General features: G+C 72.3%; 51 protein-coding genes and 4 tRNA genes (2 of these 55 only partly in view). 26 read left to right on the top strand and 29 right to left on the bottom strand.

The annotated features are described in order from the left end of the window. The 7 genes from ACGFI2_RS02120 to ACGFI2_RS02090 all read right to left on the bottom strand — a co-directional run. A protein-coding gene (locus ACGFI2_RS02120; protein ID WP_393509166.1) for a hypothetical protein crosses the window boundary here: on the bottom strand, positions 1 to 1,248 show its 5' portion. It extends 441 nt beyond the left edge of the window; the window shows 1,248 of its 1,689 coding nt (coding positions 1–1,248); its start codon is at positions 1,246 to 1,248; its stop codon lies beyond the left edge, outside the window. A gap of 64 nt (positions 1,249 to 1,312) precedes the next feature. Beyond that, on the bottom strand, positions 1,313 to 2,143 hold the full coding sequence (locus ACGFI2_RS02115; RefSeq protein WP_393509163.1) for a glycosyltransferase: 831 nt from the start codon (positions 2,141 to 2,143) through the stop codon (positions 1,313 to 1,315). Beyond that, positions 2,143 to 3,069, bottom strand: a complete 927-nt coding sequence (locus ACGFI2_RS02110) for a glycosyltransferase family 2 protein (protein ID WP_393509160.1) — start codon at positions 3,067 to 3,069, stop codon at positions 2,143 to 2,145. The genes ACGFI2_RS02115 and ACGFI2_RS02110 overlap by 1 nt, the downstream gene beginning before the upstream one ends. Further along, entirely contained in the window at positions 3,066 to 4,418 is a 1,353-nt protein-coding gene (locus ACGFI2_RS02105; protein ID WP_393509157.1) for a hypothetical protein, read from the bottom strand. Before ACGFI2_RS02105 ends, ACGFI2_RS02110 begins: the two co-directional genes overlap by 4 nt. Then, positions 4,405 to 5,499, bottom strand: a complete 1,095-nt coding sequence (locus tag ACGFI2_RS02100; RefSeq protein WP_393509154.1) for a glycosyltransferase family 4 protein — start codon at positions 5,497 to 5,499, stop codon at positions 4,405 to 4,407. The genes ACGFI2_RS02105 and ACGFI2_RS02100 overlap by 14 nt, the downstream gene beginning before the upstream one ends. Beyond that, positions 5,496 to 6,347 carry a glycosyltransferase gene (locus tag ACGFI2_RS02095; RefSeq protein ID WP_393509151.1) on the bottom strand — a complete coding sequence of 284 codons (852 nt, stop codon included), beginning with the start codon at positions 6,345 to 6,347 and terminating at the stop codon, positions 5,496 to 5,498. The genes ACGFI2_RS02100 and ACGFI2_RS02095 overlap by 4 nt, the downstream gene beginning before the upstream one ends. Position 6,348: 1 nt before the next feature. Then, a complete protein-coding gene (locus ACGFI2_RS02090) occupies positions 6,349 to 7,581 on the bottom strand; it encodes a polysaccharide biosynthesis C-terminal domain-containing protein (protein WP_393509148.1) in 1,233 nt (410 codons plus the stop codon). A 146-nt stretch (positions 7,582 to 7,727) separates the two neighbouring features. On the opposite strand from ACGFI2_RS02090, the gene ACGFI2_RS02085 reads away from it, so the two are divergent. Then, a complete protein-coding gene (locus ACGFI2_RS02085) occupies positions 7,728 to 8,603 on the top strand; it encodes a YveK family protein (protein WP_393509145.1) in 876 nt (291 codons plus the stop codon). Here the strand turns inward: ACGFI2_RS02085 and ACGFI2_RS02080 are convergent. Together ACGFI2_RS02080 and rfbA are read right to left on the bottom strand one after the other, a co-directional pair. Next, positions 8,549 to 9,157, bottom strand: coding sequence for a dTDP-4-dehydrorhamnose 3,5-epimerase family protein (locus tag ACGFI2_RS02080; RefSeq protein ID WP_393509142.1), 609 nt, complete (start codon positions 9,155 to 9,157; stop codon positions 8,549 to 8,551). The genes ACGFI2_RS02085 and ACGFI2_RS02080 overlap by 55 nt on opposite strands. Next, entirely contained in the window at positions 9,154 to 10,041 is an 888-nt protein-coding gene (gene rfbA, locus ACGFI2_RS02075) for a glucose-1-phosphate thymidylyltransferase RfbA (protein WP_393509139.1), read from the bottom strand. Before rfbA ends, ACGFI2_RS02080 begins: the two co-directional genes overlap by 4 nt. 35 nt (positions 10,042 to 10,076) lie before the next feature. On the opposite strand from rfbA, the gene rfbB reads away from it, so the two are divergent. Beyond that, positions 10,077 to 11,075, top strand: coding sequence for a dTDP-glucose 4,6-dehydratase (gene rfbB, locus ACGFI2_RS02070; RefSeq protein WP_393509136.1), 999 nt, complete (start codon positions 10,077 to 10,079; stop codon positions 11,073 to 11,075). Then, positions 11,072 to 11,980: a dTDP-4-dehydrorhamnose reductase gene (rfbD, locus tag ACGFI2_RS02065; RefSeq protein WP_393509133.1), complete on the top strand. Its 909-nt coding sequence runs from the start codon at positions 11,072 to 11,074 to the stop codon at positions 11,978 to 11,980. Before rfbB ends, rfbD begins: the two co-directional genes overlap by 4 nt. Here the strand turns inward: rfbD and ACGFI2_RS02060 are convergent. Together ACGFI2_RS02060 and ACGFI2_RS02055 are read right to left on the bottom strand one after the other, a co-directional pair. After that, on the bottom strand, positions 11,928 to 13,373 hold the full coding sequence (locus ACGFI2_RS02060) for a sugar transferase (protein WP_393509130.1): 1,446 nt from the start codon (positions 13,371 to 13,373) through the stop codon (positions 11,928 to 11,930). The genes rfbD and ACGFI2_RS02060 overlap by 53 nt on opposite strands. Positions 13,374 to 13,398: 25 nt before the next feature. Continuing rightward, positions 13,399 to 14,466, bottom strand: coding sequence for an LCP family protein (locus ACGFI2_RS02055; RefSeq protein ID WP_393509127.1), 1,068 nt, complete (start codon positions 14,464 to 14,466; stop codon positions 13,399 to 13,401). 137 nt (positions 14,467 to 14,603) lie between these two features. Here ACGFI2_RS02055 and ACGFI2_RS02050 point away from each other — a divergent pair, with 137 nt between their 5' ends. Next, positions 14,604 to 14,900, top strand: a complete 297-nt coding sequence (locus tag ACGFI2_RS02050) for a hypothetical protein (RefSeq protein WP_393509124.1) — start codon at positions 14,604 to 14,606, stop codon at positions 14,898 to 14,900. A 54-nt stretch (positions 14,901 to 14,954) separates the two neighbouring features. Next, on the top strand, positions 14,955 to 15,971 hold the full coding sequence (locus ACGFI2_RS02045; RefSeq protein WP_393509121.1) for an expansin EXLX1 family cellulose-binding protein: 1,017 nt from the start codon (positions 14,955 to 14,957) through the stop codon (positions 15,969 to 15,971). A gap of 79 nt (positions 15,972 to 16,050) precedes the next feature. Here ACGFI2_RS02045 and ACGFI2_RS02040 read toward each other — a convergent pair whose 3' ends face one another. From ACGFI2_RS02040 to bcp, 3 genes are all read right to left on the bottom strand, one after another. After that, the gene (locus ACGFI2_RS02040; protein WP_393509118.1) at positions 16,051 to 16,620 is read right to left on the bottom strand and encodes a GNAT family N-acetyltransferase; all 570 of its coding nucleotides are present in this window, start codon (positions 16,618 to 16,620) and stop codon (positions 16,051 to 16,053) included. Positions 16,621 to 16,685: 65 nt separating this feature from the next. Beyond that, a tRNA-Leu gene (locus ACGFI2_RS02035) sits at positions 16,686 to 16,772 on the bottom strand. 179 nt (positions 16,773 to 16,951) lie between these two features. Further along, positions 16,952 to 17,422, bottom strand: a complete 471-nt coding sequence (gene bcp / locus ACGFI2_RS02030) for a thioredoxin-dependent thiol peroxidase (protein WP_393509115.1) — start codon at positions 17,420 to 17,422, stop codon at positions 16,952 to 16,954. Positions 17,423 to 17,546: 124 nt separating this feature from the next. Here bcp and ACGFI2_RS02025 point away from each other — a divergent pair, with 124 nt between their 5' ends. Genes ACGFI2_RS02025 through ACGFI2_RS02010 form a run of 4 tightly spaced genes read left to right on the top strand, consistent with a single transcriptional unit; the run spans position 17,547 to position 20,204 of the window. Then, positions 17,547 to 18,266: an energy-coupling factor ABC transporter permease gene (locus ACGFI2_RS02025; protein ID WP_393509113.1), complete on the top strand. Its 720-nt coding sequence runs from the start codon at positions 17,547 to 17,549 to the stop codon at positions 18,264 to 18,266. After that, a complete protein-coding gene (locus ACGFI2_RS02020; protein ID WP_393509110.1) occupies positions 18,263 to 18,652 on the top strand; it encodes a PDGLE domain-containing protein in 390 nt (129 codons plus the stop codon). The genes ACGFI2_RS02025 and ACGFI2_RS02020 overlap by 4 nt, the downstream gene beginning before the upstream one ends. A gap of 17 nt (positions 18,653 to 18,669) precedes the next feature. Then, complete coding sequence (gene cbiQ, locus ACGFI2_RS02015; protein WP_393509107.1) at positions 18,670 to 19,440, top strand: cobalt ECF transporter T component CbiQ; 771 nt, start codon at positions 18,670 to 18,672, stop codon at positions 19,438 to 19,440. Further along, positions 19,437 to 20,204, top strand: coding sequence for an energy-coupling factor ABC transporter ATP-binding protein (locus ACGFI2_RS02010; protein ID WP_393509104.1), 768 nt, complete (start codon positions 19,437 to 19,439; stop codon positions 20,202 to 20,204). The genes cbiQ and ACGFI2_RS02010 overlap by 4 nt, the downstream gene beginning before the upstream one ends. A gap of 166 nt (positions 20,205 to 20,370) precedes the next feature. Here ACGFI2_RS02010 and ACGFI2_RS02005 read toward each other — a convergent pair whose 3' ends face one another. Genes ACGFI2_RS02005 through ACGFI2_RS01990 form a run of 4 tightly spaced genes read right to left on the bottom strand, consistent with a single transcriptional unit; the run spans position 20,371 to position 23,305 of the window. Next, positions 20,371 to 21,459 carry a hypothetical protein gene (locus ACGFI2_RS02005; RefSeq protein WP_393509101.1) on the bottom strand — a complete coding sequence of 363 codons (1,089 nt, stop codon included), beginning with the start codon at positions 21,457 to 21,459 and terminating at the stop codon, positions 20,371 to 20,373. Continuing rightward, a complete protein-coding gene (locus tag ACGFI2_RS02000) occupies positions 21,456 to 22,172 on the bottom strand; it encodes a DsbA family protein (RefSeq protein ID WP_393509098.1) in 717 nt (238 codons plus the stop codon). The genes ACGFI2_RS02005 and ACGFI2_RS02000 overlap by 4 nt, the downstream gene beginning before the upstream one ends. After that, positions 22,165 to 22,686 carry a MauE/DoxX family redox-associated membrane protein gene (locus ACGFI2_RS01995; protein ID WP_393509095.1) on the bottom strand — a complete coding sequence of 174 codons (522 nt, stop codon included), beginning with the start codon at positions 22,684 to 22,686 and terminating at the stop codon, positions 22,165 to 22,167. Before ACGFI2_RS01995 ends, ACGFI2_RS02000 begins: the two co-directional genes overlap by 8 nt. Positions 22,687 to 22,717: 31 nt before the next feature. Next, on the bottom strand, positions 22,718 to 23,305 hold the full coding sequence (locus ACGFI2_RS01990) for a sigma-70 family RNA polymerase sigma factor (RefSeq protein ID WP_393509092.1): 588 nt from the start codon (positions 23,303 to 23,305) through the stop codon (positions 22,718 to 22,720). A gap of 224 nt (positions 23,306 to 23,529) precedes the next feature. Here ACGFI2_RS01990 and ACGFI2_RS01985 point away from each other — a divergent pair, with 224 nt between their 5' ends. From ACGFI2_RS01985 to ACGFI2_RS01975, 3 genes are all read left to right on the top strand, one after another. Next, positions 23,530 to 25,197, top strand: a complete 1,668-nt coding sequence (locus ACGFI2_RS01985; protein WP_393509089.1) for a copper resistance CopC/CopD family protein — start codon at positions 23,530 to 23,532, stop codon at positions 25,195 to 25,197. 17 nt (positions 25,198 to 25,214) lie between these two features. After that, positions 25,215 to 25,940, top strand: a complete 726-nt coding sequence (locus tag ACGFI2_RS01980; RefSeq protein WP_393509086.1) for a YcnI family protein — start codon at positions 25,215 to 25,217, stop codon at positions 25,938 to 25,940. Positions 25,941 to 26,081: 141 nt separating this feature from the next. After that, positions 26,082 to 26,621, top strand: coding sequence for a hypothetical protein (locus tag ACGFI2_RS01975; protein ID WP_393509083.1), 540 nt, complete (start codon positions 26,082 to 26,084; stop codon positions 26,619 to 26,621). A 103-nt stretch (positions 26,622 to 26,724) separates the two neighbouring features. Here ACGFI2_RS01975 and ACGFI2_RS01970 read toward each other — a convergent pair whose 3' ends face one another. After that, positions 26,725 to 28,008, bottom strand: coding sequence for a glycosyltransferase family 87 protein (locus ACGFI2_RS01970; RefSeq protein WP_393509080.1), 1,284 nt, complete (start codon positions 28,006 to 28,008; stop codon positions 26,725 to 26,727). 73 nt (positions 28,009 to 28,081) lie between these two features. Between ACGFI2_RS01970 and orn the strand changes: the two genes are divergently transcribed. Together orn and ACGFI2_RS01960 are read left to right on the top strand one after the other, a co-directional pair. After that, positions 28,082 to 28,672, top strand: a complete 591-nt coding sequence (gene orn, locus ACGFI2_RS01965) for an oligoribonuclease (protein WP_393509077.1) — start codon at positions 28,082 to 28,084, stop codon at positions 28,670 to 28,672. Positions 28,673 to 28,762: 90 nt separating this feature from the next. Then, a tRNA-His gene (locus ACGFI2_RS01960) sits at positions 28,763 to 28,838 on the top strand. Between the two features lie 51 nt (positions 28,839 to 28,889). On the opposite strand, the gene ACGFI2_RS01955 is transcribed toward ACGFI2_RS01960, so the two are convergent. Both ACGFI2_RS01955 and ACGFI2_RS01950 read right to left on the bottom strand, forming a co-directional pair. Further along, on the bottom strand, positions 28,890 to 30,194 hold the full coding sequence (locus ACGFI2_RS01955; protein ID WP_393509074.1) for an Ig-like domain-containing protein: 1,305 nt from the start codon (positions 30,192 to 30,194) through the stop codon (positions 28,890 to 28,892). A gap of 190 nt (positions 30,195 to 30,384) precedes the next feature. Next, positions 30,385 to 31,656 carry an Ig-like domain-containing protein gene (locus tag ACGFI2_RS01950; protein ID WP_393509071.1) on the bottom strand — a complete coding sequence of 424 codons (1,272 nt, stop codon included), beginning with the start codon at positions 31,654 to 31,656 and terminating at the stop codon, positions 30,385 to 30,387. 187 nt (positions 31,657 to 31,843) lie between these two features. Here ACGFI2_RS01950 and ACGFI2_RS01945 point away from each other — a divergent pair. Beyond that, positions 31,844 to 31,919, top strand: a tRNA-Lys gene (locus ACGFI2_RS01945). A gap of 408 nt (positions 31,920 to 32,327) precedes the next feature. On the opposite strand, the gene ACGFI2_RS01940 is transcribed toward ACGFI2_RS01945, so the two are convergent. After that, the gene (locus ACGFI2_RS01940; protein ID WP_393510054.1) at positions 32,328 to 32,591 is read right to left on the bottom strand and encodes a GIY-YIG nuclease family protein; all 264 of its coding nucleotides are present in this window, start codon (positions 32,589 to 32,591) and stop codon (positions 32,328 to 32,330) included. Positions 32,592 to 32,919: 328 nt separating this feature from the next. On the opposite strand from ACGFI2_RS01940, the gene ACGFI2_RS01935 reads away from it, so the two are divergent. Continuing rightward, a complete protein-coding gene (locus ACGFI2_RS01935; RefSeq protein WP_393509068.1) occupies positions 32,920 to 33,231 on the top strand; it encodes an RICIN domain-containing protein in 312 nt (103 codons plus the stop codon). Positions 33,232 to 34,069: 838 nt separating this feature from the next. Here ACGFI2_RS01935 and ACGFI2_RS01930 read toward each other — a convergent pair. Then, complete coding sequence (locus tag ACGFI2_RS01930) at positions 34,070 to 35,152, bottom strand: LacI family DNA-binding transcriptional regulator (protein ID WP_393509066.1); 1,083 nt, start codon at positions 35,150 to 35,152, stop codon at positions 34,070 to 34,072. 610 nt (positions 35,153 to 35,762) lie between these two features. Between ACGFI2_RS01930 and ACGFI2_RS01925 the strand changes: the two genes are divergently transcribed. The 6 genes from ACGFI2_RS01925 to ACGFI2_RS01900 all read left to right on the top strand — a co-directional run bounded on the left by ACGFI2_RS01925 (position 35,763) and on the right by ACGFI2_RS01900 (position 44,963). Further along, positions 35,763 to 38,471, top strand: a complete 2,709-nt coding sequence (locus ACGFI2_RS01925) for an RICIN domain-containing protein (protein WP_393509063.1) — start codon at positions 35,763 to 35,765, stop codon at positions 38,469 to 38,471. 686 nt (positions 38,472 to 39,157) lie between these two features. Beyond that, on the top strand, positions 39,158 to 39,712 hold the full coding sequence (locus ACGFI2_RS01920; RefSeq protein ID WP_393509061.1) for an RNA polymerase sigma factor: 555 nt from the start codon (positions 39,158 to 39,160) through the stop codon (positions 39,710 to 39,712). Then, positions 39,712 to 40,713, top strand: coding sequence for a CU044_5270 family protein (locus ACGFI2_RS01915; RefSeq protein ID WP_393509058.1), 1,002 nt, complete (start codon positions 39,712 to 39,714; stop codon positions 40,711 to 40,713). Before ACGFI2_RS01920 ends, ACGFI2_RS01915 begins: the two co-directional genes overlap by 1 nt. 354 nt (positions 40,714 to 41,067) lie before the next feature. Beyond that, the gene (locus ACGFI2_RS01910) at positions 41,068 to 41,622 is read left to right on the top strand and encodes a kinase (protein ID WP_393509055.1); all 555 of its coding nucleotides are present in this window, start codon (positions 41,068 to 41,070) and stop codon (positions 41,620 to 41,622) included. A gap of 188 nt (positions 41,623 to 41,810) precedes the next feature. Next, complete coding sequence (locus ACGFI2_RS01905) at positions 41,811 to 44,510, top strand: RICIN domain-containing protein (RefSeq protein WP_393509053.1); 2,700 nt, start codon at positions 41,811 to 41,813, stop codon at positions 44,508 to 44,510. A gap of 24 nt (positions 44,511 to 44,534) precedes the next feature. Then, the gene (locus ACGFI2_RS01900) at positions 44,535 to 44,963 is read left to right on the top strand and encodes a rhomboid family intramembrane serine protease (RefSeq protein ID WP_393509050.1); all 429 of its coding nucleotides are present in this window, start codon (positions 44,535 to 44,537) and stop codon (positions 44,961 to 44,963) included. Positions 44,964 to 45,023: 60 nt separating this feature from the next. Here ACGFI2_RS01900 and ACGFI2_RS01895 read toward each other — a convergent pair whose 3' ends face one another. The 5 genes from ACGFI2_RS01895 to ACGFI2_RS01875 form a co-directional block, all read right to left on the bottom strand. Beyond that, positions 45,024 to 46,580, bottom strand: coding sequence for a cellulose binding domain-containing protein (locus ACGFI2_RS01895; protein ID WP_393509047.1), 1,557 nt, complete (start codon positions 46,578 to 46,580; stop codon positions 45,024 to 45,026). Positions 46,581 to 46,601: 21 nt separating this feature from the next. Beyond that, a complete protein-coding gene (locus ACGFI2_RS01890) occupies positions 46,602 to 47,744 on the bottom strand; it encodes a polysaccharide deacetylase family protein (RefSeq protein ID WP_393509044.1) in 1,143 nt (380 codons plus the stop codon). Between the two features lie 185 nt (positions 47,745 to 47,929). Continuing rightward, the gene (locus tag ACGFI2_RS01885) at positions 47,930 to 48,415 is read right to left on the bottom strand and encodes a polyketide cyclase (RefSeq protein ID WP_393509041.1); all 486 of its coding nucleotides are present in this window, start codon (positions 48,413 to 48,415) and stop codon (positions 47,930 to 47,932) included. Between the two features lie 27 nt (positions 48,416 to 48,442). Then, the gene (locus ACGFI2_RS01880; RefSeq protein ID WP_393509038.1) at positions 48,443 to 48,901 is read right to left on the bottom strand and encodes a DUF3291 domain-containing protein; all 459 of its coding nucleotides are present in this window, start codon (positions 48,899 to 48,901) and stop codon (positions 48,443 to 48,445) included. A 21-nt stretch (positions 48,902 to 48,922) separates the two neighbouring features. After that, a complete protein-coding gene (locus ACGFI2_RS01875) occupies positions 48,923 to 49,540 on the bottom strand; it encodes a helix-turn-helix transcriptional regulator (RefSeq protein ID WP_393509035.1) in 618 nt (205 codons plus the stop codon). A gap of 88 nt (positions 49,541 to 49,628) precedes the next feature. Here ACGFI2_RS01875 and ACGFI2_RS01870 point away from each other — a divergent pair, with 88 nt between their 5' ends. Together ACGFI2_RS01870 and ACGFI2_RS01865 are read left to right on the top strand one after the other, a co-directional pair. Then, positions 49,629 to 52,706 carry a VWD domain-containing protein gene (locus ACGFI2_RS01870; RefSeq protein WP_393509032.1) on the top strand — a complete coding sequence of 1,026 codons (3,078 nt, stop codon included), beginning with the start codon at positions 49,629 to 49,631 and terminating at the stop codon, positions 52,704 to 52,706. 63 nt (positions 52,707 to 52,769) lie between these two features. Then, a tRNA-Lys gene (locus tag ACGFI2_RS01865) sits at positions 52,770 to 52,845 on the top strand. Between the two features lie 215 nt (positions 52,846 to 53,060). On the opposite strand, the gene ACGFI2_RS01860 is transcribed toward ACGFI2_RS01865, so the two are convergent. Continuing rightward, positions 53,061 to 53,945, bottom strand: coding sequence for a hypothetical protein (locus ACGFI2_RS01860; RefSeq protein ID WP_393509029.1), 885 nt, complete (start codon positions 53,943 to 53,945; stop codon positions 53,061 to 53,063). 440 nt (positions 53,946 to 54,385) lie between these two features. Between ACGFI2_RS01860 and ACGFI2_RS01855 the strand changes: the two genes are divergently transcribed. Together ACGFI2_RS01855 and ACGFI2_RS01850 are read left to right on the top strand one after the other, a co-directional pair. Then, the gene (locus tag ACGFI2_RS01855) at positions 54,386 to 55,744 is read left to right on the top strand and encodes a hypothetical protein (RefSeq protein WP_393510052.1); all 1,359 of its coding nucleotides are present in this window, start codon (positions 54,386 to 54,388) and stop codon (positions 55,742 to 55,744) included. Positions 55,745 to 55,751: 7 nt separating this feature from the next. Continuing rightward, positions 55,752 to 55,811, top strand: partial view of a phosphotransferase gene (locus ACGFI2_RS01850; RefSeq protein WP_393509026.1) — the start only. 825 nt of this gene lie beyond the right edge of the window; only the first 60 of its 885 coding nucleotides appear in the window; the start codon lies at positions 55,752 to 55,754; the stop codon falls past the right edge of the window.

Here is a 55,811-nt window from a genome sequence, read left to right as displayed (position 1 = left end):
CACGGCGGTCGCTAGTTGTGGGACCGCGAGCGCGAGCAGGAGCACCAACCCCACCGCCCAGCGGACGCGGGCGGGCAGGCCGGCCCGGCCTGGTGGCGGCGCGACGGCCAGCGCGGCCAGCAGCAGGCACGCCGGCACCGCGTAGAGCGCAAGCCGGCCGTTGAACGGGTAGACCGACACCGCCGCGCCGGCGAGCCCGGCCGCCAGCGGCGTGAGCAGCACCAGCACCGCCACCGGCGAGAGCCGGCGCAGCCCGGCGGCGGCGCCCAGCACCAGCAACGGCACGACGACCCACGCTGACCAGGCCACGAACGGGACGGTGGCCAGCGTGCGGTACGTCGCGCCGAGCCAGGCCACGGTGGCCGGCAGGTCGGTCAGCGAGTGCGCCGGATAGATCGACTTTCCCCGCCAGTACGCGGCCAGCTGCGGATCGGCCAGCCCTGGCGCCAGGAACAGCACGTACACCACGAGCGCCACCACGGCCCAGGCCGCCGCCGGCGCGAGGAACCGGCCCAGCCCTCGCCACCTGCTCGCCCACCGCCGATCGGTGCGGGTCAGCGGGTACGCGCCCAGCAGCACCCCGAGCACGCCGGTGACCGGGATGGACAGCGTGCTGACGAACGCCACGACGGCCGCGACCGACCAGAACAGCGCCGACCCGGCCCAGGTCGGGTCATCCCGCACCAGCAGCAGCGCCAGCCCGACCACGAGCGTGACGCCGAAGGCCTCGGCGCTGTACTGCTTCAGCTCGTTGGAGTAGCCGATCAGGAACGGCGCGACGGCGACCAGCAGCAGCGCCGCCAGCGCGGCCAGCGGCGGCAGGATCCGCCGGCCGAGCCAACCCACGAGCGGCAGCAGCGCCAGGCCGAACAGCAGCGGCACCAGCCGCAGTGCCCGCTCGCCGTCGCCGAACTGCTCGTACGCGAGCCGCTCCAGCCACAGCCAGCCGGGCGGCGCCGACTGGCTGAACGCCAGCGGCTGCAAAAGGTCCAGGTAGCCGCGCTCACGGACGTTGTGGCCCAGGTACAGCTCGTCGCTCCAGAAGCTGCGCGCGTACGCCCACTGCCGGATCCGCAGCGCGGCGCCGAGCGCGACGAGCAGGCCCGCGACCGGCCAGTACGGGGACCGGCTCAGCCGTCCCCACGCGGCGGCGACGGTCGCCGTCGGACCCGTTCGGTGCGCCGCCGACCCCGGCGCCGCCGACGCAGGCGTCATCGAGGGGGAGAAGGCCGGGCGTGTCACGGACACGGCGAGACGGTATCAAGCGTCACCCGCGTCAGCGGCCCCCGCGACCGGCCCCGGTCGTGCCAGGTCATCGGCCGGTCGTGTCCGCACCGGACGGCACCGCGGTGCCGACCAGCGAGGCGGCCCGCTGGTGACGGCGAGCCGGTCGCGGCAGGCCGACCAGGAACTCCGGGAACATGCCGAAGAACGTCCGGGCGCTGCGAAGCTCGAGCGTGTGCGCACGGGACCAGCGCGCCGAGTTCGTCGCCCGGGCCCAGTGGTGGGTCCACCGCACGTCGCCCAGCACCGCCACCGGCAGGTCGCGCCGCCACGCCCGAAGGCCCAACTCGTGGTCCTCGTAGTAGAGGAAGAACCGCTCGTTCCATCCGCCCAACGCGGCGACGTCGACGGTCCGGCCGGCTACGGCCGCGCCCATCACCCAGGCGACGTAGCGGGTATCGCCCGGCGCGGTCACCACCCGGTAGGAGGCGTGCAGCCGGGACAGCGGCCAGACCTTCCGGTTGCCGAGCTTCGCCGTCGCGTACGGGAAGCCGCGCCCGTTGGCCTGCGGGAGGCCGTCGGTGCCGAGCAGTTGCGGCGCGACCAGGCCGCCGTGCCCGTCCAGGTGCCGTGCCAGCGCGTGCAGGCCGTCCGGGCGTACCTCCAGGTCCGGGTTGGCGAACAGCACGTACTCCCCGGCGGCCTCGCGCAACGCGACGTTGTTGGCGCGGGCGAAGCCCACGTTCTCCGGCAGCCGGATCACCCGCGCGCCCAACTCCTCGGCGACCGCCGCCGAATCGTCAGTGGAGGCGTTGTCCACCACCAGCCACTCGTACGGCTTTGGCCCCCGCCAGCAGCGGCGCAACGTCTCCGCCGAGTGGTAGGTGACCGTCACCACGGTCCACGGCTGTGCCGCCATCACGCCCTCCCTACGGTCAGGTAGCCGAGCAGGGAGGCGAACCCGAACCGGCGCCCGGTCCAGCGGCGCCGGGCCGCCGGACCCTCCACCAGCCCGCGCCCGACGCCCCGCAGGAACGGCCGCAGCAGCCCCTGACGCATGCGCCGGGCGGCGAGCGCGAGGTGTGCCAGCGCCAGCACCGGCGCCGCGACCAGCAGCAGCGGCCAGGTGAACGTGCGCGCCGCGACCAGCAACCGGTTGCGGGCCAGCAGGAACGCCCGGAACCCCGGCAACCGGTCGTCGCCGTCCACGCTGTGCCCGCCCGCGTGAGGCAGCACCACGTCCAGCCCGCGCGTGCGAAGGCCGGCGGCGTAGAGCCGGAACGCCAGGTCTGCGTCCTCCCCCCAGGCGAACAGGTGCTCGTCGAAGCCGCCGAAGCGCCGGTACAGCCCGGTGGGGAAGACCGCCGCCCCACCGGACGGGCCGAGTGGGGCGCGGTCGACGGTGGCCGGCCGGTCGATGAACAGCGACACCGGGTTCAGGCCGATGCCCACGTACTCGCCGCCGTGCATGGCCAGGCCGACCGCGATCGGGGCGTCGGGGTCGGCCGCGACGGCGGCGCAGATCCGGGCCAGCGCGTCGTCGGGCAGCCACACGTCCGGGTTCAGCAGCAGCAGGTGGCTGGTGGTGGCCGTCTCCGCGGCCCGGTTGCAGCCGGCCGCGAAACCCGGGTTGGTGTCGTCGGGTAGGTAGGTGTACCGGTCGGCGCCCAGGTTCGCGGCGATCACCTCGGCGCAGCCGTCCGCCGGCCAGTTGTCCGCGAAGACGAACCGGACCGGCAGCTCACCGGCGCTGCGCACCCAGGTCGGCAGCGTCCCGGCCAGCATGCCGACGGACCGGTAGAGGACGGTGACCACGGTGAGCCCGTCGAACGTCGTGGTGGTCATGCCGGACTCCTCGACAGCCGGTGCAGCACCCAGAGGCCGGGCACCAGGCTCAGCCAGGTCGGATAGATCAGCGGATACAGCTCGTAGACGCCGAACAGGGCGAAGTAGACGACGAACGCCCGCGCGAGCTGCCCGGCCGGTGCCCGGGAGAACTCGAACCACCGCTCGGTCGCGCCCACCGCAAGCCCCAACGCGGCCAGGAAGAACACCGCGCCCAGCGGACCGTAGTCGAGCAGCGGGATGGCCACGAACGTGGCGGTGTTCATCAGGTACGGCTGGCTGAGCTGGGACGTCAGCCCGTACAGGTCCGCCTTGCCGACGATCGGTTCGACCCGGGAGCCGAGGAACGTCAGCGAGTAGGTGCCGTACCGGGGCTCCAGGTGTTCCCGCTGCGACCAGACCCGTCCGAACGTCTCGGTGGACGAACTCAGCGACAGGTCGAGCGACCCGGCGCTGCTGGCCAGCGCGTTGCTGCCGTAGCGGGCCCGGAACTCGGTCTCGAACGCGCCGGTGCCGGCCATGGTGCGCTGCCCGCCGAGGAACACCGCGGCGCCGAGCGCCACCGCGCCGATCAGCAGCACCACCGGCGTCCGCGCCGCCAGGAACGACGCCGCCCGGCCCCGGGTACGCCGCACCGACAGCGCCGCGACGAGCGCCGGCGCGATGCCCACCAGCACCGAGTTCTTGCTCGCGCCCAGCGCCGCGCCGACGGTGAAGACCGCGGTGAGCGCGTAGTAGACGGGCAGCGTCGGCCGCCGCCCCGACAACGCCCGCCGCCCCGACAACGCCCGCAGCAGCGACACGGCCATACCGAGCGTCCACGCCTCGGACAGCAGCCCGATGGCCAGGCTCGACTGCTCGCGCAACACCTGCCGGGCCGCGTCCGGATTCTCGGCGAGCAGCGGAGGTACGGTCCCTCGGAAGCGGATCGCCGCGGTCACCACCGCAATGCCCAGCAGCACCGCCAGGTACGTCAGCAGCCGCCGCTCGGACGGCCAGGACAGCTCCGGCCGGGACCGGCCGCCCGTGTCGTCCCGGCTGTCCACCATCCGCCGGCCGATCGCCCAGGCCAGCAGGAAGACGGTCACGTAACCGGCGAGCACCGGCAGCACCCCGCGACCGGCCCAGGAGTCGTACGGGCCGGGCAGCACCCGCACGGCGAGCAGGGCGAGGGTCCAGACGGCGGCACCCGCCGCGAGCGCCCACATCCGGTGCCGGGCGGCGAGCAGCGTGCCCACGGCCAGCGCGAGCGTGACCGCGGTCCCCGCGTCCACCGTCGCCAGCAGAAGGACCACGCCCGACGCGAACGGGATCCCGACCGACCAGACGCGCAGTTCAGCGGGGGTCACGGGCGACCGTCCGGTAGAGGCCCAGCCAGTTGTCCACGCATCCGGCGAACGAGTGCCGAGCCGCGTACTCCCGGGCCAGCTCGCGGCGCCGCTCGTCCCACGCGGCCGGTTCGGTCGCCGCACGCACGGCGGCGGCAAGCGCACGCGGCGTCAGCTCCGCCCGGTAGGCGAGCACCCCGTCACCGGCGGCGGTGACCTCGGCGAGGCCGCCCGCTCCCGAGTGGACCACCGGCACGCCGAGCGACATCGCCTCCAGCGCGCTGCGTCCGAACGCCTCTACCCGCGACGGCACCAGCAGGCAGTGCAGCCGTCGCAGGAAGGGTGCGGCGTCCACCCGGCCGACCAGACGCAGGTTGGCTCGCCCGGCGACCGGCGTGGTGCCGGCGCCGGCGACCAGGAACTCGACCTCCGGCAGCGCCGCCGCGATGTCGGCCAGTAGGTCGGCGCCCTTCTCCCGTTCCAGCCGGCCGAGGAAGCCGACCCGCACCGGGCCGGTCGGCGCGACGCTGTCCGGGCCGGGCGGCTCCGGCCAGATGGCCGGCAGCGGGTTCGGGATCACCCGCACGTCTCGGACCCGTCCGCGTGCCCGCAGCTCGTGGGCCTCGAAGTCGGAGACTGCGACGGTCGTGTGCGGCCGCAGCCGGCGGGACATCAGGTCGGTGCCGATGTTGGCCTGCACCGCGGCCTTGGCGCGCAGCGTCTCCGCCGCGTCGCGGTACTGCCAGAGGCTGTTGTGCAGCGTCACGACCAGCGGGGTGCGGCGGCCCCGCACCCCGAGCCCGGCGCGGGCGTGCATCGCCGCGGAGAGCAGGTGCGCGCTGACCACGTCCGGCCGTACCTCGTCGACGAGCGCGCGGATGCCGCGCGCGTAGGCGAGGTCGACGCGCTTGGCCGCGCCGAGCGGACGCCACGGGACGCCCGCGCCCCGCAATGCCTGCGCGACTTCGTCGTCCGGGGTGGCGGCGACCACGTCGACGCCGCGGGTCGTCAGCGCCGGCAGCATCTCGATGAGGAAACGCTCGGCGCCGCCGAGCTGCCGCCGGCCCGACCCGCCCGTGGTGCAGACGAACAGCACCCTCATCGGACGCCCATACCTTCCAGCGCGCCGCGGGCGATCGCCCGCCGCCCCGCGCCGCCGCCCACCGCCGCGCGGGCGAGCACCCCCAGGGTGTACGCGGAGCAGGCCGCCGTGCCCCGCCACCCGGCCAGCTCGCGGCTGGCTCGGATGAACTCCCGGGTCTGCCGCCGGGCGATCTCCTCGGCCGGCCACCGGCGCTTCGCGCTCGCGTCGTCCTCGTGCGTGACCACGGCCTCCGGCAGGTACGCCAGGCGCAACCCCAATCGCCGCACCGCCCAGCACAGCCGCAGGTCCTCGGAGTAGAAGAAGGATGACTCGTCCACCCCGCCGATCCGGTCCAGCGTCTCCCGCCGGATCGCCACGAACGGCCCCGAGAGCCAGTCGCCGCGCTCGGGCGGAGCCACGATCCGTAGCTTCGGGAAGACGAGGCTGAGCCCGGTGGCGTGCGCCACGCCGGTGCCCACGGTCAGGAACCTGCCGGCGGCCGTCTGGTCCCGGCCGGTCGCGTCGAACACCTTCGGGAACGCCGCGCCCACTGCCGGATCGTCCAGCGCCGTGGTCAGCCGCTCGATCGCGCCCGGACGCACCACTATGTCGTTGTTGGACAGGATCACCCGGGAGCGGGTGCTGTGCCGGACACCCAGGTTCATGCCCTTGGCGTAGCCGAGGTTCGTCTCCGAGCGCACGTACCGGGCCCCGGTCTCGGCGCACATCGCGCGCAGCGCGTCGCTGATCTCGACGGCGCTGCCGTTGTCCACGACGACCGCTTCCGCGCCCGGTGGCAGCGACCTGACACAACCGTCGGTACGCTCGAAGTCTTCCCAGGTCAACACGACGACAGAGACGTCCACGTCAGGCCATCCGATGGGCGAGGAGGTGCGTGGACCGCTGGAGACGCCGCCGGGTGCGCATCGCGTAGACGCCGTAGGCGACCGATGACGCGACCGCTGCGCCCAGCGCGCCGGCCCACGGGATGAGGAGAACGTACAGCACGACCGACACGGACATGGTGATCAGGGCCACTGCGGTGGTGGCCTGCTCACCGGCGCGCTTGAGCAGCGCCGCGCTCCACGTCTTGCCGGCCGACAACGCGAGCGTCCCGGGCAGCAGGAGCAACCCGAAGAGCCAGGCGTCGCGGTAGTCGCGGGCCAGCACGCCGAGAGCCGCCAGACCGACGACGGCGAGCGCCGCGATCGGCAACGCGTCCTTGACCACCTGGCGGCCGTGGTCGCCGATCGCCTCCGGGTCGCGCTCGGCCAGGATCCGCTGCGCCCGCACCACGGCACCGGACTGCGCGAACTCCAGCGCCGCCACCGCCAGCGCGAACACGCCGAGCGCGCCCGCGCCGGCGAACCGGGCCACCAGGACCTGACTCAACCGGTACGTCAGCATCTGCGCGCACACCCCGACGTGCAGGCGGCCCACCGCGAGCAGGTCGGCGCGGTACTCCGGACGCCCCGCCGTCGCCGCCGGAACCGGCCCGAACCGGCGCGCCCAGGTCAGCACCGCCACCCCGAGCACGATCGCGGTGGCGACCTGCACGCCGAGCCAGAGCACGCTCCACAGACCGCCGTCGCGCCGCTGACCCAGCCCGAGCAGCCCGTACCCGCCGACCAGCACCGCGCCGCCGAGTGCCCGAACGGTGTAGACGAACCAGAACCGTTTCAGACGCAGACCGAACGAGGCCGCCGTGTTGAAGACCGTCAGCGCGCAGCCCGCCCCGATGCCCACCGCGTAGGTGCCCAGCCCGGCCAGCGCGATCAGCAGCGCGGCGGCCAGCGCGGTGAGGCCGAGCGACACGGCCAGGATGCCGGCGATCCACACCCGCCCCCGCGACATGATCCATCCGGCCGGGCGGGACAGCAGGAAAGTGTCGACGGACAGGCCGCCGAGCGCCGCCCCCACGGTGGCGCTGACCATGTTCGCGGCGAGTTCCCCCCGCTCGGCCGCCGGCAGCGTCACCGAGACCAGCGCGGCCAGCCCGGTCATGCCCAGGGCGACCAGATAGAGACGCTCGGGGGAGACGATCCGCCGGACCCGGCCTAACACCCGGCGCCGGCCGCGGGCCGGCCACGCGGAATCCACTCGTCTTCCCCCAAGATGCGCGGATGTGTGCGGGCACGACGTGTCCACGCCGCGGGCCTGTTCTACCGGACGGGAGCGACCCTCCGCAATCGACCGATGGGCGGCTGCTCCTTCGGGCGTCCCCACGCCCGGTAGGGTGACGTCTCGTGGACCTCGCCCGCATCCGCGACACGATCGGCCGGCGGTGGCCGATCGTGGTGGCGCTGGCCCTGCTGTGCGGCGCTCTCACCGGGGTCCTGGCCGAGCGCCGCCCTCCGCTCTACCGATCCGGGACCCAGCTGCTCGTCACGTTCGCCGCCGAGAAGTCGGCCGCGCCGCAGCCTCGCCCGGCGCCGGCGGAGGCGGACCTGCTGATGCAGCGGCGGGTGAAGACGTACGCCACCATGATGAACACGCCCCGGCTGACGCGTCCGGTGATCGACTCGCTCGGGCTGCCCTACACCACCGACGACCTGGCCGGCCGCATCGTCGCCTCGTCCGTCGTGGACACGCTCGCCATCGACGTGACGGTCACCGACCGGTCCGCCGGCACCGCGGCGGCGATCGCCGCCGCACTCGCCGCGGAGCTGCAACGCATCGCCCAGCGCGACCTGGCGCCCGCCGGGCTGGGGCTCAAGGCCCACGTCGAGGTGGTCCGGGCCGCCGTGCCGCCGCCGCGCCCGCAGCCGGTGCGGTGGCCGTGGTCCGCCGTCGGGGGCGCGCTCGGCGGGCTCGCCATCGGTGTCGGCGTAGCCCTGGCGCTCGGCTACCGCGGGGTCGGAACACCCGTCGGCGCCGACGTGCGGGCGCTCTGGGCGGCGGCCGCGCGCCGTCGTCGGGGCGGCGCGGGGTCGCCGGGGCCGGGCCCGGCCGCCTCGGACGCGACGGGTGCCGGGCCGGCCGATCGGGAGGCAGCGGCTGCCGACTCGGATGCCCCGGACGCGGCGGTTGCGGGCCCGGCGGCCGAGGACCCGGCCGGTGAGGCCGGTCAGCGTGCGGGTCGCGTGTCCAGCGCCGCGGTGAAGGAGCGGCAGGCGTCGTAGTCGGGCAGCAGGCCCGACGCCCGGGCCTCGGCGAGGCCCGGCGCCGCCGCGTCCCGGGCGGAGAGCAGCGGCGTCGCGGCCGGCCAGTCGATGGCGAGGTCCGCGTCGAGCGGATGCACGGTGTGCTCGGCCGCCGGGCGGTAGGTGGCGGAGCAGAGGTAGCTGAGCGTCGCGTCGTCGGTCAGGGCGCAGAAGCCGTGCCCCAACCCCTCGGCCAGGTAGACGGCCCGCCGGTCGGTGTCGTCCAGGCGTACCGCCTCCCACCGGCCGAAGGTCGGTGAGCCGACCCGCACGTCCACCACCACGTCGAGCACGGCCCCCCGTACGCAGGTCACGTACTTCGCCTGCCCGGGCGGGACGTCGGCGAAGTGGACGCCGCGGACCACGCCACGCGCGGAGACCGAGAGGTTGGCCTGCGCCAGCCGCAGCGGGTGCCCGACCGCCTCGGCGAGCCGGTCGAACCGGTACCACTCGACGAACAGCCCGCGCGGGTCCCCGTGCGGCACCGGCGTGACCTCCCAGGCCCCCTCGATGCCCAGCGGCCGGATCTTCACGACCCGCCTCCGACGGCCGGCCGCTCCGCCAGCAGGCCCAGCAGGTAGCTGCCGTAGCCGCTGCGGGCCAGCGGGTGCGCCAGCGCGCGCAGCCGGTCGTCGTCGATCAGCCCGGACCGCCAGACGACCTCCTCGACGCAGCCGATCTTCATGCCCTGGCGCTCCTCGATCACCCGGACGAACTCGGCGGCCTGCATCATCGAGGTGAACGTGCCGGTGTCCAGCCACGCGGTGCCCCGGTCGAGCACGGTCACGGACAGCTCGCCCCACTCGCGGTAGGTCTCGTTGACCGCGGTGATCTCCAGCTCGCCCCGGGCGCTCGGGGTGAGCTTGCGGGCGATGCCGACCACCCGGTTGTCGTAGAAGTAGAGGCCGGGCACCGCGAACCGGGACCGGGGCCGGGCCGGCTTCTCCTCGATCGACAGCACCTGGCCGGCCGCGTCGAACTCGACCACGCCGTACTCCGCCGGGTTGGCCACCGGGTACGCGAACACCCGGGCGCCGGCCGGGTCGCCGTGCTGGGCCAGCTGCCGGCCGAGACCGACGCCGTGGAAGATGTTGTCGCCGAGGATCAGCGCCACCGACTCGTCGCCGATGAAGTCCGCGCCGAGCAGGAACGCCTGCGCGATGCCCTCCGGGCGGGCCTGCTCGGCGTACGCCAGCCGCAGCCCCCACTGGCTGCCGTCGCCGAGCAGCCGCTCGAACTGCGGGCGGTCGTCCGGCGTGGTGACCACCAGGATCTCGCGCACCCCGGCCATCACCAGGGTGGAGAGCGGGTAGTAGACCATCGGCTTGTCGAAGACCGGCATGAGCTGCTTGGAGACCGCCCGGGTGATCGGCCAGAGCCGGGTCCCGGTCCCGCCGGCGAGAAGGATTCCACGCACCCGCGGAGACTACCGTCGCGTAAACTCCACCACCCGTGAGGATCCTCGTCACCGGCGGCGCCGGGTTCATCGGGTCGGAGTACGTGCGGATGCTGCTCGGCCGGCCCGGCGGCGACCCGGCGTGGGCGCCGGAGACCGCGCCCGCCGTGGTCACCGTGCTGGACAAGCTCACCTACTCCGGCAACCCGGCAAACCTCGACCCGGTGCGGCACGACCCCCGGCTGCGTTTCGTCCACGGCGACATCTGCGACCCGACGCTTGTCGACGAGGTGGTGCCCGGCCACGACGTGATCGTCCACTTCGCCGCCGAGTCGCACGTGGACCGCTCCATCACCGGCGCGGCGCCGTTCGTCACCACGAACGTGCTGGGCACCCAGACGCTGCTCGACGCCGCGCTGCGCCACCGTGCCGGCCGGTTCGTGCACGTCTCCACCGACGAGGTGTACGGCTCGATCGAATCCGGTTCCTGGACGGAGAGCTGGCCGCTGGCGCCGAACTCCCCGTACTCGGCCTCGAAGGCCGGGTCGGACCTGCTGGCGTTGGCCTACCACCGCACCCACGGCCTGGACGTGGTGGTGACCCGCTGTTCCAACAACTACGGGCCGTACCAGTTCCCGGAGAAGGTCGTCCCGCTCTTCGTCACCAACCTGCTGGACGGCGGCACCGTGCCGCTCTACGGCGACGGCGGCAACGTCCGGGACTGGCTGCACGTGCACGACCACTGCCGGGGCATCGCGCTGGTGCAGGAGAAGGGACGCGCCGGTGAGGTCTACCACATCGGCGGCGGCACCGAGCTGACCAACTCCGACCTCACCGGCCGGCTGCTGGCGGCCTGCGGCGCCGGCTGGGACCGGGTCGTGCCGGTCACCGACCGCAAGGGCCACGACCGCCGCTACTCGCTGGACATCACCAAGATCCAGACCGAGCTGGGGTACGCCCCGAGCATCGACCTCGACCGCGGCCTGGCCGGGACCGTGCGCTGGTACCGGGAGAACCGGGCCTGGTGGGAGCCGCTGAAGGCGGCGCGCGGATGAGTCGGCTGCTGGTCACCGGCGCCGGCGGAATGCTCGGCCGGGACCTGCTGGCGGTGCTGCGCGACCGGCCGGAGTGGTCCGTCACCGCCGCCGGCCGCGCCGACCTCGACGTCACCGACCCGGCGGCGGTGCGGGACGCGGTCGCCGGGCACGACGTGGTGCTCAACGCCGCCGCGTGGACCGACGTGGACGCGGCGGAGAGCCGGGAGCCGGACGCCACCGCGGTCAACGGCGAGGCCGTCGCGCACCTGGCCCGGGCCTGCGCGGCGACCGGCGCCCGGCTGGTGCACGTCTCCACCGACTACGTGTTCCCCGGTGACGCCGCCGAGCCCTACCCGGAGGACGCGCCGACCGGTCCGGTCAACGCGTACGGGCGCGGCAAGCTGGCGGGGGAACGGGCGGTGGCGCGGCTGCTGCCGGAGAGCGGCTACGTGGTGCGTACCGCCTGGCTCTACGGCACCCACGGGCGCAACTTCGTCACCACCGTGCTGCGGCTGGCCGCCGAACGCGACCGGCTCGACGTGGTGGACGACCAGCGTGGCCAGCCGACCTGGTCGCGCCGGCTGGCCGGCCGGCTCGTCGCGCTCGCCGACGCGGCGCTGGCCGGCGACGCCGCGCCGGGCGTCTACCACGGCACCGCGTCCGGCGAGACGACCTGGTACGGCCTCGCCCGCGCGGTGTTCGCGCTGCGTGGCCTGGACCCGGACCGGGTACGTCCGGTCACCAGCGACCGTTTCCCGCGCCCGGCGCCTCGCCCCCGCTACAGCGTGCTGGCCCACGGCAGGTGGGCCGCCGCGAAGCTGCCGCCGCCGGCGCACTGGCACGCCGACCTGACCGAGGCGCTGACCGACCTCAGCGGCCGGCGCCCCGGAACACCTCCGCCACCGTCCGCGCCACGATCTTGATGTCGAGCCAGAGCGACCAGTTCTCCACGTAGTAGTTGTCAAATCGCGCCCGATCAGAGATCGGCGTGTCCCCGCGCAGGCCGCTGACCTGCGCGAGACCGGTCAACCCGACCGGAACGCGGTGACGCATCGCGTAGGTGGGGTATTCCACCGAGAACTTCTCCACGAAGTACGGCCGCTCCGGCCGCGGCCCCACCACGCTCATCTCCCCGCGCAGGATGTTCCACAGCTGGGGCAACTCGTCCAGTGAGGTGCGCCGCAGGAACCGCCCGATCGGCCCGACCCGCCGGTCGTGCGCGATGGACCAATTGGTCTGCGACTCGTGCTCGTCGGCCGGCCGCATCGTGCGGAACTTGACCACCTGGAACGGCCGGCCGTAACGGCCGATCCGCTCCTGCCGGAAGAAGACCCCGCGCCCGCCGTCGAGCAGCGTGGCGATCGCGCACAACAGCAGCACCGGGCTCAGCGCCACCAGCGCGACCACGGCGAAGAGCACGTCGGACGCGCGCTTGACCCGCCACCGTGGACCGGTCAACGTGGTGTCGCCGATCTTCACGATCGGGAACGCTCCGATGTGGTCGGGATGGCCACCGAGCGACCGGGAACCCCACAGGCGCGGCACCGCCCAGAGGTCGCAACGCGAGCTGGCCGGCCGCAGCAGCGCCTCCATCAGCTCGGCCTCGGAACAGTCCGGGTCGGCGATGACCAGGACCTCGCACTCCAGCATCGTGGTGAGCTTCTCGACGTCGTCGAGCGTGCCGATGAGCGGCAGCGACCCGAGTCGCTGCCGCGACGGCACGTCCACCGCGCCCACGAAACGCAGGCCGTACTGCGGGTAGCGCCGGAGCAGCCGGGCCAGCTCACCGCCGATCGGCCCGCCGCCGACGACGATCGCGTTGTGCTCCACCCAGCGGCGCTTGCGGGCGAGCAGGACGATCCGGGTGTTGACCGCCCGGCCCACGACCACCAGGCCGGCGGAGAGCGCGACACCGCGCATGAAGCCGCTGACGTAGAGCACCGAGTCGTGCCGCAACGCCGCGATGATCGCCACCACCGCGCCGGAGGCCAGCAGCCGGCCGGCGAGGCTGGGCAGCTCGTCCAGGATGCTGATGTGCCGGCGGGGGCGGTAGAGCCCGCCGGTCGCGAAGAAGCTCACCGTGAGCGCCGCGTTGAACAGCGTCCCGCGCCAGTAGGTCTGGGTCAGCAGCAGCGGGGTCAGCAGCGCCGCGACGTCGATCGGCGCGGTCACCATCCAGGCGCGTAGCCGTCGGGTGCGCGACGACGCCCGGGAGCCGGCGTACGGCAGCACCGTGGTCGTGTCCATGCTGCCGGTCATCGACGCGGCGCCGGTCAGCTGCGCGGCCGGATGCTCGAACGCCGGTAGGCGTTGCATGGTCGTCCTCCCCCCGTGACGCCCCCTACTTCGCGCCGGCCGCGAGGATGTCGGGGACCGAATCGCGGCGGACCGCCTGGAACAGCGTCCTGACGCGCGCCGGGTCCGCGAACACGACGCTTTCGCTGCCGACCCGGCCGGTGCCCTTGGTCGGGCAGGTGAAGAACGTCAGGTTGCCGCCGCGCAGGCCCCGCAGCTCCATCGCCAGGTCCACCAGGGACAGTGACCTGTCGACCGCGACCGAGCTGGAGGTGGCTCGCACGAACGAGTTCAGCTTGGCCGGGTTGGTCAACACGCCGCCGGAGGCCGCCTTGTCCAGGATCGCCTTGATCACTTGCTGCTGGTGCCGGATCCGGGCGAAGTCGCCCTCGGGGAAGGCGTGCCGCTCACGCGCGTAGTCGAGCGCGGCGGCCCCGTCCATGGTCTGCCGGCCCTGCTTGAAGGTCCGCGTGCCGACCAATGAATATCTCGTGGTGAAACCCTTCTCCACGTCGATGTCGACGCCGCCCAGCGCGTCGATGATCTCCTTGAAGCCGGCGAAGTCGACCATCGCCACGTTGTCCACCCGGACGCCACTGAACTTCTCCACGGTCCGCACCATCAGCGGCACGCCGCCCCAGGCGTAGGCGGCGTTGATCTTCGCGTCCCGGCCGCCCCGCCCCTCCTTCGACCGGGGCACGGCCGTCCAGGTGTCCCGGGGGATCGAGATGAGCTGGGCGCTCGACCGGTCCTTCGGCAGGTGGGCCAGGATGATCGTGTCGCTGCGCGAACCGCCGGTGTTCTCCGGGTCGCGGGAGTCGCTGCCCAGGATCATGATGTTCATCGCGCCCTTGGCCTCGACCGGCGGCCGCTCCGCCTCGGGCACGTCGGTGAACGCGTCCACCCGGTCGATCGACCTGTCGACCGACCGGTAGTAGAGGCCGCCGGCCAGCGCGCCGCCGCCGGCGAGCAGCACCACCACGAGCAGCACGACCAAGGCGATCCGCCGGCCCCGGCGGCGCCGCGGCGCGGGCTGCTCTGCCGGCCCTTCCGGCTCCACATCGGAGGCCGGTGGGCGGGTGTCGGGGTCGGCGAGCGGCTGGCGATCGGACATACCGAGGATGCTACTGATTCATGTTCCGGCGCGGGGACCCTCGTCCGGACGGCTCGTTCCGCTGTTCGCGGCCCTTGTGGGCGGCGCGTCGTGGGATCGATGATGGACCGAGCTACCAGGTCGACCGAGGAGTCGAGATGCAGGTTACGCACCAGCCGCGGGTGGCGTGGGACACGGCCCGGGTGATCGGCGGCGCCTTCCATGACGAGGACCTGTTCGGCTGGCTCCGGGGCGAGCTGGGCAGCCTGCTCGGGCCCGCCGCCGGGGCGGCCCTCGCCGAGAGCCGCGACCGCGTCCGCCGGCTCGGTGACGCCCGGCTGCCGATCGAGACCGGCCTCTGGCGGGTCCGTCTCGAGGACGCGCTGCGGCAGCGCCCGGAACTCGGCGGTGAGCTGGCCGCGCTCGCCCCGACCGCGCGCGCCCGCCGTCCTTAGCTTTCGCTTAGCCGGCTTGTCCGTCGGCACGCCGGTCCGGCAGCATCGACCGGCGTGACCGACGGCAGCGCGCCCCACCCACCGACCACCACCGGCAACGAGCATCAGCCCGCCCCGGCCGGCCGCCGCCGGGCTCCGGCCCGGGCGCGCCGCCGACTCGCCGCCGCCGGCCTGGCCGGCTTCGCCGTCGTGGTCGCCGTGACCCTCGCGGTACGCGGCGGCGCCGCCCCCGCCTGCGCCGCCCCGCCCCGCGCCGCCCTCCCGCTCGCCGCCCTACCGCTCGCCGCCCCGCCGGTCGGCGGCGCCACGCACACCGGTAAGGCCACCTTCTACGACTCGAAGGGCGCCGGCGGCAACTGCTCCCGGCCCGCCGCCCCCACCAACCGGCTCTACGTGGCGCTCGGTCCGAGCGAGTACGCGGCCGGCGCGTCCTGCGGTGGCTTCCTCGACGTCACCGGCCCGCGCGGCACCGTCCGGGTGCTCGTCATGGACCAGTGCCCGGAGTGCGCGCCCGGCCACCTCGACCTCTCCGCCGAGGCGTTCGCGCGGATCGCCGACCCGGTGGAGGGCGTGGTGAAGGTCAGCTACCGGGCCGTGGTGAACCCGTCGCTGCCCGGCCCGCTCACGTTCCGCCTCAAGGAGGGCGCGTCGCAGTGGTGGTTCGCCGTCCTGGTCGGCGACCACGGCAACCCGCTGCGCTCGGTGGAGGTCCGGCAGAACGGGGCGTGGCGGTCGGCGGACCGGCAGGACTACAACTACTGGCTGATCCCCTCGGGAGCCGGCCCCGGCCCGTACCAGATCCGGGTCACCGACGTGTACGGTCACCGCGCGACCGCCACCGGCATCCGGATGCTCCCCGGCCAGGTGCAGCGCAGCACGACCCGGATGTACGGCGCCGGCGCGGCGACCACCGCCCGCTCGGCGAAGCCGTCCCGCTCCCCGTCGGCGCGCCCGCGCCCCAGCGCCAGCGCTTCGGCGTCCCCGTCCCGCTCCACCCCGGCGGAAAGCCCGACCCTGCTGGACGCGGCCGCCCCCGTCACCCCGTCCACACTCCCCACCGCCTGCGGCTGACGCCCCCGCCCCCGCCCGCCCTCGCCCGCCCTCGCCCTCGCCCCGCCGATCTTGGAGTTGTGGTGCCTCGAATATCTGGTCAGTGGCTTTCGCGAGGTGCCACAAGTCCAAGATCGACGGTAGCGGGGGGCGTGGGGAGGTCGAGCCACATGAGGATCTCGTCGCGGGAGTCGGTGGGGGACAGGCGTAGGGCGGCGGGGAGGCGGCCGATCTCGCGGTAGCCGAGGCGACGGTAGAAGCGGTCCAGGCCGAGACCGTCGCGGACGGTCACGTGCAGCGCCTCCACGCCCATCTCCCGGGCCACCCGCTCGGCCTCGCGCATCAGCGCCGCGCCGTGCCCGTGCCCCTGGGTGTCGGGGTGCACCATGACGCGCTTGAGCACCCGCCAGTGCGTCTTCAGGTGGAACCGGTTGTCGGCGACGACGAGGACCGCGACGAGCCGGCCGTCCTCGTAGCCGACGAGCAGCCGGTCCGGACCGTCGGCGACCTCGGCGAGGGTCGACTCGGCGACCGGCCGCACCTCGGCCGCGGTCACCGGGGCGACGAAGCCGACCGCGCCGCCGGCGTTGGTCACGTCCACCCAGAGCGCGACGAGCTGTTCACGCAGCTCGGGGGTGAGGCCGGGGTCGAGTACGAAGCGCAAGTCCACGCCCGCCATCCTGCGAGTGGCGGTGCGGCGATGACCCGCGTTCGTGACGCGGCTGACACCGCTGGTGGTGCGGGAGAGGGGAGTCGAACCCCCACGTCCTTTCGGACAATAGGACCTAAACCTATCGCGGCTGCCTGTTACGCCACTCCCGCGGGTCCGTTCAGTCTAGAGCGTCGGGCCTGCGGCGTCGGGAGCCCTGCCTCGCGCAGGATCACCTGGACGGTGCGATGGCTCGGTCACGCTGTGCGCCCGCGCGGCGGTCGCGGTCAGCAGTTCGGGTGAGTACCGGTAACGGACCACGAGCCGACGGTAACGGCGGCCCCCGACAGAATCAGTCGAGACCGAGGTCGCGGCGCAGCTTGGCGACGTGGCCGGTGGCCTTCACGTTGTAGAACGCCCGCTCGATCTTGCCGTCGGGGTCGATGACGAACGTCGAGCGGATCACGCCGGTGACGGTGCGGCCGTACATCTGCTTCTCGCCGTACGCGCCGTACGCGGTCAGCACCGCCTTGTCCTCGTCGGCGACCAGCGGGAACGTGATCGCGTCCCGGTCGCGGAACTTGGCCAGCTTGGCGGGCTTGTCCGGCGAGATGCCGACCACCTCGTAGCCGGCGGCCCGGAGCGAGGCGAGCGAGTCGCGGAAGTCGCACGCCTGCTTCGTGCAGCCGGGCGTCATGGCGGCCGGGTACGCGTACAGGATGACCGTGCGGCCGCGCAGGTCGGCCAGGGACAGCATTCCGCCGTCGTCGGTGGGGAGGGTGAACTCGGGGGCGGGGTCGCCGGGGCTCAGGCGGTCGGTCATGGCGGTGACGATACCGCCGTCGCCGTGACGGTGGCGGGTCGCGACGCGCGGTCCGGCGGTGATCAACACCATGCCTTGTTGCAAGGGATTGGCAACAACGTCGGCATGGAAATAGGCTCCCGGTGTGGAAACCCTGGCGATGCACATCTCCAACGGGATCATCGACGGTCCCGTTGCCGCGATCTTCGCGGCCCTCGCGCTCGCCGCGCTCACGTTCTGCGTGCTGCGCGGCCGGGCCGACCTCGACGACCGGCTGGCGCCGATGGCCGGGCTGGTGGCCGCGTTCATCTTCGCCGTGCAGATGCTCAACTTCCCGATCTTCACCGCCGGGGTGAGCGGCCACCTGCTCGGCGGCGCGCTCGCCGCGCTGCTGGTGGGCCCCTGGGTGGGCGCGCTCTGCGTGGCCGTGGTGCTCGTCGTGCAGGCCCTGGTCTTCGGTGACGGCGGGGTGGCCATGCTCGGCCTGAACATCACCAACATGGCGATCCTCGGCACCGCCGCCGCGTACCTGCTGATCGCGCTGCTGCTGCGGGTGCTGCCCCGCACCCCGGCCGGCCTGGCGGTCACCGCGTTCGTCTCCGCACTGGTCAGCGTCGTGATCGCGTCCCAGGGCTTCGTGCTCGAGTACTGGCTGGGCGGCACCACCGACCTGGGCGGCAACCTCGGCGGGCTGGCCGGCACCATGGCCTTCGCCCACCTGCTGATCGGCATCGGCGAGGGCCTGATCACCGCGACCACGGTGGTCACCGTCGCCAAGGTCCGCCCCGATCTGGTGTACGCGCTGCGCGCCCTGAAGCCGGCCGCGCCGGTCCCCGCCGTCCCGGTCGCCGGAGGTGCCCGATGAGCAAGCGTTCCTGGCCGTTCCTCCTCGGTGGCCTGCTGGTCGCCCTGGTGCTGGCCGGTGTGGTCAGCAACTACGCCTCGTCGCACCCGGACGGGTTGGACTCGTCGCTGCTCAAGGGCTGCACGGTGAACGCCGACGACGAGATCACCGGCGGCAGCTGCCCGGCCCAGCAGGCCAGGGACCACGAGCTGGCGGACAGCCCGCTGGCCGACTACGGCGTCCGTGGCATCGGCAACGACTTCCTCTCCACCGGCCTGTCCGGGGTGCTGGGCGTGCTGCTCACGTTCGCCGTCGGTGGCGGCCTGTTCTGGCTGGCCCGCCGCCGCAACCCGGCGGGCGCCTCGACGGGCGGGACGAGCGCGCCCCGGTCCACCGGCGACCGCTGAGCCCGAGAGGACGACGAATGGGTGCCGGGCACGGGCATGTGCTCTACCGCGAGTCCGGTTCGCCGGTGCACCGCCTCCCGCCGGAGGTGAAGGTCACCGCGATGGTGCTGTTCACCGTGGCGGTGGTCGCCACCCCGCGGGAGGCGTACTGGGCGTTCGGCGGCTACGCGCTGCTGGTCGCCGTGGTGGCGGCGCTGGCCCGGGTGGGTCCGCGCTGGCTGCTCGGCCGGGCGCTGATCGAGCTGCCGTTCGTGCTGTTCGCGTTCGCGCTGCCGTTCCTCGGCGCCGGGGAGCGGGTCGACGTGGTCGGGCTGAGCCTCTCCGTCGACGGGCTGCACGGGGCGTTCAACATCCTGGCCAAGGGCACGCTCGGCGTACTCGCGTCGCTCCTGCTGGCGGCGACCACGACGACGCGGGACCTGATCCTCGGCCTGGACCGGCTGCGGTGCCCGCAGATCCTCACCCAGATCGCCACGTTCATGCTGCGCTACCTGGAGGTGCTGGTCGGCGAGGCCCGGCGGATGCGGGTGGCCCGGGTGTCCCGGGGCGACGACCCGCGCTTCCTCTGGCAGTTGCGCGGCTTCGCGGCCGGCGTCGGGGCGCTCTTCCTGCGCGCGTTCGAGCGCGGCGAGCGGGTCTACCTGGCGATGGTGTCCCGCGGCTACGACGGCCGGATGCCGGCGGTGTGGCAGGGGGCCGGCGCGGCCACCGCCGGGCAGTGGGCGGTCGCCGCGACGGTCCCGGTGATCGCGGCCTCCATCGCCGCCGCCGCGCTCGTCCTGCAATGATCAGGTACGTGCAGCAGCCGCCCTCCCTGGACGTCCGTGGCGTCCGGTACGCCTATCCGGACGGTCACGTCGCCCTGCACGGGGTGGACCTGACCGTGCCGCGCGGTGACCGGGTGGCGCTGCTCGGGCCGAACGGCGCCGGCAAGACCACGCTGGTGCTGCACCTCAACGGCATCCTCACCCCGACCGAGGGGACGGTCGAGGTGGGTGGCCTGGCCGTGACCCGCGACCGGGACACGCTCGCCGAGGTGCGCCGCCGGGTCGGCATCGTCTTCCAGGACCCGGACGACCAGCTCTTCCTGCCCACGGTGGCGGAGGACGTCGCGTTCGGCCCGGCCAACCTGGGACTGCGCGGGGCGGAGCTGGCGGCCCGGGTCGACGAGGCGCTCGCCGCGGTGGGGATGGGCGAGCACCGGGACCGGGCGCCGCACCACCTGTCGTTCGGGCAGCGGCGCCGGGTGGCGGTGGCCACCGTGCTGGCCATGCGCCCGGAGATCCTGGTGCTGGACGAGCCGTCGTCGAATCTCGACCCGGCGGCCCGCCGGGAGCTGGCGGAGATCCTGCGCGCCCTGCCGGTGACCCTGCTCATGGTCACCCACGACCTGCCGTATGCGGCCGAGCTGTGCCCCCGCGCGGTGATCCTGGACGGCGGCCGGATCGTCGCCGACGCCCCCACCCCCGACCTGCTCGCCGACGAGGCCATGCTCGCGAAACACCGCCTCGAACTCCCCTACGGCTTCGCCCCGCCCGTCCGCCCCTCCTGACCCGCCGCACTCACCCTCGCCGCCCCTCACCCAGCGCCCCCCGCAGCGGCGATCTTGCACTTGTGACCTACGGAATGCGGTCTCTGTCCTGTCATGCGGGGGCCGAATGTGCAAGTTCGCCGAGGTGAGAGGCGCGGGCGAGGTGCGGAGGCAGGGCGGGGACGGGTCAGGGGACGTGGGTCAGGTGGGGGCGTGGGGCGGTGCGGGCGGCGGTGCGCAGGCGGAGCAGGCCGGCGGCGATCGCGCCGGCGCCCGTTGCCAGGGCCACGGTGACCAGGACGCGGGTCAGGGTGGGTGGGCCGGCTGCCGGGGGGACCGAGCGGGACAGCGCGGCGAGGTTGGACACCCCGGCGAACAGGGTGAGGCAGGCGCCGGCGAGCGCCAGGGTGAAGTCGGCGGCCGGCCGGCGGGCCAGCGCGTAGCCGCCGGCGGCGAGCGCGCCGAGGCCGGTCAGCAGCGTCCACACCTGGCCGGTGACCAGCTCGGCCAGCAACCCGCCGAGGCCGGGGGCGCCGGTGTCGAGCGCCCGGCCGACGGTGAGCGCCACGGCGGCCGCGCCGCCCACGGCGAGCACGGCGCCCACCGCGCGCAGCGCGCGCACCCCGGCGGCCGTCCCGCCGGGCACCAGCCCGGCCGCGCCGATCGCCAGGAAACCGAGCGTGGCGGCGACCCACCACGGGTACGGGTCGGGCGGCGGCACCCAGTCCAGCGTGCCGCGTACCTCGGTCGGGGTGTCCCCGGCGCGCAGCGGCACCACCCAGTCGCGGACCCGCTGCTCGCGGCCGGGGTCCGCGGCCACGGCGGCGGGCGGCCCGTCGTCGCGCCAGAGCGTGCGCTGGTCGTGCCAGCGGGCGGTCGGCCCGTCCGCGATCCGCCGCCAGGCCGGCGCGGCGGCCGGGTCGGCCTCGGCCGGGAGCCGGGTCTCGCCGGCGATGGTGCGGTTCAGCCAGGTGGCGGGGGAGCGGCTGTTCTCGTACACCCCGCCGGGACCGATCCGCAGGTACGGCTCGCCTGAGTAGCCGAGCACGGTGACGTCGACACCGGTGCGGTTGGTCAGCTCCAGCCGCGCGCCGGCCTCCACCATCCGGGCGGTCAGCCCGGGCCGCTCCGGTCCGACGCCGGTGACCACGGCCCGGTAGTCGGTGCCGTCGGGCGCGTCCGCGCCGTGCGCGGCGGCCGGCCCGGCGAGCGCCAGCAGGGCGGTGGTCGCGGCGGCGGCAACCAGCGCGGCCCGGCGCAGCGGTACGGGGATCACTTGCCGGCCGCCGCCACGGCCGCCCTGATCCCGTCCGGGCTCTTGTCCTGCAGCTCGGTGCCGTTGACCTTGATGGTCGGGGTGCCGGTCACGCCGGACTTGCCGGCCTCCTCGGTCACGTGCTCGGTCCACGACGTGTAGGTGCCGTCGTTCACGCACGAGGCGAAATCGTCCCGGTTCAGCCCGACTCCCGCGCCGATGTCGATCAGCTCGTCGTTGCTGAGCCCGGCGCTGCCCTCGGCCGGCTGCCGGGCGAAGAGCTGGTCGGTGAACTCGCGGAACTTGCCGCCCTTGGCGGCGCAGCCGGAGGCGGCCGAGGCGCGGGTGGAGTATTCCGTGGTCGAGAAGCGGTTCAGGAACGCGACCGGGTGGAAGACGAGCTTCGCCTTGCCCTCGCCGACGAGCTGGTTGAGGGTCTCGCCGCTGGTCTGCTGGAACTGCTTGCAGATCGGGCAGAGGTAGTCCTCGTAGAGGTCGACGGTGACCGGGCCGCTGCCCTCGACGATGCCGGTGCCGGCGTCGTTGGCGCCCGGCGGGGCGGTGAAGCCGTCCGACTTCTGGGAGGAGTAGACGGCCCAGCCGATGCCGCCGGCGATGACCAGCACGAACACCGCGGCGATGGTGGTCCAGAGGGTGCGCTTGCGCCGCTTCTCCCGGGCGATCTGCTCGCGCACCACCCGGGCCGCGTCCCGGCGTCCCTTGCGACTACTCATCGTCGTCCTCCACGGTGTCGCCCGCCAGCCACCCGTCCACCGAGAACGGGGTGCGGGGCCAGATCAGCAGGAACCCGGCCAGTGCCAGGAACCCCAGGTCCCGGAGGATCTCCGGGAGGTAGCTCGGCGCCTGGCCGGCGCCGAGCTGACCGCCGCTGCCGAAGCACCCGCAGTCGATGGCCAGGCCGCGGGCCCAGGCCGAGGCGATGCCGCTGACGAAGACCACGAGCAGCGCGGCGGAGACGCCGGCGCCGACCCGGGTGGCCAGCCCGGCGAGCAGGAGCAGGCCCAGGGCCAGCTCCACGAACGGCAGCGCCGCCCCGATCACGGTGGCCAGGTCGTACGGCATCACCTGGTAGGCGTTCACGGCCCGGCCGGAGGCGGCCAGGTCACCGACCTTGGCGCCGCCGGCGATCAGCCAGACGGCGGCGAGCCCGAGGCGGGCCGCGACGCCGAGCCAGGGCCGCAGGGCCGGCCAGCGCCCGGCCGGGGTGGTGGAGGGGGTCACAGTCATTCGTCGTCCGAGGGCCACGGATGGTTCCCGCTCATCCGGCCAGCGAGTCGCCGACGGCGTCGACGAGTTCGTCGCGGGCGCGGGCGACCCGGGAGCGGATGGTGCCCACCGGCACCCCCTCCACGTCGGCGGCCTCGGCGTAGGAGAGGCCGAGCAGTTGGGTGAGCACGAACGCGGAACGGCGCTCGGCGGGCAGCCGCCGGACCAGGTCGGCGGCGCCGAGCTGGCCGGCCGGGTCGGGGTGGGGCCGGTCGGTGGCCGCCTGGGCGGCGAGCCGCTCGTCGAGCCGGCGGCGGCGCACCAGCGTGCGCAGGTGGTCGGCGCAGGTCCGCCGGGCGATGCCGAGCAGCCAGGTGCGGGCGGAGGACCGTCCCTCGAAGCCGGGCAGCGCGCGCAGCGCCCGCAGGTAGGTCTCCTGGGTCAGGTCGTCCGCGCTGTCCGGGTCGACCAGGGCGGCGGTGAAGCGCCAGACCTCGGCCTGGGTGGCCCGCACGAAGGCGGCCTGGGCCTCGAGGTCGCCGTGCCGGGCGGCCAGCGCCCAGCCGGTGGCCGTCTCCCGCGCCGCACCGGGACCCGCCCGGTGGCGGTCGGCGGCGGTGTCGCGCGGGGCGGGGATCACGTCACCCGAGGTTACCCGGCGTACCTGTGCGGGACAGGGTCCTTCGGCCCATTCCGTGGTCCGGCACACGTCGGGAACTTTTTCCGCCCGCCCGCCGACTACCCCCGCATGACCTCCGACCAGGCTTCGGTGGCGGCGCGCGCCGCCGCGCCGATCGGCCGCTCCGGCGTGCCCGCCGGAGGTCGGCTCGCCGGGCGCGGTGCGGTTCGGGAACCATGGCGGTCATGACTGCTGCCGTACGCCGCCCGCCCGGGGCCGTCGCCGCCCGCTCCGGGGCCGTCGCCGGGCTGCTGCTCCTCCTGGTCTCGCTGCTGCTCGCCCCGGCCACCCCGGCCAGCGCCCACGCGGTGCTGGTGAGCAGCAGCCCCGCCGCGTCCGCGGTGGTGCCCGAGGCGCCCGCCCAGGTGGTGATCACCTTCAGTGAGGGCGTCCGCAAGGTGCCCGACAAGGTGCGGGTGATCGCCCCCGACGGCTCCCGGGCCGACCGGGGCGAGCCGACGTTCCAGGGCGCGGAGGTCACCATCCCGGTGGACCCGTCCGGTGGACGCGGCACCTACCTGGTGAGCTACCGGGTCATCTCGGCCGACAGCCACCCGGTCTCCGGCGCCTTCACCTACTCGGTGGGCGCGCCGTCCGAGCCGCCGACCGACACCGGCTCGGGCAACCGGGCGAACCCGGTGACCGAGAACACGGTGAAGGTGACGAAGTACGCCGGCTACGTCGGGTTGCTGCTGCTGGTCGGCCCGGCCCTGGTGCTGGCCGCGCTCTGGCCGCGCCGGCTGTCCCGGCGGGGGCCGGGGCGGCTGGTCTGGGCCGGGCTGGGCGTGCTGGTGGCCGCCACGCTCACCGAGCTGTGGCTCCAGGTGCCCTACACCACCGGCGGCGGCCTGTTCGACGTCACCGGGTCCGGGCTGGGCGACGTGCTGGGCAGCGCCTACGGGACCACCCATCTGGTCCGGCTGGGCCTGCTCGCGGCGGCGGCGTTCCTGCTCCGCCCGCTGCTCGCCGGGCCGATCGGCCGCACCGACTCGATCATCCTGGCGGTCCTGGGCGGGGCGGCGCTGTTCACCTGGCCGCTCGCCGGCCACCCGGCCGCGTCGCCGGCGCCGGCGGTGTCCGTGGTGGTGGACGCCATCCACCTGGGCGGGATGGCGGTCTGGCTGGGCGGCCTGGTGATGCTGGCGACGTTCCTGCTGCCCCGGGCGGACGAGCGGGAGCTGGACGCGATCCTGCCGATCTGGTCCCGCTGGGCCGCGCTGGCGGTGGCCGCGCTGCTGCTCGCCGGCACCGTGCAGGGCCTGATCGAGGTGGCCAGCCCGAAGGCGCTCGTCGACACCACGTACGGGCGGCTGCTGCTCGCCAAGATCGTGCTGTTCGCGCTGGTGATCGGCGTGGCCGCGTACTCCCGGGCGCTGGTGCGGCGGCGCGTCGCGGCCGGGCGGCCGGGCGCGATGCGGCGGGCCGTGGTGGCCGAGCTGGCGATCACCGCGGTGGTGCTGGGCCTGTCGGCGACGCTGGTGCAGACCACCCCGGCGCGCACCGCCGCCGCCGACGTGGCCGGCGCGCCGACCGGCTACTTCTCCACCACGCTGAGCAGTCCGGTCTACTCGCTCCAGGTCGAGCTGGACCCGGCCGAGACCGGCAACAACTCGATGCACCTCTACGCCTACACCAAGGACAACCGGCCGCAGCCGGTGCAGGAGTGGAAGGTCACCGCCGCGCTCCCGTCGGCCGGGATCGAACCGATCACGGTGCCGTTGCTGCCGCTCAGCGACAATCACGCGACCGGCGAGGTCAACCTGCCGGCGCGGGGGGACTGGCAGCTCCGCTTCACCGTCCGCACGTCCGACATCGACCAGGCCACGGTGACCGCCACCGTGCCGATCAAGTAAACGGAAGGTCCCATCTGATGATCCGTCTCCGGCGTCCCGCGACCGCCGCCGCGCTGACTCTCGCCGCCGTCACCGCGGCCGTGCTCGGCCTGCCCGGTCCGGCCTCGGCGCACGTCACGATCAACCCGCGGGAGGGTACGCAGGGCGGCTACGGCCGGTTCGCGCTCCGGGTGCCGAACGAGAGCGACACGGCGTCGACCGTCAAGGTGGAGGTGAACCTGCCGGAGAACGCCCCGGTCGGCTCGGTCTCCACCATGCCGGTGCCGGGCTGGACGGTGGCGGTGGAGAAGCGCAAGGTCGACCCGCCGATCGAGGTGCACGGCAGCCAGCTCACCGAGGCGGTCTCCAAGCTCACCTTCACCGCGCCCCCGAACGGCGGGGTGAAGCCGGGCGAGTTCCAGGAGTTCCCGGTCTCGATGGGCCCGCTTCCGCAGGTGGACACCATGGTGTTCAAGGTGCTGCAGACCTACTCCGACGGCAACGTCTCCCGCTGGATCGAGGAGCCGACGCCGGGCGCGGAGGAGCCGGAGAACCCGGCCCCGGTGCTCAAGCTGGTCGCCGCGTCCGCGTCGCCGGGCGCGAGCGCCCCGGCCGCCGCCAAGGCCGACGACGACGATGACGACGCCGACTCCGGCGCCGCCACCGCGTTCGGGGTGGCCGGTCTGGTGGCCGGCCTGGCCGGCCTGGCGCTCGGCGGGTTGGCGTTCGCGCGTACCCGGCGGGAGCCGACCGCGAAGTCCTGAGCGCACCCGCCGTCACCGGCCCGGCGGATCTTCCGCCGGGCCGGTGGTCGTCCCGGGGTCGGTGCGGTGGATATCCGGCGGTCGGACTACCGGCGTCGGTAAGGTCGGCCGGGTAGTTGGCTACCGAGAGGGACGACCCGAATGCGTTTCGTACGCGCGATCGCTGGCATGCTGCTGCTGGCCGTGGGAATTCCGGCGCTGCTGGTGGGCGCCGGTCTCTGGTTCGCCGCCCGGCACGCCGACCCGGCCGGCGGCTTCGCCGCCCGCGCCGGCGGGCTCGACCTGATGCTGCGGGGCGAGCTGCGGGCCGGCTGGTTCCCCGGCGCGGTGTGGGCGCTGCTGGCCGGCGGGGCGCTGCTGGTGATTCTCGCCGCGCTGCTGCTGCTGCGTCCGCACCGGCCGCGCGAGGTGGTCTTCGTGGTCGAGCCGGACCAGGTTCCGGTGCTGGCCGGGCGGCTCGGGATCAGCTCGCTGAGCGAGCTGGGGCGGCAGCCGGGCCCGACGTCCGGGCCGGACCGGCAACTCGTCGCCGTCGGCTCGTCGCCCGGCGGGCGGACCCGCGCGGCCATCTCGTCGGCGCCGAGCCGGCGCCCGGCCACCCTGGCCGACCTGCCGGCCGGACGGGACTGGTCGTGGCCGCCGAGGTCCGGGGCCCGGCCGACCCCGCCGGTCGACGACTGATCACCGACGACTGACGGCCCTCCGCGCTGCCGACGCGGAGGGCCGTCATCACCGGGGGTTATTCGGTGCTACCTGGGTGAGAACTGAGGTAGTTGGGACCAGTTTACCGCCGAACGGCATCATTCGCGAGATCTGTCCGTTCAACGCACACCGCCGACTGGCGGCGGATCGGCAACACGGCCAGCAGCAGCAGGCTGAGCAGCACGTACGCGTTGCGGACGACGAAGTCGACCGGATCGTCGGTGTGCACCGTGCCGGCGCCCCAGTCCTGGAACGTCACCACCCCGTACACGATCACCACGCCCGTGCCCACCGCCAGCGCGAGCAGGCCGCGGCGCCGCCGGACGCCGGTCACGGTCGTGCGGTCGGCGCCCAGCGCCGCGTCCACAAGCACCACCACCGCCGGGATGAACCAGTAGAGGTGGTGCGTCCAGGTGATCGGGGAGATCAGGCCACCCACCAGGCCGGTCAGGGTGAGGCCGGCCAGCGCGTCCCCGGCCCGCGCCGCGCGCGCCGCCCGCCACAGCCCGAGCCCGGCGATCAGCAGCGCCAGCAGCAGCCACGGCAGCCGACCCGGCTCCGCCGGCGCGGTCATCCGGCTGAGCAGGCCGAACAACGACTGGTTGCCGGTGTAGTCGGTGCGACCCACCCGGTCGGTGGCCCACAGCTCGTGGGTCCAGAACCGCCACGAGTCGCCCGGTGCCACCGCCGCCGCCACCAGCGTGGCCACCGCCGCGGTCGCCGCCGCCACCGCCGCCGCCCGCCACCGCCGGGCGGCCAGCAGGTAGAGCACGAAGATGCCGGGGAAGAGCTTGAGCGCCGCCGCCAACCCCACGCCCACGCCGGCCCACCGTCGCCCCTGGGGTACGGCGAACAGCAGGTCGGCCAGGATCAGCACCACCAACAGCATGTTGATCTGGCCGAGCGTGATCGTCTCCCGGGTGCTCTCCACCGCCAGCACCAGCAGCACGGCCACCGTCAGGCCGAAACCGCGGGGCAGGTGGTGCCGCCGCAGCACCGGCAGCACCAGCCAGCGGGTGGTCACCACCACGCCGGCCAGCGTCAGCACCACGAAGGCGGCGATGGCGACCCCGAGCGGCAGCCACGCGAACGGCCGCAGCAGCAGCGCCGCGAACGGGGGATAGGTGAAGTAGAGCGCGCCCTGCACCCGGTCCGGCTGGACGTAGTCGTAGAGCGGTTGACCGGCCGCCCACCAGTCCATCGCCCGCATGTAGATCTTCAGGTCGTAGTAGTCGTGCCGCAGCGCGGGCAGGTAGAGCGCCGGCAGCAGGGCGGCCAGCGCCAGCACCGTGACCACCCGCCGGGCCGTACGCCCGCCCGCGTCGTCCTGGGCGACGGCGGGTGGGGCGACGGGTTCGGCTGGCACGGGGAAACCCTAGCGGTCCACCTGGCCGACCGTGCCGAGGCGCGGGCGCATCGGCGGCGCGTAGTCTGTTCCGGTGGCTGATCTTCTCGTCTGGATCGATTGTGAGATGACCGGGCTGGACCTGCGTCGGGACGCCCTGATCGAGGTCGCCGCGCTCGTCACCGACCCCGACCTGAACGTGCTCGGGGAAGGCGTGGACGTGGTGATCCACGCCGACGACGCGGCGCTGGACGGCATGCCGGAGATCGTGCGCACCATGCACGCCAAGTCCGGCCTGACCGAGGAGGTACGCCGCTCCACGGTCACCCTGGCCGAGGCCGAGGACATGGTGCTCGACTACGTGACCGCGCACGTGAAGGATCCGCGCACCGCGCCGCTGTGCGGCAACTCGATCGCCACCGACCGGGGCTTCCTGGCCCGCGACATGACCCGGCTCGACGCCCACCTGCACTACCGGATGATCGACGTCTCCTCGATCAAGGAGCTGTGCCGGCGCTGGTACCCGCGGGTGTATTTCGGCCAGCCGCAGAAGGGCCTGGCCCACCGGGCGTTGGCCGACATCCGGGAGAGCATCCGGGAGTTGGAGTACTACCGGCGGACCCTGTTCGTGCCGCTGCCCGGGCCGGACGTGGAGACCGCGAAGGGGATCGCCGCGCAGCTCTGACGCCGGGCCGGAACCCGGTGGACGGGGCCGGCCGGGGTGGGGCTATTATTGGTCCGCGCACCGCCCGGGTCGACCGGAGTGGCGAGCATGGTGGCTGTAGCTCAGTTGGCAGAGCACCGGGTTGTGGTCCCGGTTGTCGTGGGTTCAATTCCCATCAGTCACCCCAACGACGAAGCCCTCTCCTCCGGGAGAGGGCTTCGTCGTGTTGCGGGGTCGATCAGGCGGTCGGCTCGGGGCTGGGCGTCCCGTCCACCGGGCCGGCCTCGTCGCCGGGCGCGGCCGGCGGCTCGTACGGCAGGGCGCTGCCCTTGACGTACTCGTCCCAGCTCATGTTCCAGTCGGTCCAGCCGTTGCCGTTCTGCAGCTTGCGCTCGGTGCCCTTGACCGTGATCGGGTCGCCCAGGCGGGTGTTGGCGAACAGCCAGTTGCCGTCCTTCATCGAGACGTTGACGCAGCCGTGCGAGACGTTCGAGCGGCCCTGCACGCCCTCGGACCACGGCGCCGCGTGGATGAACTCGCCGCCCCAGGTGAGCCGCTGGGCATAGTCGATCTCGGTGCGGTAGCCCTCCTCCGGGCCCAGCTCCTCCATCGTGTCGAAGACGGTGTGCCGGAGCTTCTCGATCACCACCATGGTGCCGCTGGACGAGGGGGTGCTCTTCTTGCCGAGGCTCACCAGGATCGTCTTGACCGCCTTGCCGTCCTTGGTGACCGTCATCCGCTTGGTGCGGTTGTCCACGGTCATCACGAACGACGGGCCGATCTTGACGTCGACGGTCAGGTCGGAGCGGCCGTACCAGCCGTCGCCGAGCGGCAGCCCGGCCGCCTGCACCCGGTAGGAGACGGTGCTGTTGGCCTTCCAGAACGTCTTCGGCCGGTAGTGCACCTCGGTCGGGCTGATCCAGCGCCAGATGCCCTCCTGAGCCGGCGTGGCGGTCACCGTCATCCGGCGCTGCATGTCGTCGCGGTAGTCCGGTGGGATGGCCCGGCCGAACTTCACGATCAGCGGCATGCCCACGCCGACGACCTGGTTGTCGCCGAGGAAGCTGGTCACCCGCACCTGCTTGGCCGGCTTCGCCATGGTGGTGAACGTGCTGGTGGCGGTGGCCGGCTTGCCGTCGTCGCCGGTGGCGGTCACGGTCGCCGTGTAGGTCTGGGCGTAGGCCAGGGCACCGGCCGGCTGCCAGCTCTTCCCGTCGGCGGCGAGCGTGCCCTCGACGGCCTTGCCGGCGGAGTCCTTCAGCTCGACGGCGGTCTGCTGCGCCTCGGTCGTGCTGAAGGTGATGGCGGTGGTCGCCGGCACGTCCTTGGCGTCCGCGGCCGGCTCGCTGATGGTGGCCGCCGCCTTCGGGGCCTTCTCGCCGCCGTCTCCGCCGCCCTGCCAGCTCGACGGCTTTCCGTCGCCACCGCCGGTGCAGGCGGACGTCAGAGCCATGGCGGCGGCGAGCACCGCCGCGGCGAGAGCGCGGCGCCCGCCGCGGCGGGCGCTCCCGCCGCGGATCAGTTCGTCCTGGCCAGCTCGCATGATTCCCTCACAAGTGTCATGCCCGGTCCCCATCGTCTCTGGTGAGACGCGCCGGGCCGGCAACCCGTTGCCGGGAGTGAACCGGAACACCCCGGTGACGATGTAACGATTCTGTTGTCGCCCGGCGCTTCGTGGTGGGGACGACTCCCGGCGGCTGCCGGAGGAAGCGCGTCCGACCACGTTACGCCGGTCAGAACGGCGAGCCCTGCCCGCCCTTCGGCACCGGCAGGGCGCTGCCGGCGGTGAACTGCGACCAGCTCATGCTCCACGCCGTCCAGCCGTTGCCCGGCACCACCGGCCGCTCGGTGCCCTTCACCGTGATCGGGTCGCCGACAAGCGTCTTGCCGAACAGCCACCGGCCCTCGGCCATCGACACGTTGACGCAGCCGTGCGAGACGTTGCGGCGGCCCTGCACCCCCTCGGACCAGGGGGCCGCGTGGATGTACTCGCCGCCCCAGGTGATCCGCTGGGCAAAGTCGATCTTCGTCACGTACTGGTTGTCCGGGTCCGGCTCGTCGCGGGTGTCGAAGACCGTGGACTCCTTCTTCTCCATCACCACCATGGTGCCGCTGGAGGAGGGGGTGCTCTTCTTGCCCAGGCTCACCGGCAGGGTGCGGATCACCGCGCCGTTCTCCGAGACGGTCATCCGCTTGGTCGCGTTGTCCACCGTCATCTCGAACGCCCGGCCGATCTTCGCGGTGGCGCTCCGGTCGACGTTGCCGTAGCGGCCGTTGCTGAGCGGGATCCCGGCCAGCGCCAGCCAGACCGTGATCGTGGTGCCGGTCTTCCAGTATTCCGGGGCCCGGTAGTAGGCCTGCGTGCCGTTGTAGAGCCAGTGCCACGCGCCGGGCTGCGGCGGGTCGGTCTGCACGAACATCCGCTTCTGCACCGCGGCCCGGTCCTTCTTCGGGATGCCGGGCGAGAACTCCGCGACCACGGGCATGGCCACGCCGTACGTCTTGCCGCTGAACAGGTAGAGCCCGGAGCCGATCATCGACTTCGGCTTGGCCATCGTGGTGAAGGTGCTGGTGCCCTGGTGGGTGGCGCCGTCCTTGCCGGTCCCGGTGACCGTGGCGGTGTACTTCGTGCCGTACTTCAGCGGGGCCGACGGCACCCAGCCGGTGCCGTCGCGCCGCATCCGCCCGCTGACGGCGGCGCCGGCGGCGGTGGTGAGCACCACCTTCGACACCGTGCCACCGCCCGGGATCCGCGCGCTGATCTCGGTGCTCGCCGGCCGGCCGGTCGCCCCGTCGGCCGGAGCCACCGCCAGCGGCGGCGCGGCGGAGGCCGCGTCGCTCGGCGAGACGCTCGGATCCGGCGCGGTGGACGAGACGCCACCGACCTCCTGCTGGCCGGGCACGAAGGCCGGCTTCTCCTCGTCGCCGCCGCACCCGGTCAGTGCCAGCGACGCCGTGAGGACCAGGACGCCCACCATCGCCCCGGCCCGCGCGAACCTGCCCATGCCCACCCCTGTCGTAGCGTGCCTGGCGGACATCGTGCCCCATCGACGCCAAGCACCCGGCCCCCGGATCGGCGCCGCCAGCTGTTTTAGGTGCTTTTGCCGGTTAAGCTCGACCGAAGGGGGGAGCCCGGTATCGGATTGGAACCCGCCTCAGCGGGCATGCTAAGGTACTTCCCGTTGTCAGCGAGCGCCGCTAGCTCAACTGGCAGAGCAGCGGACTCTTAATCCGCGGGTTCGGGGTTCGAGTCCCTGGCGGCGCACCACCAAAAGGGCTCTGACCTGGGGTTTCACCCTGGGTCAGAGCCTTTTTGCATTTCTGTTCGTGGTTCGGTGTCTCGGTGGGTGCGCCTGCGGTGGATTTCAAGCCAGATGCGCTGAAAGAGTTCATCCTCTCCAACGAGGAGGCCCTGCTCGCGGTGTAGGGCAGGCTGGCCGCCCGTGCTTGGGTCGAGTTCGAACTTGTATCGGAAGGAAGGCCCGAGGGTGGCCGTCGCGTCGGACGGCGATGTGCCGCCCGGCCCTGGCCTGGCTCAAGTTCATCGATACGCCGTATCTCCTTGGCGAAGCGGCCCACGGTGGTCGGCATGGCGGTCGTGCTCAGCGGCACGGGGAGACGGCGGACGCCAGGCCAAGGTGCGCCGTACTGGCGTTCCCAACGAAGTGCCCGTTGATCAGGGTTGCCGTTCTACGGGTGACAGCCGAGCTTGAGCGCGCTGGGCGCCGCGGAGTGCGGAAAGCTGGCTGTGGAAAGAGCCATCCCGATTCTGGTCCAGGTTCAGCGGCAGTACATGTGATCGGATCAACTCTTCTTCGAGTGCCCATGGCTGCTCTGCCGGGGTCCACACGACTCGGGCGTGGTCGGCCATCCAGGCGCTGAGCCGCTTTTCTCCGTCTCGGCCGAACGTCAGCCGGCTTCCGTTCCCGACCCGCCGCAGGCCAATCCCCAGGTCTTCAGCGAAATGCGAGCCGAGGGGCGATCCTGGCCGCCATGGTCCTGGCCACGGTCGGCGCGTACGTCGTCACGAACGCGACACCGGCCGCCGCGGCCACCACCGCCGGCTGCGGCAAGGCCCCGGGGCTGAACAGCGGCACTCACACCATCCAGAGCGGCGGCAAGAGCCGCAGCTTCATCCTTCGACTTCCCGACAGCTACAACAACACCTACCCGCACCGGCTGGCCTTCGGGTTCCACTGGTTGGGTGGCACCGGCAGTCGAGCCGTTGCATCGACGTCGCCAACTCCAGCACGAGCAACGGCACCCGGGTGCAGCTGTGGGACTGCCACGGCAACAACAACCAGCGCTGGACCCACACCGCCAACCGCACCCTGACCGTCTACGGCAACAAGTGCCTGGACGCCAGCGGGTCGGGCACCAGCAACGGCACCGTCGTCCACATCTGGGACTGTCACGGCGGTGCGAACCAGCAGTGGAACCTGAACAACAACGGGACCATCACCTCCGTCCAGTCGGGACTCTGTCTGGACGCCGTCGGCGCCGGCACCGCCAACGGGACGCAACTCAACCTGTGGGCGTGCAACGGAGGCGGCAACCAGAAATGGGCTACCCGCAGCTGACAGTCCGACAACCCCGTACCACCATGGCACGGCGGTGAGGCGGGGTGGCGGCCAGTTCCTTCGGCCGCCACCCCGCCGGGCCGGGATTACAACTTCTCTTCGCCCCACAGTCATCGATGGGTCCGGACGCGGTACCGGCAGCTTGCCTGGGTGAGGCAAGCGGCTGCCCAGGCCGAACCATGCTGCCGCTCCTCGGTGCGTGGACGCGCCTACGGCGTGGTCGGCTTGCCGCCGTGCTCCGGGGCGCGGTGTCGGCAGATTGGGCAGGCCAGCTGGCCCCATCGCGAACGTGCAGGTGGCTGGGCCAGAACACATTGCAAATAGGCGAGCATCGATCAGCTTGTCCCAGAAGAAGTTGGACTGGGCATCGTCCGACTCGACATCGGCGCGGACTGCCCGCTCACGGTCGCGGTCACCTGCCTCGGACCACGGAACCCCGGCAAACAGCTCGACGACACCGTCACCCTTCTGACCGCCGACTGGAACTCCTTCGGTGTCGACTCCCACTACGACCCCGAACCCGACTGGTCAGCCTGCCCCCGAGCGGATGATGCAACTCAGCGGACTTCACGACGCCGCACCCACACTCGGCATGTCCTGGAAGCCCACCGGCGGACACCATGGCGGCTGCCAGGCGCGAGGACCTCTTGGGGGCGATGTGGCCATGGTGAACTCCCATCAAAAGGGCAGGGGGACCGGCGCGCCGGGCAACGGAGTGCTGGGACAGGAGGGGTGTCGAGAGAGGTGCGCGTCCGCGCGGGTGCTACCGCCGCTCGTCAGCGACGGCCGGTGCGGGCCTCGGGTGACGTGCCGCCGTAGGTGGACGGATCGACGCTGATCAGGGCTGGGTGGATGGGACTTCGCTGCCGGCGGGCTGGCCGTGCGGGCCACCGTGGGCGTGGGGGGTCGCTCGGCGGCCGCGTCCCGGGATCGGCCGGAGCGGTGGTGGCGCCGTCGAGGCGCGGACGACGAGCTCGACCGGTTGGTCGGCTGCCGGTGGAAGCTCGACGTCCGGCTTCTCGATGACCTGTACCAGCAGCGCGAGGCCCTGCCGCGCGACCGCGTCGAACGGCTGCCGCACGGTGGTGAGCGGGGGAGTGACGTAGGCGGCGACCGGGATGTCGTCGAACCCGACGACGCTGATGTCCTCGGGCACCCGGCGCCCGACCTCGAGCTGCGCGCGGATGAGACCGATCGCCATGTCGTCGTTCGCGGCGAACACCGCGGTCACGGTGCCGTCGCCGGCCAGTTCCCGGCCCGCCGTGTAGCCGGACGCGGCCGACCAGTCGCCCTCGACGACCGGCGGCTCGTCCGCGCCGTGGGCTCGCAGCGCCTCGCGCCAGCCGGCGAGACGGTCCCGTGCCGAGTACCACCGCTGCGGGCCGGCCAGGTGATGGACGGTCGCGTGCCCCAACTCCAGCAGGTGCTCGGTCACGGCCCGCGCGAGCCGGCCCGCGCCGACCCTGGCGGTCACCACTTGCGGCGCGGCGAAGGTGGGCGGCGCGCCGAGCACCAGGACCGGCACGTCGACGCTGATGAGGCCGACGCCCTCGTCGATCGGCTCGGAGATAACGACGCCGTCCACGCCCTGGTCCAGCAGCGATGCCAGGGCGCTCGCGATGCCGCCCGGGTCGCCCTCGATCGTAGTGGCCACCCGCAGCGTGTAGCCCACCTCCCGGACCGCCCGCTCGATGCCGATGAGCCACGACGCCGGCCCGTACAAGGCGCTGCCGAGCGTCACCACGCCGATCGACCGGGTCCGCCCGGAGGCCAGCGCCCGGGCCGCCTGGTTGCGCCGGTAGCCGAGCTCCTCGGCGGCGTCCAGGACCCGCCGGCGCACGTCGGCCGAGACATACGGCTCGTCGTTGAGGACCCTGGACACCGTCTTCTGGGAGACGCCGGCCAGCCGCGCGACGTCCACGCTGCGCGGCGTCGGAGGGCTTCCACCTGGCCTCGCCAGTCGCGTCACGGCACCTCCCATGACCGGTCATAGTCCTGTATGATTGCGCTGTCATGTCTACGCAGTCAGACCTCGCCATCAAGATCCCGTAATCCGCCCGTGACGCTGGCGAAGCACGTTCCTCGCCAACCCTAGCCCCAGTTTCGAACCGAACAAGTCAGGCCGGGCCGCCCGCCGACTTCGCCGAGGACCGCAGTTGCTGTCCACGCCTTCGACGTGTCACGCGGCCGGGCGCCGCAGAGGCGAATCGGTTCGCTAATCGATCGGCGCCGCGTCGGTGGGCCGGCGATGCGGAACGCCTGAGCGCGATGCCCCAGTGCTCCGGAAGGGTCGTACTCAGCGGCGGCGACTCGAAGCCTGCTCGGCGTCAGGAGCAGGAAGTAACCGTCTTGAAACCTTGACTTCACGCTCGACGCGCCCATTAATGCATATCTATGTACCCGGGCCGTAACCACCCTTCCCGGGTGGTCGGCGACGTCGGCAGATTCGTCGAATCGGTTCGAGTATCGGCCTTGAGGCTGTGCCCTGAACCGGTGTTGCGGAGCTGGCGGACGAGTCACAGGAGGTTGGCATGCATCGTACGAACGTCCACTGGGATGGCCGATTGTCGGCGTCGGCCAGAGGGCTTGCCGCGACCGTCGCGCTCGGCCTGACCCTGACGCTGGGCGGCCTGCCCCTGGCGAACCCCCGGCCGGCCCTGGCCGCGCCGGGCGCGATGGGGGCCGTGGCGGCCGCCGGCGTTGACGGTGTGGCGGCCGGGAACGCCGCGATCGCCTCGGTCGACCTGAGCGGGACCTGGGGCTTCACGCCCGCGGGCCGGGCGGCGACCACGATCGCGGTGCCCGGTGGCGGCTGGTACAAGCAGGGCTTCACCGACGTGAACGAGGCGGTGTACTCGCGCAGCATCACGGTGCCGGACTCGGGGCAGCCGCAGTCGACCTGGATCGAGTTCGGCGCCGTCAATCACCAGGCGACACTGTCGGTCGACGGCCGCGTGGTCGCCACCCAGACGACGGCGTTCACCCCGTCGAACTTCGACATCAGCGCATACGCGGCGCCCGGCACCACCCACACGATCACGGTGAACGTGAAGGGCCGCGGCGCGTTGAAGGCATCCAACGGCCGGTACCTGGTGCCCGACGCCGCCACGTGGTCCGAGGCGATACCGCAGGGGATCTTCGGGTCCGCGTTCCTGCGGGTGTACCCGGCGGTGTACGTCAGCGACACATTCGTGCGTACGTCGGTGGCGAACAGGACGCTGACCTACGACGTGACGGTGCGGAACACGTCGGGCAGTTCCCGGTCGGTGACGTTGACCGGGTCGCTGTCGTCCAAGAACGGAACGGCTTTCAGCTACCCGGCACTGCCCAGCCGTACGGTCACCGTGGCGGCCCGCTCGACCGTGACCGTGACCGTCGGGCCGGTCGCGTGGAACCTCGACAGCACGTCGTACTGGTGGCCCAACGTGCCGTACCGGTCGGGGTACCGGGCGCAGCTGCACGGGCTGACGGTGCATGCCGTCACCGACGACGGCCGGACGAGCGACGCCGAGTACCGGTTCGGGTTCCGGGAGGCCACCCAGAACGGTGACTACTACTACCTCAACGGCGTGCGCGTGAACTTCCGCGGCGACAACCTCCAGGGTGCCGACTATGACCGGATCAACAACGGCGGCAAGGGCGACGCTTACCACACCCTGCCCGGCTTCCTGCCCCCGTCGTCCGGCAACGGCGGCTGGCCGCAGGCGGTGGACAACTACCAGCGGCTGAACTACAACGTGGTGCGCATCCACCAGGAGCCCGGGAGCCCGTACATGTTGGATGTCGCCGACGAGATGGGCCTGATGATCATCGACGAGGTCGCGATTCGCGGCTCCCAATCCTCCCAGGAGTGGCAGAACTCCGTCGGGCGCGACAACATGATCAACCACGCCCGTGCGCTGGTCCTGCGCGACCGCAACCACCCCGCGATCATCCGCTGGAGTCAGAACAACGAGCCGAACCAGAGCGGCCAGGATTCCGAACAGTTCGAGAAAGACCTGTACGCGGCGATGAACGGCGCCGACGGCACCCGGCCGATCATTGTCGAGGTGGGCGTCGGCGGGAATGTCAGCCTGTATCCCGGGATGACGTACGCCAACTTCGCGGTGATCCCGCACTACGTCGACGGCTTCGGCAGGTACGGGGAGGGCCTGATCACCGTGAATGGGCGGCCCGACGGCGAGGGCGAGTACATCTGGCCGGCATGCAACAACAAGCAGGGCTTCGAGTGGTTCGCCACGGCAACCCTGGCCAAGCGCGGCAAGGGCGCCACCGACCTGCGCCCGTACACGCTGCTGTCCGCCTGGGCCAGCGTCGTGCCCGGCGTGCGGACCACCGACTTCACCCCCGAGGAGGGCGGTCACCCCATCTACGGCGTCGACAACCTGCCCGACCCGTGGAGCAACCCGCAGATCCAGCGCGTGCAGGCGGCGTTCAACCCGGTGGCCGCGGTCGACCTCCCGTACTGGTCCGCCTCCGGCGCTTCGGACTCGAACGGCAGTTTCCCGCTGCCGCAGGCAGTGCCCAGCTATGCCCGCAACGCCACGGTGACCCGCAACATCACCGTGTTCAACGACGACTTCGTCGACACCTCGGTGGGCTTCACCTGGACGGCGCGGCTCGACAGCTCGACCGGAACGGTCGTCGCGTCCGGCAGCACCAACCTGACCATCCCGCTCGGCTCGCGGGTCACCCAGCCGGTGTCCTTCACCACCCCCGCCACCGGCAGCCGCGTGTACCTGCAGCTGTCGACCGCCAAAGCCGGCAGCCCCGTCTTCACCGACGCAGTCGAGTACTTCACCCTGAGTGGAGGCAGCGGGACCGGACCCGCACCGGGCACCTACCGCATTGTCAACCGCAACAGCGGAAAGCCCCTCGCCATCGCCGGCAACTCCACCGCCGACGGTGCCAAGGCGGTCCAGCAGAGCGGCACCCCCACCTGGACGATCAGCACCACACAGGACGCCTACACCCTGCGCTACACCGCCTCCGGAAAGCTGCTCGACGTCAACGGCAGCAGCAGCACCCAGGGCCTGCAACTGCAGCAGTGGTCGGCCAACGGCGGCACCAACCAGATGTGGTACCTGCGCCCCACCGGTGACGGCTACTACACCATCGTCAGCCGCAGCAGCGGACTACTGGCCGACGTCTACGGCGCGGCGACCAGCGACGGGACGCAGGTCGTGCAGTGGACCGCCACCGGCGGCACCAACCAACAGTGGCAGTTCGTACCCGCCTGACAGAGAACAGAGGTGGATGTCAAGCCCGATCGCCGGTAACGGGCTGCCGATCGTTGCGCCGACTCGGGGTGCGGTTTGTACGCCCGAGTCGGCCACGATCCGATCGCGGTGGGACACGAGCTACCGATCCGGACAGACGCCAGCCTGGTCCGTTCGCTACTCGTACGTGAGCCAGGCCCAGGGCGTCGCGGCTGAGTGCATGGACTCTAGGTGCCGTCCATGCACTTAGGCGTGGCTCGACCGACCGTCGTTGTAGGACGTTCAGTATGCGTCGCTGGCTGATCGGAGAACCGGAGCGGACCATGTCCATGTGAGTGGTTCTGCGTAACCTGGTTCGGGGCCGACCGTCACCCGATGGCCGGCTGGCGGTTGATCATCCACGCGGCGTCTCACGGGGTGCTCCGTGGGTGCTCTGGCGCGATGGACGGGGCCGGCGCGCGATGGACCAGCCCGGACGATCCCCGTTGGACTAGCGAGTCGACCAATATCAACCTCTTAATCCGCGGGTTCGGGGTTCGAGTCCCTGGCGGCGCACCAACGAGCAAGGCCCCGATCCGGCACTCCGTGCCGATCGGGGCCTTTTTCGCGTACGCGGGCGGTAGTCCGAACGGCCCTGCCGGACGGTAATCATCAGGCTCGTCGCGACACAAGCCAGGGTGAGAGTCGCCGAGGCAATGGGGGTTCGGGTGGGTCCACCGAAGAAGAGGGACGAGGGCTGGTTCACCGGCCTCTACGCCGCCGAGTACGCGAACGTCGTGCGGTATGGCCTGCGCCGACTCGCGGACTCCGACGCATCGGCGGAGCTCGCCCAGGAAGTCTTCGTCGTCGCCTGGCGTCGTCGCGACGAGGTGCCGGACCGCAGCCTGCCCTGGTTGTACGGGGTGGCCCGGCGGATCCTGGCGAACCACTGGCGGTCGCGGCGTGGTGCCCCCGACGTCCTGCCCCTCACCGGTGCCGACCTGGCCCGGGTTGCCAGCTCGGCGGGCGCCGACACCACCGTGGGGGTCGCCGACGTGCGGGTCGCATTGACCGTCCTCAGCGAACTCGACCAGGAAATCCTCCGGCTGATCGGCTGGGAGGAGTTGACGGTTTCCGAGGCGGCAAAGGTTCTTGGCTGCACTCGGGCGACCGCGGCGGTGCGCCTGCATCGCGCCCGCCGGCGCCTCGCCGAAGCGATGTCGGACCGGCCTGCCCAGTCCCGGCGCTGCTCCGTGTTGGCGACCAAGCGAGAGGAACTGTGATGTTCGGAGCAGAGCACACCCGTGCCCTCCTCGGCCCGGTCGACCCGGCCCGGCCTGTCACCGTCGCGCCACCGTTGATCGCGGCAAACGAGTTGATCGACCGCGCCGGCACCACCGAGACGATCGCCCCGCATCGTCGCGCACGCCCGACCCGCCGGCTGGTGCTGACGGCGGGGGCGCTGGCGGCCGTGGCCGGCGCCGTGGCCGTTCTCCAGCCCTTCGACAGATCCGCACCGGACGGTCCGGGCGGGGCCGGGCGCACGGCGGGGTCGGTGCTCGTGCCGGTCTCGTACCAGTTCGACACGGACGCGCCGGAGGCCGGCCCGCACCTGCGCGCGCTGGCGGGCACGATCGAGGATGCGGAGTACGACCACCTGCGCGGGCGCTACATGTACCACCACACGAAGGTGTGGGGTGATCCGGTGATGACCTCCGCCGACGGCCGTCACCAGGTGGCCTTCGCCGGCGAGACGAAGGTCTGGCAGGCCGCCGACGGGACCGGCAGCCAATTCAACACGCAGTTGGAGCCGGAATATCCCGACCAGGAGTCCCGTGACTACTGGCGACGCAAGCTGGACGCGCGCCCGGCGGTGGCGACGCCGGCCATGATTTCGCTGCCGCCCATGAAGCTCACGCCACCGTCGGCCGACCCGTCGGCGCTCCGCGCGCTGCTCAAGGTCGAACAGGGGCCCGGTGCCGCGAGCAAGGAAGCCAGCAATCTCTACGCGCAGTTCGTCATCCCACGAGCGACTCGAGCGGCGATTCTGCGGGTCCTCGCCGAGGTGCCCGGCCTCCGGTGGCGGGGACGGGTGACGGACCGCGCCGGTCGGAGCGGGGTCGCCGTCACCTTCGACGACCGCGAACACGACGCGCAGTCTCTCCTGATCTTCGACCCGAGGACGGGTGAGCTGCTCGCCCACGAGCGACTGACGCTGTCGCCCGTGCGGATCAGCGCGTACCAGGTGATCCTCGATGCCGCCTGGTCCGACCGAGTGGGTTGACCGCCGCACGTCGGGCCGCTCCCTCCGGAGCGGCCCGACGTCGAGTCCCTGCCGACCCGCCGACGAGCACGGCCTTGAGCCGGTGCTCCGGTCGGGGCCGTTTCGTGCTCAGAGACGGTGTTCCTGTAACCGACGCAGGGCCGGGATGCCGTCGAGCTGATCGGGGCGAAGTCTCTCCCTCATGATGCCCGGTGGCCGTTCCCGGTCGGGCGAGCACGTGACGACCTCGTCCGGAGTGATCGCGAGATCGACGCTGAAGTCGTGATCGGCGTAGGGCAGCGCTTCGTCGAGGAGTTGGCTGCGGTGGATGGTGGTGGCGATGGTCTGGGAAGCCGGTGAATCCGAGGAGGGATCGTGGTCGCTGAACCCACGGGTAGCCCGGACACGATTCTCGTCTGCATCCGGGGCAACTCCGGCTCGGGCAAGAGCAGCATCGCCCGCGAGCTACGACGCCGGCACGGCCGGGGCTGCGCCCTGGTCGAGCAGGACTACCTGCGCCGCATCCTACTGCGCGAGCGAGACAGGCCCGGCGGCGCGGCACCGGCGTTGATCGCGCAGACCGTTCGGTTCGCGCTGGACCACGGCTATCACGTCGTGCTGGAGGGCATCATGCACACCAGCCGCTACCGAAGCATGCTGACCGCCCTGCGGGACGGCCACCGCGGCCGGTCGCTTTTCGGCTATCTCGACGTGTCCCTGGCCGAGACGCTGCGCCGGCACCTCACCCGCCCACAGGCCACCGAGTTCACCGCCGAGCACATGAGCGGGTGGTATGCCGCCCATGACGTCCTGGGCTGGCCCGACGAACTCGTCCTACCGGAGACCACCGGACTGGACGAAGCCGTCGAGGCCATCGCCGCTGCCGCCGGGCTACCCCAGCACGGACGCGACGACGGCCTGATTCCGTAAATCGTCAGACGTCTATGGTTGCATTCATCAGATGTCTGACCTACGCTGCCGGTAGGGCATTCGTAGCGATCGGCAAAAGCGTGTGGGCGACAGAAGTCCCCACAGGCCCCTGGTGACCTCGCTGTTCCCGTGCTCGTCGCTCGATACGTACGTGAACTCATGTCGAGGGCAAGTGAGAGGAACAGCGCGTGTCATCAATCGTGTCCACCGCCCGCCTGTCGTTGTTGGCGATCGCGGCGCTCGTCACCGCCATGCTGCCGGCGGTGCTGACGAACCAGACGCCGGCCTCGGCCGCGGTCCAGCAGACCTTCTACGTCGCCCCCGACGGCAATGACGCCAACCCGGGGACGATCCAGTCCCCGTTCCGGACCCTGCAACGCGCGCGGGACGTCGTCCGTACCGTGAACGCGGGCATGACGGGGGACATCAACGTGTTCCTGCGCGGCGGGACCTACCCGGTCGGCAGCACCGTCGAGTTCGGCCAGGGCGACTCCGGCACGAACGGGTTCCGGGTCGTGTACGCCGCCTATCCCGACGAGAGGCCGGTCCTCGACGGCGGCGTCCAGGTGACCGGGTGGACCCAGCACAGCGGCAACATCTGGAAGGCGCCGCTCGACCGGGCCAACAAACTGCGGGCGCTCTACGTCAACGACAAGCGTGCGTTCATGGCCTCGAAGACGGTCACCTCGGCGGGATGCCAGGGGACGTACAACATCACGGCGGGCCAGGCCGACTGGGCGTGGGAATCAGGCTCGCAGTGCGACGGGGCCAGATACGGTCTGGCCGACTTCCCCGCCATCGCCCGCAACCAGGACGACATCGAGATCGAGACGGGCACGACCTGGACCACGGCCCTCGTCGGAGTCCGCCAGGTGACGACCACCTCCGACGGCGGCAGCCGGGTCGCCCTCTTCCAGCAGCCGGGTGCGGCCATCGCCCAGGGCGCCTACAACGGCAACGCCCAGGTGGGCGGCACCCACAAGCTCATGAACGCGTACGAGTTCCTGGACACCCCCGGCGAGTTCTACTTCGACAAGAGCAGCCGGACCTTGTACTACTACAAGGCCAGCGCCGAGAACATGTCGACCGCCACGGTCTATGCGCCGAACAACGTGACCACCCTGCTGCGGATCGCCGGCACCTCGACCGGCAGCCACGCGCGCAACATCACGTTCTCCGGCCTGACCGTGCAGCACTCCGACTGGAACCTGTTCAACGTCGCCGGCTCCTCCTTCAAGCAGGCGCAGCAGGGCAACCTCGGCGCCCAGGTGTACGCGAAGGGCAACTTCCACGTCTACTACTACCGCAACGTGGACGTCACGCCCGGCATCATCCAGGTGCAGAACGCCGACGGGATCCTGTTCCAGCGCAACCGGATCCAGCACACCGGCGCCGACGGGATCAGCATGGTCAACGACGTGCAGGGCAGCCAGTTGATCGGCAACCACACCAACGACATCGCCGGGTCCGCCATCAACGTGGGCCACCCGCAGCACGTCTACATCGGAGACGGCACCTCGACCAACCGGGAGAAGTACTCCCCGCAGGTCGAGGGTCTACCGAAGAACATCGACATCAAGAACAACTACCTCTACGACAGCGCGGTCCTGTTCAACGGGCACAGCCCGATCTCGGCCTACTTCGCCGACACCCTGACCATCCAGCACAACCGGATCGAGAGGGCGCCGTGGTCCGGCATCACCCTCGGCTGGGGCTGGTGGAACTTCGACGGGTCGTCGGGCTCGATCGCGCCCAACCGACCGACCACGACGGCGCGGAACAACACCATCAGCTACAACCACATCATCGACACGGTGCAGCGTCTCAGCGACACCGCGCCCATCTACACGCTGGGCAGCCAGCCCGGCACCACGATCACCAACAACTATCTCCAGGGCGTGCCCTCCGGCCACAAGTACGGCCTGCACCCGGACGAGGGATCGGCGTTCATCACCTTCCGGGACAACGTGCTGAGCATCGACAAGAACGTCACCTGGATGATCAACTCCGACGACTTCGGGCGGAAGCACGACCTGAGCATCACGCAGACCTACGGCCCGATCAACAAGGTCTCGAACAAGAACCTGCCGAACAGCACGATCGGCGACATCCTCGTCTCCTCCGACTACGTCTGGCCGGCGGCGGCGTACGGCATCGCGGTGAACTCAGGTCTCGAGGACGCCTACCGGGACGTCGTCCCGGCGGCCAACTTCTCCGCACCGAACCACGTCCTGCCGGCGAGCACGTTCGTCACCAGCGCGACGGCGTCGATTCCGATCCGCAGCACCGGTGACGCGACCAGGACGGTCTGGCTGGCGCCCCCCGGCACGACCACCTTCACCGCCGGCCCGACGATGACCAGGGCGGCCGGCAACGCCACGTCCATCGCCGTGCCGACCATGCAGGGGGAGTACCGCCTCTACGTCGTCGACGCCCAGGGCAACCGCTCGGCGGAGTCGACCTCGATCGTCCGGCAGCAGAGCGGCGGCGGCACCCCGTCGGGCGGGCAGCTCGTGGGCGGCCAGTCCGGCCGCTGCGTCGAGGTGCCCAACTCCGCGACCACGAACGGCACCCAGGTGCAGCTCTGGGACTGCTCCAGCGGCACGAACCAGCGCTGGACCTCCACCAGCGGCAAACAACTGACCGTGTACGGCAACAAGTGCCTGGACGCGTCCGGCGGCGGCACGGCCAACGGCACCGCGGTCATCATCTGGGACTGCCACGGCGGGCTCAACCAGCAGTGGAACATCAACACCAACGGCACCGTCACGAACGCCCAGTCCGGGCTCTGTCTCGATGCCAACGGCGCCGCCAGCGCCAACGGCACCAAGATCATTCTCTGGACCTGCAACGGTGGCGCGAACCAGCGGTGGACCCTACGCAGCTGACCCACGGACGGTCAGGATGGCGGGATGACCGCCCTCGCGTACCTCGTGGTGCTCGCCGCCGCCGTCCGGGCCGGCCTGGGGCTCGTCGCCGGGCGTGGCTCGGACGGCCGGCGGCGCGCCCCCGTCGCGACCGTCACGGCGCTCGTCGTCGTCGGCGTGCCGACGCTGCTCCAGCTCACCGTCGCGCCGGCGCTGCTCGGGCAGCTCGAACGCGATCGGGCCGCGGTGGCCGACGGCCAGGTCTGGCGGCTGGTGACGTCGCTCGTCGTGCAGAACGGGGGCGTGGCCGGCTCGGTCTTCAACCTGGCCGCCCTCGCGGTGGTCGGGGTGGTCGCCGAGCGGGTCTGGGGTGCGAAGCGCTGGGTGGTGGTCGCGCTCGCCGCCGGCGTGCTCGCCCAGCTGTGGGGCCTCGTGGTGCAACCCGTCGGCGCCGGGAACTCCGTCTGCCGGTGACCGGCGTACAGCCGCCGAGGCGGGCCCGGTGCGATCGGACCCGCCTCGGCGGGGCTCAGGTCACCAGTTCAGCGGCAGCGTGCCGATGAATCGGGTGAGCGCGCCGGCGAGCAACTGGTCGTCGCGCCGGGACGGGTGCCAGTCGCAGCCGAGCTTGTCCAGGCCCAGGGCGTTGTCGTCGTAGTAGAGCGAGCGGATCCGGGTGTCACCCGCGTCCGTGCGGGTCCGGACGACCTGCTGTACCGATGCGGCGAGCGGAGTGTTGGACAGGTCCGGGTAGGTGAGCACGATGAACGTGTTCGGGCCGTACCGGGTGCGTAGCTTGTCGAGGAAGCCCAGGTACGCGGTGCGGAAGTCGGCGGCGAGTTGCTCGGGGGTCGTCCACCGCTCGCCGGCGTTGAGGGCGGTGGAAAAGTCGTTGATGCCCAGGCCGACGACGACCAGTTGCGGCTTCCAGGTGCCCGGGTTCTGCCACACCGTGCTGTTCCACAGTGCCTGGAGATCCGTCTCGTAGTAGGTGCGGAAATTGTCCGTGCCCCCGCCGTTGTAGTTGCGCACCATGCCCAGCCCGGACCAGGCGATGAGCTGGTAGTCGGCGTTCAGGCTCTGCGCGGTGAGGGCGCCGAAGGTGGCGTCGGCGTTCGAGTTGCGGGTGACCCCGCCGTTGCCGGAGCAGTCGCGGGTCGTCGACATGTTGCCGTAGCCGGCGGTCCAGGAGTCACCGATGAACTCGATCTGGCGGCTGCGGGCGGCCGGCTTGGCCAGGATCGTGCCGCCGGGGGCGGCCACGAGACCACCGAACTCACCCACCGCCCACGGGCTCTCGGTGCGCTTGACGAGTCGTACGGTGTGGTCCGCGTCGGCGAGGTTGCGGACCCAGTAGGTGGTCTGGCCCGGGGTGACGAGCGTGGCGACGGTCGCCCCGTCGACCTGTACGGCGTAGTCGTTCTGGGCGTCGTTGAGGACGATCCCGACGCCGGTGCCGCGAAACCGGCCCTCGAAGTAGGTGCCGGGCCAGGTGTACTGGGCGCTGTTGCCGACCGACCGCACCCGCCCCACCGTGCGCGTCTGCTCCAGCGCGCCGGAGGCCGGCGGGGCACTGGTGGGCGGCGGCGTGCTGGTGGGCGGCGCGCTGGTCGGCGGTGGCGCGCTGGTGGGAGGCGCGCTGGTGGGTGGCGCGGTCGTGGTGGGGGTCGGCCGGCCGGTGCACGGCACGCCGTTCAGCGCGAAGTCGGTCGGCGCCGGGTTCGACGCGTTGTTCCACGAGCCGCCGAAGCCGAACTGGGCGGTGGCCCCGGTGCCGAGACTGCCGTTCCAGGCGGCGTTGGTGACGGTGACCCGGCCGGCGGACTGGGTCACCGTGCCGTTCCACACCTGCCCGACCACCTGCCCGGCGGTGAACGACCAGGTCAGCCGCCAGCCGGTCAGCGGATCGCCGAGGTTGGTGACGTCGACGTTCGCGCCGAAGCCGCCCGGCCACTGGCTGGTCACCGTGTAGGTGACCCGGCAGCCGGCGGCGGCCTGCGCGGAGACGGCGGTGGTGAGCGCGGCGGCCACGGCGACGGCGGCGGTGAGCACCGCCGCCGCCGACCGGAGTCGGTTATGCGTGAGTCGCATCTGTGCTCCTTCAGGAGTGCGCTACGAGCTGGCGCAGGTGATCTCGCTCGGGGCCGGTGAGCTGCTGCCGTTCGCGAGGAAGCCGAAGCTCGTCGACCCGCCGGCGTTGAGGGCGCCGTTGTAGGCGGCGTTGCGCACGCTGACCGTGCCGGTGGATCCGGTGGCCACGCCGTTCCACACGTTGTTGATGCTCTGTCCACCGGCCAGGGTCAGCCGTACCGTCCAGCCGGTGATGGCCCTCGTGCTGGTCACGGTCACCTCGCCCTGGAAGCCGCCGGTCCAACTGCTGACCAGCCGGTAGCTGGCCGTGCAGGCGGCCGAGGGATCCGGCGGAGGCGTGGTCGGCGGTGCGGTGGTGGGCGGTGGAGTGGTGGGCGGTGCGGTGGTCGGCGGTGCGGTGGTCGGCGGCGGCGTGGTGGTGGGCGGTGGCGTGGTGGGCTGGCCGCCGTCCGGGGCCACCGCGCGACCGGTGGCCGGCGAGATCATGCCGGCGCAGAGGCCGCGACTGGCGAGGTTGCTGACGATCCGGGGGATGGCCGCGATCGTGTTGGCCGGCCAGTCGTGCATCAGGATGGACTGCCCGGCCTGGAGGCGGCCGGCGTTCTGCACGATCTGGTCGGTGCTGGCGTTGTTCCAGTCCTGGGAGTCCACGTCGGCGTTGATCTCGGTCAGCCCGAACTGGGCCTCGACCGCCCGCAGGGTCGCGTTCGACTCCAGGTAGGGCGGCCGGAACAGTTTGGGGGCCTCGCCGGTGGCCTGCTGGATCGCCTGCTGGGTCTGCGAGATCTCCGAGGTCATCTGCGCCTGGCTGAGCTGGGTCATGTGCGGGTGCGTCCAGCTGTGGTTGCCGACCCACATGCCGGCGTCCCGCTGGGCCCTCGCCAGCGCCGGATTGCTCTGCACGTTCTGGCCGACGTTGAAGAACGTCGCCCGTACGCCGGCCGCCTTGAGGGTGTTGATCAGGGTGGTGGTGTTGCCCGCGGTGGGCCCGTCGTCGAAGGTCAGCGCCACGTACCCGGTGCAGGCGGCGGCCATCGAGGGCGCGGCGGTGACGGCCAGTCCGGACGTCACCGCGGTCAGGAGGGCGGCGGCTGCCGCCACCACCATCGGGCGGCGCGAGGGTCGGGTCGGGGCAGCCGTCGGTCCGGCTGGAAAGGGTGTCATCGAGGTTCTCCCGCTGGCGTTCGAGGTGCTGCTCGGCGCCCTGCGGACCGCGTTGCCCGGAGTCGGGCCGCGTCGCGTCTCGGCGGTGCGCCCGGCAGTGATGTCCTGTCGGTGGCCACGATCGTGCGACCTGTTGCCAGCCCGGCTCCGGTGCGATTATGCCGCCGAACTTTTACGATCGTCAATCAAAGCGGGCCGATGTCGTGTTCGGCGAGCCGCTTGAGGTTCAGGAGTTGGCGGCGGGCCATCACCAGGTCACCGACGCAGAGCCCGAGAGCGACCAGCCGGTTCGTGCGCATGACGACCTTGAGCAGCAGGCGGGTGGTGCCGGCCACGCCGGGCGCCAGCACGTACGACATCACGGCGCCGATGATCTCCCCGGTCAGCTGGCGCCCCGGGTCGACCGAGAGGATCCGCCCCTGCGCACGCCCACCCACGCTGGTGAACGCCTCGCCCACGGCCGGCTCGGGCAGGCCGACCAACCGCCGGGGTGAGCGGCGGCCGAGGTTGTCGATCCAGTCGTACGAGTAGGGCGCGAGCCGCACCTGGGCGACCCACGGCCACACCGTCGTGGTGGGCGCCTCGATCGTCACGCCGCGCCAGGCCCGCAACGTGGGCGCGGCAACGACACCGTCGCACGGATAGGAGCGCGCGACCTCGTCGTCGGTCACGCCCCACCGGTCGCCGAGCATGCGCGGTCAGGCGGCGAGCGCGCCGGGCGCGGGGAACGGGTCGCGGAGCGTGAACGCCTCCGCCGACGGCCCGTTGCGCCGCAACGCCTCCAGCCGCCCGGCCGCCTCGTCCATCGACGGCAGTGTGCCGGCCGGGATCCACCACAGCGCCAGGTGCTCGCCGTCGAGCGGGACGAACCACTCCCGCCGTCGGCGCATCGGCTCCAGGTGCGCGGTCCGGTAGACGAAGGCGCGCAACGACTCGACCGACTCCCAGACGGTCAGGTTCACGATGACGTCCGGCTCGAAGGGCCGGAACGCGGTCGCGTCGCCGGAGTCGTCCTGCAGCCGCCAGACGTAGCCGGGGGAGCGTTCGGCCAGGTCGTGGATCTCGGGCAGGCGGGCGACGAAGTCGGCGAGTTCGGGGCTGTCGATCGGGGCGCGCAGCCGGGCGATGTTCAGTTGCGCGAGGTGATGGTCGGCCATGGAGTCAGACTACCGTCTATGTCAACGCTCATTGTTTTTAGAATGGATCGCCACGCAGCAGCCGGTCGGACCCGGATCGAGCCGCACCACGTGGCCGCCGTCGCCCACCACCGCCTCGAGCATCGCCAGGTTCAACCCGCAGACCAGCCCGGGATGCGAGTGCGCCAGCACGTCGAACGGACAGTTGCGCAGCCGGATCGTCCGGTCGGCGTCCTGGTACGGCTCGTAGCCCAGCGCCGCCAGCCGCGCGATCGCGTCCCCGCCGGCGAGCTTCGCCCCCTGCGCGGCGGCGGCCGCGTACGCCGCCGGCTCCGCCCCCGCCCGCTCGATCGCGCTCGCCAGCACCCCGGCCAGCAGCCGGTAGTCGCGCGGCGGCACCGTCACCGCGTGCTCCGCCGCCGACCGGCGGTACAGCTTGGCCGGCCGCCCCGCCCCCGGCCCACCGGCGCGTGGCGCGTTGGCCGCCTCCAGCAGCCCCGCGTCGGTCAGCTTGTCCAGGTGGAACGCCGCCAGGGTGCGGCCGATGCCGACCCCCTCGGCCACCTCGTTGCGGCTCACCGGCTCGGCCCGCGCCACGACGTACTCGTACACCGTCCGGCGCACCGGCTCCCGCAGCGCGGCGATGGCCTCCATCGACATGCCCCCGACGCTACCCGCCGGGGCGCTCGTCCGACCGGTCCCCGACAGAGCACGGGAATCCCGGCCCCGCGCCCCTACAGTCCCCACCATGAGGTGGTCGGTGCGATCCGTGACCGGGCTCGCCGTACTGGTGGCGGCCCTGGTGGCCGGGGCGGTGAGCGCCGCCGCGGCGCCCGCCGACGGCGGCCTCGGCCTGGCGCTGCGCCCGGCGCAGGCGGACTACCGCGCCGGCGACCAGGTCCGCCTGGACCTCACCGTCACGAACTCCACCGGGTCGGCGTGCGCGCTGCCCACCAGCGCCGTCGGCACCGCCCAGATCACCGGGGTACGCCGGGACGGCCGCGACCTCACGCCGACGCTCGCCCGCAGCTTCCACGACGACGGGATCACCGCCTCGGCCGGCGCCGGCCTGACCACCGTCGAACCCGGCGCGACCGCGACCGTGGCGCTCACCGGAATCCGGCTGCACGACGGCGGCGCGCCCGGGGACGTCGTGCTCCGCTCGGTGGCCGCCACTGGAGACGGCGGCGGCCTGGACTCGCTCTGGCCGGTCGGCGCCCCCGGCCGGTACGAGGTCACGGCCGGCTACGTGCCGCTGCCGGTCACCGGCGCGACGAACCTCTGCCCCGGCGCGACGGCGCTGCGGAGCACCACGTTCACGGTCGGCGACGGCGGCGCGAACGGCCGCCGTTGGCTGTGGCCGGCCGCCGGAGCGCTGCTGCTGGTGCTGCTCCTGGTCGCGCTCGTGGTGCTGCTGCGGGCCCGCCGACGGCGGCCGACCGCCGTCGCCGTGGCCCTGCTGCTGGTGGCCGTCGGCGCGCTGGTCGGCGGCGGCTCCCGGCCGGCCCGCGCGGACTACACCGTCGACCCGACCGCGGGCGTGCCGGTCAGCGGCGTCGACTTCCAGGCCGCGGTCGACGGCTGCCTCAAGGGGTTCGCCGAGCCCGGCGGCGACCCGTCCGGCGTGCTGTCCCGGCTGAAGGACAAGAAGACCCCGAAGGTGCGGATCGTCCCCACCCCGGGCGGCTCGGGCGCGTTCGAGACGCCGGACAGCGCCGACGGCAAGGGCTCGTCCACGGTCACCTGGAACCCGACCTCCACCGACCCGTACGACGACGGGGTGGCCCGGGACCCCTGCGCCGCGCTCTACCACGAGCTGAACCACGCCGACGACATCTCCCGCGACGCGGTCCCGCCGGGCCAGTGCGGGAGCACCGGGATCCCCACCGCCGAGGTGAAGGCGACGCTCGCGGAGAACCGCTACCGGGCGGCGAAGGGCCTGCCGCCGCGCACCCGGTACAAGGGAAACCCGCTGCCGAAGAGCCTCGACGAGTGCAGGAAGCCGGCGAAGAAGACGCCCCCGCCGAAGGGGCCGGTGAAGCTCTGCGAGGACGGCGCGGACTGCGGCGGCAGCAACGGCGACCCGCACCTGGTCACCTTCGACCGGGTCTACTACGACTTCCAGGCCGTCGGTGAGTTCACGCTTGTGGCCGCCACCGGCGGCGACCCGCTCGAGGTGCAGGTCCGGCAGGCGCCGATGGCCGGCACCCGCACCGCCTCGGTCAACTCCGCGGTCGGGTTCCGGATCGGCGCCCGCCGCGTCGCGCTGACCCTCACCGACGGCGCCACCCGGGTGCACGTCGACGGCGCGCCGCTCGCCGCCCCGCCGGAACACACCGACCTGGCCGGCGGCGGCACCCTCACCCGCCGCCCCTCCGACACCGGCGCCACCGACGGGTACGACGTGACCTGGCCGGACGGCTCCGCGGCCGCGGTGGACCAGATCGGCCGCTACGGCTACCGGGTGCTGGTCCGGCTCGCCGACGGCCGGGCCGGAAAGGTACGCGGCCTGCTCGGCGACTTCGACGGCGACGCGGGCGACGACATCGCGCCCGCCACCGGCCCCGCCCTCGCCCAGCCCGTGCCGTTCGCCACGCTCTACCCGGCGTACGCGGACAGCTGGCGGATCACCGCGGACCGCTCGCTGCTGCACTACGACGCCGGGGAGGACACCGGCACGTTCACCGACCGGAGCTTCCCCGAGCGGGAGGTGACCGCCGGCGGCCTCGACCCGGCCCGGCGCGCCGCCGCCGAACAGATCTGCCGATGGGCCGGCGTCACCGCCCCCGGCCCGCTCGCCGACTGCGTCTTCGACGTCGCCGTCAGCGGACGCCCCGAGTTCGCCGTCGCCGGGTCCACCACCGAACGGATCGCCCCGCCCACCGGCGCGCCGATCACCGCCGTGCCGGTCGCCACCGCGAGCCTCACGCCCGGCGGCGAGCCGCTGACGTTCGCCGGCCGCGCCGGGGACGCGGTCTTCGTCGACGCCACCGCGCCCGGCATCGGCGACCGGTGCTCGCCGTACCTGCTCGCCGACCCGGCCGGGCGGGAGATCGCGAGCGGCTGCAACATCAACGGCGCCGGCTACGTCGACCGGGTCGACCTCGCCGCCACCGGCACGTACGCGCTGCGGGTCGTCGCCGCCGCCGGCGACACCGGCCGCGCCGCGGTCCGGGTCTACGCCGCCCGCGACAGCGACGGCACGCTGCAACCGAACGGCCCGACCGTGACCGCGTCGATCGAGCAGCCCGGCGCCCGGGCGCGCTACCGGTTCACCGGCCGCACGGGGGAGCGGGTCTTCGTCGACGTGCCCGAGAGCACGCTCACCGACCAGTGCTCCCCGCTGGAGCTGCGCGACGCCGACGGACAACTGCTGCGCAGCGGCTGCGTGGTCAACGGCGTCGGCGAGATCGACGGCACGCTCCTGCCCGCCGACGGGACGTACACCGTGCTTGTCGACCCGGTGGAACGCGGCACCGGCACGGCCACGCTGCGCCTGGTCGCCGGCCGCGACCGGGACGCGACGATCGAGGTCGGCGGCCCGCCGGTGGTCGCGGACGTGGACCGGCCGGGCGCGGTCACCGGCTACCGGTTCACCGCCGCCGCCGGCACCTCGGTGACCGTGACCGCGACCGCCGCGACGCTGCCCGACCAGTGCGGCGTGCTGGCGTTGCGGGCCCCGGACGGCAGCACGCTCACCACCGGCTGCGTGATCAACGGCGCCGGCGGGATCACCGCGACGACGCTGCCGGCGGCCGGGGCGTACACGCTGCTCGTCGATCCCTCGGGGGCCGCGACCGGGCAGGTCACGGTGGCGGTGCGGTGAGGCCGCCCCCTGCGTGCGGGGGGCGCCGCGGGGGCTGCTAACGTTCCGTCCCGTTGCCGGCGAGCGCCGCTAGCTCAACTGGCAGAGCAGCGGACTCTTAATCCGCGGGTTCGGGGTTCGAGTCCCTGGCGGCGCACCAACGATCAAGGCTCTGAACTGGTGTTTCACACTGGGTCGGGGCCTTTTTCGTGCCTGCTGGCCGGTGGTGGTGGCTCGGTGGGTGCTCGGGAGCCGTTGGACGGGTCGGGTGTCGCCGGGACTGGACGCAGGCCTCGTGGATGCGCGGTGCAGATCACTGGTTCTTGCCTGGTACGGGGTCGATGGACCGGACGTGTGGTTCGTGCCGGGGGAGCGTCAGGCGAGAGCTTCCGGGGCGCGCCGCCGCCACCACGCACTGAAGAGGGTTACAACGTGCGTCTTGATCTCGTCCGTGATGATCTCGTGCGCGTCGCCCATGAGCGGCCTGACGGCGTGCTTGTAGACCTCTGGGTGGTGTTCGACCGAGGGGCAGGTGAAGATGGCCAGCATCCTCAGGACGCGCAGGGTGTCTGTTCCCAGGAGGGGAAAGTGAGCTTCCAGCAGCCTTGTCAGGGCTGACCACACCTTGTCCACGACAAGGCGGATGACTGCGTCGGTCACCAGCCGGGGCAGCCCCGAATCGAACCGACGCGACAACGCGCCGGTGATGAACTGCTTGACGGTATCCGTCAGTAGGTCGACGGCCTTGTTGATTCTCTCGATCAACTGGATCAGGGCCACCAGTAGACCGCACCACGTGTGATCGGCCAGGCGCTTCTTGACCTCCCTGGCGTCAGACTCATTCCGGACGAGGCTGTCTATGCCAGCTGAGATCTCGGGCCACGTGCTCTCCATGACCTCGTGGGCAAGGGTGTCCATCCGGCCAAGGTCTGATGACGTCGATGTAGGTTCAACGTCGCGTGGCAGTCGGCCATTGATCTTGGTTCGGCCGTCGGCGGCCCACAGGTAGTCGGTGATGTCCAGGCGTGCGAGGTCGAAGTAAATTTGCCGGTTGTGGGCGTTGAACTTCTGGCGTCCGGATCGTCTGTCCCCCTCCACCTTCTCCTTGAGTTCACTCCGCCGGTCGTCGCGCTTCTCTGGCCGGTCGGCGGCCAGAGTTGTCCATCCTTGCCAGCCGTGTTGTGAGCCCCCGCAGCCGGAGCATGTGCAGCCCGGCCTCTGGGCATTTGCGCAGTTAGCTCTGTGGGTGTTGGTCATCATCCGCAAGTCGCCGCCCGGTCCGTTGCACTTAACGTGACTTGCTAGTGACTTTACGTTGTACAACGATGGGTGCCAATGGGTGCATGACCGGGTCGGGGCAGCTCGACTTTCGGCGTCCGGCTTCTGCGGGCGTTCTGCCTGGTGAGCGCCTATAGATCTACTTCGTCTGCTGGGCTATGACGGATGATTGATAGACGCCTCTTCCCTTATCTGCAGTCACTTGCTCCGATCGCAGGCCGGTGACCAAGGCTCGGGCTGGACAGGTCGTGGCGCTCCGGAACCTGCGCTGATCCAGGAGGGGACACGCTGAGGGCTCATCGTGGGTCTTCCGGATGCCACCCTGAGCTTCGACTCTGGTTGGGCTGTCGACTCGACCGCCATTGACTTGATGTGATGGCGCGGATGCGTTGTGCTGTCAGGTGGTCGTCGTCCGATCGGAGGTGATCGTGGCCGCGCAGGTGGATCCTGAGTGGTGGAGTTCAGCGCTGTGGAACGGCCGACCGATCAGCGAGTTTCTTCAACGGCGCGACATCACTGCGGTCTTCCGCTTCCTTCACGCCCGAGGCGTGTCCTACGGCAGGATCGCCGCTCTCGTAGGCCTCTCGCCTCACCGCGCTACTGAGATCGCCAAAGGCGTCCGGCAGGTCACGGCGTACGAGGTGCTGGAACGGATCGCCGTGGGTCTTCACATTCCGCGTCCGGTCATGGGGCTCGGCCGCGACGAGGACAGCACTATGCCGCGTGACGTCAGCATCGAGACCGTGGCCGGTGGAGCGGATCGATCGCCTGCCCATGTGGGGAGCAACGAGGCCGGAGGTCTGGTCAGACTCCGTCTGGGACTGGAGGAGGCTCTGGCGACGTCGAGTGTCGCCCCTCGGCAGCTTGAGCTGATCGAGCAAAGCGCTGGCGAACACCTGCGGGTCTATCCCTCGGCTTCGCCGCAGATCATGCTGGCGCTGCTGGCCGCCGACTGCCGAGAGGTGCAGGTGCTGTCGCTTCGGCGCCAGCCGGCGGCGGTCCAGGCCCGGCTGTCCGGGGTGGCGGCGCTGCTGGCGACGATGTGCGCTGACGCGTTGATGAGGCTTGGGGATGTTGCCGAGGCTCGACGGTGGTACGGCACGGCGATCCACGCGGCGGACGACAGCGGGGAGGCTCGTTTCATGGTGCTCGTGCGGGCCCAGGCGGCGATGCTGCCGTACTACTTCGGGGATCCCGCCCAGACCGTCGCTCTGGCTGATGCGGCTCTGGCGGTCACCCAGGCCGCATCGTCGTCGGCTGCCCTGGCGGCTGCGGGCCGGGCGCGTGCCCTGGCCAGAATCGGTGCCACCGAGCAGGCGCGGTCGGCCGTCGATCAGGCACGCCGGCTGTTCGATCAGGCTGGCGACGAGGACACCGACGTGGCGTTCAGGTTCCCGGCGAAGCGGCTGCTGCTCTACCTCTCCGGCGCGTACACCTGGCTCGGTGACACGGTGGAGGCGTACCGGGTTCAGGACGAGGCATTGCGGCTCTATGGCACGGCTCCGGCCGTACCGATCGACGTGGCGCTCATCGCTCTGGACCGGTCGATGTGTCTCGCGCGGGACCGGCGGGCGACCGAGGCGGCGGTGACCGCGCGTGACGCCGTCGCGGACCTGCCCGAGACGCAGCGGACGGAGATCATCCTGACCCGGGCGACCGACGTGGCCACAGCGATCCCCGAAGAGAGCCAGCGGGGTGAGGTCGCCACCTTGACGGACTACGTACGGGCCTGCCGCGAGCGCGCCCGTAGGCTTGGGACCACAGCCGCACTCGGTCCCTAGGAGCCCCATGTTCGTCGAGGCGCGCACCCGGCCGGTGCTCGCCGAGGTATGTCGTCTCCTCGGCTAC

This window comes from Micromonospora sp. NPDC049282, assembly GCF_043197045.1.
GTDB lineage: Bacteria > Actinomycetota > Actinomycetes > Mycobacteriales > Micromonosporaceae > Micromonospora.
The sequence above is the reverse complement of the archived record's forward strand: the minus strand, read 5'-3'. Positions and strand labels throughout refer to the sequence as shown.

What these genes read in the sequence shown, in the direction of transcription:
- ACGFI2_RS02115 (WP_393509163.1), bottom strand. Translation starts at nt 2,143, where the DNA reads ATGGCGGCACAGCCGTGGACCGTGGTGACGGTCACCTACCACTCGGCG.
- ACGFI2_RS02110 (WP_393509160.1), bottom strand. Translation starts at nt 3,069, where the DNA reads ATGACCACCACGACGTTCGACGGGCTCACCGTGGTCACCGTCCTCTAC.
- ACGFI2_RS02100 (WP_393509154.1), bottom strand. Translation starts at nt 5,499, where the DNA reads ATGAGGGTGCTGTTCGTCTGCACCACGGGCGGGTCGGGCCGGCGGCAG.
- rfbD (WP_393509133.1), top strand. Translation starts at nt 11,072, where the DNA reads ATGAGTCGGCTGCTGGTCACCGGCGCCGGCGGAATGCTCGGCCGGGAC.
- ACGFI2_RS02060 (WP_393509130.1), bottom strand. Translation starts at nt 13,373, where the DNA reads ATGCAACGCCTACCGGCGTTCGAGCATCCGGCCGCGCAGCTGACCGGC.
- ACGFI2_RS02055 (WP_393509127.1), bottom strand. Translation starts at nt 14,466, where the DNA reads ATGTCCGATCGCCAGCCGCTCGCCGACCCCGACACCCGCCCACCGGCC.
- ACGFI2_RS02050 (WP_393509124.1), top strand. Translation starts at nt 14,604, where the DNA reads ATGCAGGTTACGCACCAGCCGCGGGTGGCGTGGGACACGGCCCGGGTG.
- bcp (WP_393509115.1), bottom strand. Translation starts at nt 17,422, where the DNA reads ATGACCGACCGCCTGAGCCCCGGCGACCCCGCCCCCGAGTTCACCCTC.
- ACGFI2_RS02020 (WP_393509110.1), top strand. Translation starts at nt 18,263, where the DNA reads ATGAGCAAGCGTTCCTGGCCGTTCCTCCTCGGTGGCCTGCTGGTCGCC.
- cbiQ (WP_393509107.1), top strand. Translation starts at nt 18,670, where the DNA reads ATGGGTGCCGGGCACGGGCATGTGCTCTACCGCGAGTCCGGTTCGCCG.
- ACGFI2_RS02010 (WP_393509104.1), top strand. Translation starts at nt 19,437, where the DNA reads ATGATCAGGTACGTGCAGCAGCCGCCCTCCCTGGACGTCCGTGGCGTC.
- ACGFI2_RS02000 (WP_393509098.1), bottom strand. Translation starts at nt 22,172, where the DNA reads ATGAGTAGTCGCAAGGGACGCCGGGACGCGGCCCGGGTGGTGCGCGAG.
- ACGFI2_RS01995 (WP_393509095.1), bottom strand. Translation starts at nt 22,686, where the DNA reads ATGACTGTGACCCCCTCCACCACCCCGGCCGGGCGCTGGCCGGCCCTG.
- ACGFI2_RS01985 (WP_393509089.1), top strand. Translation starts at nt 23,530, where the DNA reads ATGACTGCTGCCGTACGCCGCCCGCCCGGGGCCGTCGCCGCCCGCTCC.
- ACGFI2_RS01980 (WP_393509086.1), top strand. Translation starts at nt 25,215, where the DNA reads ATGATCCGTCTCCGGCGTCCCGCGACCGCCGCCGCGCTGACTCTCGCC.
- ACGFI2_RS01975 (WP_393509083.1), top strand. Translation starts at nt 26,082, where the DNA reads ATGCGTTTCGTACGCGCGATCGCTGGCATGCTGCTGCTGGCCGTGGGA.
- ACGFI2_RS01955 (WP_393509074.1), bottom strand. Translation starts at nt 30,194, where the DNA reads ATGCGAGCTGGCCAGGACGAACTGATCCGCGGCGGGAGCGCCCGCCGC.
- ACGFI2_RS01950 (WP_393509071.1), bottom strand. Translation starts at nt 31,656, where the DNA reads ATGGGCAGGTTCGCGCGGGCCGGGGCGATGGTGGGCGTCCTGGTCCTC.
- ACGFI2_RS01925 (WP_393509063.1), top strand. Translation starts at nt 35,763, where the DNA reads ATGCATCGTACGAACGTCCACTGGGATGGCCGATTGTCGGCGTCGGCC.
- ACGFI2_RS01915 (WP_393509058.1), top strand. Translation starts at nt 39,712, where the DNA reads ATGTTCGGAGCAGAGCACACCCGTGCCCTCCTCGGCCCGGTCGACCCG.
- ACGFI2_RS01900 (WP_393509050.1), top strand. Translation starts at nt 44,535, where the DNA reads ATGACCGCCCTCGCGTACCTCGTGGTGCTCGCCGCCGCCGTCCGGGCC.
- ACGFI2_RS01895 (WP_393509047.1), bottom strand. Translation starts at nt 46,580, where the DNA reads ATGCGACTCACGCATAACCGACTCCGGTCGGCGGCGGCGGTGCTCACC.
- ACGFI2_RS01890 (WP_393509044.1), bottom strand. Translation starts at nt 47,744, where the DNA reads ATGACACCCTTTCCAGCCGGACCGACGGCTGCCCCGACCCGACCCTCG.
- ACGFI2_RS01880 (WP_393509038.1), bottom strand. Translation starts at nt 48,901, where the DNA reads ATGGCCGACCATCACCTCGCGCAACTGAACATCGCCCGGCTGCGCGCC.
- ACGFI2_RS01875 (WP_393509035.1), bottom strand. Translation starts at nt 49,540, where the DNA reads ATGTCGATGGAGGCCATCGCCGCGCTGCGGGAGCCGGTGCGCCGGACG.
- ACGFI2_RS01870 (WP_393509032.1), top strand. Translation starts at nt 49,629, where the DNA reads ATGAGGTGGTCGGTGCGATCCGTGACCGGGCTCGCCGTACTGGTGGCG.
- ACGFI2_RS01860 (WP_393509029.1), bottom strand. Translation starts at nt 53,945, where the DNA reads ATGATGACCAACACCCACAGAGCTAACTGCGCAAATGCCCAGAGGCCG.